Genomic DNA, 44,524 nt, shown 5'->3' with positions numbered 1-44,524 from the left:
GATAGAGCAATTTTGCCAACGGCATGGGGAGGTCTCTACTTTTTCAACAGAATCGACCCAAAGCGGTCAGTGGCGCGATCAATACGCTCTGGTGATCAATGGGGAAATCATAAGCTAGCGTCCTTCGTGACCGCGAGATGCCTTCGTACGGCCTACGACCGTAGGCCGCATGCCCCTTGAACGCACCTTCAGATTCGATCGATTTTCAGCCTCCATTAACTCAGCCCGAATTTTAGGGCCTTATTCGGTCGGTGCTCGCGTTACCTCATAATGAAAAATCAGTCCAATCATTGCGGCCTCGTCCGCAACAATAAATAATTCAGTTCATGCATGGCCTGATTCCCGGATTTACCCTCCGATACCAAATAAATATAACCACTGACTCCCGCGAGACTGCGCCTTTATGACATGGACACTCCCACCAGCTGGTTTCTTAAGTTTAGACATCGATGAAGCGATTCCGGCAATCAGGGAGGCGAACGCCGACCTTTTCGATTTTTCTAAAGAAGTGAATCACTTGCTTATGAAATTAGCGGAGCAGGCCGTCAACACTGTGCAGACCAGTTCAATGGAGCAGGGTGCTGTCGTGGTCCGGCTTCTTCTTAGGGGCGCGGGTTCGTTCCAAGGCCATCTCCTTATGGCAGAGCGAGGAATGCATGTGGAGTCAAGGATAATGATTCGCTCAGTGTTGGAAGTCTCCTTCGCTGTAGCAGCAATTCTCAAAAACAGTGATTCTTTCATGCGGATGCTGCGTGATGACCATCATAAGAGTCGCAGACAACAGTATGAATCTGTCCTGAAGTATTCTTCCTTAGATGAGGAGCGCCTTAAGATCGTCCGACTGGGTATAGCTCAAGTGGAAAAGTCTTTGAGATTAATTAGCCCTAAAGCGCTCGCAGAAATGGGTGAGTTGGAACCATCCTATCTGACTTATCAGATGCTTTCGGATAACGCCTCTCACGTCTCGGCAGCGTCACTCGATCACTATATTGAAGCATTTGAGGGGCGGAAGTACTGGCAATACAAAGTAGGTGCAGGCGGTCCTGATGAGATAAGAAAGACACTGAATTGTGGTCTTCACGCCGCAATACCGGTGTTGGTGGGCGCAGCCGAAGCGTTGGAAATGCATCAGTTTTCAGACCAACTCAATGCGTTTGTCGATAGGCTTATAGCGCTGCCGGATGTGTTGGTGCTTTGACCGAGTCCAGGGGACAACTCTAGGACGACTGAGCCGTAGCTCAGGCAAGCGGCAGAAACGCTCAAGGATCGCGCAGCGCAATTTCTATCAGAGTCCAGTAAATGACAGCTTTTGGCCGATTTCGGCCTGTCGCCAGCGCCCGCTCCCGGCCAAGAAGCAGCCATTGAAGAATGGCTACTAATCCTGGGGCGATTTAACCACCAGCAGACTCACGCACAGCCCATTGCCTGTGTTTACAAACTCCAGCTCGCAACCACAGCGCTCGGCGATGGCCTTGACGATGGACAGCCCCAGGCCGCTGCCTTCGCCGCTGGAGTTGCGCCAGAAGCGTTCGGTCAGTTGGCCGAGCTTGGCCGGGGCCACGCCAGGCCCGGAGTCGCGCACGCTGAAGCAGACCTTGTCCCCGCGCCATTGCACGCTCAGGCTGACGGCCGTGCCGGGCGGGGTATGCCGCTGGGCGTTGTCCAGCAGGTTGCGCAAGGCGGCAATCGCCAGGGTTGGCGGCATATCCAGCAAGTGCTGGGCACTGGCGTCGAGCAGTTGCAGTTCGATGGGCGGCTGGCCCGGTTGCTGGGCGTCGCCGATGGCCAGCTGCGCCACTTGCCCGGCGCTGTAGTGCAGGTTCTCGTCAAACGGCAGGCGGCCCTCGACCCGTGCCAGCAGCAGTAGCTGTTCCAGGGTCTGGTGCAGGCGGTCGGCGCCGGCTTCGGCGTTGGCCAGTGCCTGGCGGGCGGTTTCCCCTTCGGTCATGCCGGCCACCTGCAGGTGGGTCTTGATCGCCGTCAGCGGGCTGCGCAGTTCATGGGCGGCATCGTCGGTCAGCCGGCGCTCGCGCTCGATGGCCTGGGCGATGCGCTGGAACAGCTGATTCTGGGTTGCCACCAGCGGTTGCAGCTCCTGGGGCAGGCCCTCGATCTGCAGCGGTTCGGTGCTGTCGGCGCTGCGCTGGGCCAGCGCCTGGCGGATGCGGCGCAAGGGCGATAGCTCGCGGCTCAGGCCAAACCAGAGCACCAGCAGGCTGCCCAGCAAGGCGAGCAGTACCGGGGCGGCGGCGGCCAGCAGAATCGAGCGTTTGAGGGTGTCACGCTCGTCCAGGCGATCGGCGGTGGTCACCCGCATATCGCCTTCGATCAGGGTGAAGGTGCGCCAGGTGAGATCGCCGATGCGGCGCTCATGAAAGCCGCTTTCCTGCACGCCCAGGGCGCTGTCCGGCGCGGCGCGGCTGCTGGCGAGGATCTCCCCGCGCACCGAGCTGATCTGGCAGGCGATGCCTTCGGGAATGCCCAGCTGCTCGGTGCTGAGCGGTGTACCGCCCTCCCCCTGTTGTGGTGAGGGCAGCTGTGCGAGCAGTCCGGCGACCATGCGCGCCGAGGCCGCCAGGCGCTGATCGAGCGAGAGCGTCAGCTGATTGCGCAGGTCGAACAGCATCCATACGGCGGCCAGCGACCAGAGCAGCACGAAGGCCGAGCCGAGAATCAGGGTCAGGCGCAGACGCAGGCTCATGATGCGTTGCCCTGATCGGCGCTGGCAGCATGCCCGGCCGGGCCCAGGCGATAACCCAGGCCGCGCACCGTCTCGACTATGCCGTTGCCCAGCTTGCGCCGCAGGTGGTGGATATGCACGTTGAGGGCGTTGCTCTCGACCTCGCCATCGAGGCCGTAGACCGCGTCCTTGAGCTGTTCACCGCTGAGCACCCGGCCCGGGCTGTGCAACAGCGCCTGCAGCAGCACCTGCTCGCGGCGCGACAGGTCGACCGGCTGCTCATACAGAAACGCCTGGCAGGCCACCGGGTCGTAACGCAGCGGGCCATGCTCGACCTGCGGGCTGGCACGGCCGGCGGCGCGACGCAGCAGGGCATGCAGGCGCGCGGCGAGTTCACGCAGGTCGAAGGGTTTGACCAGGTAATCGTCGGCGCCATCCTGCAGGCCGGCCACGCGGTCGGCCACCGAGTCGCGGGCCGTCAGCAGCAGCACGGGCAAGGCCTCACCGCGCTGGCGCAGACGGCGCAGCAGGCTCAGGCCGTCTTCGTCCGGCAGCCCCAGATCCAGCACCAGGGCGTCGAATTGCACGGTGCGCAGCAGCGCCTCGGCCTCGGCTGCGGTAGGCGCGTGCAGTACGCGAAAGCCCTGGGCGGTGAGCCCGGCCACCACACCGCTGGCGATCAGGGCATTGTCTTCAGTCAGCAATATGTACATGGAACCGGTCCGTGGAGGAGCTTGAAGTATCCGTTCTCAGGATTAAGCCAGGGTTATCGCGGGGGACGAAAGGATAACCGGCGACGGCAATTTGCGCCGATTATCACATCGTTAATCCTGACTTAACCGCCAACTGCGATGCTGCGCGCCTCGACATTCACAGACGTGGTCATGCATGCGGACGCTCCTGCTGTTTTCTCTGATGTGGGCCTGGCTACTGCAGCCGGTACAGGCCTCCAGCTTTTCCGCCAACCCCCTGCTGGCGGGTAATACCCAGCAGGCGGACTTCCTCCCCGCCGAGGAGGCGTTCGAGCTTAGCGTCGAACCGCAGGCCAATGGCGAAACCCTGCTGCGCTGGGACATCGCCCCCGGCTACTACCTCTACCAGCATCGCCTGCAGTTCAGCGGCTTGCCCGCCGGGGTCGAGCCCGAGCTGCCGCCGGGGCTGCCGTATAACGATGAATACTTCGGCGACTCGCAGATCTATCGCGACCGCCTGGAGCTGATCCTGCCGGCCGGCAACACCGGCAGCATCCAGATTGGCTGGCAAGGCTGCGCCGATGCCGGGCTCTGCTACCCGCCGCAGACCCAGCAGCTCGATCTGTCCGATGCCGGTGCGCCGAGCGCAGAGAACACGACACTGGCCGAAGACCAGGCCCTGGTCGGCGGCCTGCAGAGCCAGACCCTGGCCCTGAGCCTGCTGCTGTTCTTCGGCCTGGGCCTGCTGCTGGCCTTCGCTCCCTGCTCCTTGCCGATGCTGCCGATTCTCGCCGGCATCGTGGTGGGCAGCGGTGCCACGCCGCGGCGCGGCCTGGCCCTGGCTTCGGCCTATGTGGTGAGCATGGCGCTGGTGTATGCCGCGCTGGGCGTGGTGGCGGCCCTGATGGGTGCCAACCTGCAAGGCCTGCTGCAGCAACCCTGGTTGCTGGCCAGCTTCGCCGCGCTGTTTGTCCTGCTGGCCCTGCCGATGTTCGGCCTGTTCGAGCTGCAGCTGCCGGCAGCCCTGCGTGACCGCCTGGAAAACGCCGGGCGCAAGCAGCAAGGTGGCAGCCTGGTGGGTGCCAGCCTGCTTGGCCTGTTCTCCGGCCTGCTGGTCGGCCCGTGCATGACCGCGCCGCTGGCCGCCGCCCTGCTGTATATCGCGCAGAGTGGCGATGCACTGCACGGTGGCCTGGTGTTGTTTGCCCTGGGTCTGGGCATCGGTACGCCGCTGGTGTTGCTGGTGACCCTGGGCAACCGCTTCCTGCCGAAACCGGGTGCGTGGATGAATCGGGTCAAGGTGGTGTTCGGTTTCCTGTTCCTGGTGACCGCGTTGCTGGTGATCCGCCCGCTGCTGGCCGAACCGGTCTGGCTGGGCCTGTGGGGCGCACTGCTGATTCTGCTGGCCAGTGCCCTGCTGCAACTGGCGCGTCAGGTGCGACAGCACACCAGCCTGAGCAAGGCCGCGGGTGCACTGCTGGGGCTGTGGGGCATGGCGATGCTGCTGGGGGCTGCCGGTGGCGCCAGCGACCCACTGCAGCCGCTCAAGGTCTTCACCGGCACCGCCGTTGCTGCCGCATCGAGCGAGCAGCACTTTATCGACCTGAGCGAGCCGGCCGCGCTGGAGCGCGAGCTGGCCGCCGCCAAGGCCGAAGGCCAGTGGGTGCTGGTGGATTACTACGCGGACTGGTGTGTGTCGTGCAAAGTCATGGAGAAGACCGTGTTCGGCAATCCCGAGGTGCAGGCCAGCCTGCAGGGCGTGCGCGTGCTGCGCCCGGACGTGACCGAGAGCAATGCGGCCAGCCGCGCGCTACTCAGCCGCTTTGATGTAATGGGCCCGCCCACCCTGCTGTGGATCGGTCCGAACGGTGAAGAACGACGCTCGCAACGCATCACCGGCGCGGTGGATGCCGAGCAGTTTCTGCAGATATGGACGACTACCCAGGAGCGTGGCTGATGCTGACGATCAATATCGGGCCGCTGGCCCTCAGCACCGCCCATGTGCTGTTGCTGCTCAGCCTGCTGCTGGCGACCGTCATCGGCTGGTATGTCGGCCGGCGTAGCGCGGTAAACCCCGAGAAACAGCTGTTCCGCCTGTTGCTGGTGGCCCTGCTGGTCGGCCGAGTGGCCTTCGTTGCGGTGTATTTCGAGCACTACCGCGAGCAGCCCTGGCAGGCCCTGGATATCCGCGACGGCGGCTTCATCGCCTGGCCCGGCTTGCTGGCCGCCCTGCTGCTGGGCGCCTGGCTGGCCTGGCGCACGCCGGCCATCAGAAGCGCGCTGGCCAGCGCGCTGGCCGTCGGCTTGCTCAGCTGGGGGCTGGGCAGCCTGGCCCTGCATGGCCTGGAACAAGGCACGCGGCTGCCGGAGCTTTCGTTCAGGGACAGCCAGGGTGCCACTGTGGAACTCGAGGACTATGTCGGCAAGCCGCTGGTGGTCAACCTCTGGGCCACCTGGTGCCCGCCGTGCCGCCGCGAAATGCCGGTACTGGCCGAGGCGCAACGCGACAACCCGGAACTGACCATCCTGTTCGTCAACCAGGGCGAAGGCCAGGGCGTGGTCAACCAGTACCTGCAGACCGAGGCCCTGGGGCTGGACAACGTACTGCTCGACAGCGGCGGCCGCCTGGGCCAGCACGTCGGTTCCATGGCCCTGCCCAGCACCCTGTTCTACGACGCCGAGGGGCGCCAGGTCGGCAGTCACCTGGGCGAACTGTCCCGCGCCAGCCTGGCTCGCGCGCTTGAAGTACTGAAGAGGGATCAATAAGCATGCAACGCCACCTGACTGCCCTCCTCTTCACCCTGTTCGCCATGCCGCTGGCACAGGCCCAGGAGTGGCCGGCCGCGATCAAGGCCGTCGAAGCCCGCGGTGCCGAAATCATCCAGCGTTTCGATGCACCCAGCGGCCTGCAGGGCTATGCCGCCCGCTACAACGGCCAGGGTGTCGCCCTGTACCTGACTGCCGATGGCCAGCACGTACTGGTCGGCAGCCTGCTCAATGCCCAGGGCGAAGACCTCTCGCAGCAACCGCTGGACAGGCTGGTATACGAACCGCTGGCCAAGGAAATGCTCGGCAAGCTGGAGCGCAGTACCTGGATCGCCGACGGCAGCGCCCAGGCACCGCGCATCATCTACCTGTTCTCCGACCCCAATTGCCCCTACTGCAACCTGTTCTGGAAACAGGCGCGGCCCTGGGTCGAGGCCGGCGACGTGCAGCTTCGTCACGTGATGGTCGGCATGTTGCGCCAGGACAGCGTGGCCAAGGCCGCCGCTCTGCTCAGCGCCGAGGATCGGCAGGCGGCGCTGCATGAGCATGAGTCCGCTGGCAAGGCCAGCCAGCTGCAAGGGCTGAAGCAGATTCCAGCGGCGATCCAGCAGCAGCTCGACAGCAACCTTGGCCTGATGGCGGAAATGGGCGCATCGGCTACGCCGGCGATTTTCTACCCGGACGAAAACGGCCAGCTGCGCCAGCAGCGAGGAGCACCGAGTCCCGATGTCCTGAAACAGATCATGGGGCCGCGCTCCTGATCCTGACGTCGCGCGCCGGGCGGTTTCGGTCGATACTCCGAACCCCGGGCGCGTGGCAATAGATTGCCCAGCTCTTAGTCAGATCGACTGGCTTAACTTCCTGTAATGGAGATACACCATGACAACGCCCCAAACCCTGCAAGGCAAAGTGGCTTTCATCCAGGGCGGTTCGCGCGGCATCGGCGCGGCCATCGTCAAGCGCCTGGCCCGTGAAGGCGCGGCAGTGGCCTTCACCTATGTGTCATCCGCCGAGCGGGCCAATGCCCTGGCCAGCGAAGTCACTGCCGCTGGCGGCAAGGCCCTCGCGCTCAAGGCCGACAGTGCCGATGCCGCAGCCGTGCAACAGGCCATTCGCGCGGCGGTCGAGCACTTCGGCGGCCTGGACATTCTGGTCAACAACGCCGGCGTGCTGGCCTGGGGCAGTACCGAAGAGCTCACCCTGGAACAGCTGGATCACACCCTGGCGGTCAACGTGCGCAGCGTGTTCGTCGCCAGCCAGGAAGCCGCCCGGCACATGAGCGAGGGCGGGCGCATCATCAATATCGGCAGCACCAATGCCGAACGCATCCCGGTGGCCGGCGGCGCGGTGTACGCCATGAGCAAGTCGGCGCTGGTCGGCCTGGCCAAAGGCATGGCCCGCGACCTGGGCCCACGCAACATCACGGTGAACAACGTGCAGCCCGGTCCGGTGGATACCGAGATGAACCCGGCCGATGGCGAAGGTGCCGAATACCTGAAAGGCCTGATGGCGCTGGATCGTTACGGCAAGGCGGATGAAATCGCCGGCTTCGTCGCCTACCTGGCCGGCCCGGAGGCGGGTTACATCACCGGCGCCAGCTTGATGATCGATGGCGGCTTTTCGGCCTGACTTGTCTCGATTTGGGGCCGGCTGCTAGCGGTTCAGTTCGTACGCGCACATGTTGACCGTGGTGGCCAGGTTCAGCGATTCGATGGCGCCGCAGCCGCGAATGGTAAAAGGCTGGGCATTCAGCGCGGTCAGCTGCTCGCGGGGCACGCCGCGCGCTTCGTTGCCGAACAGGTAGCAATCGAAGGCCTTGAAGCTGGCCGACTGCACCGGCTCGCCCTGCATATCCAGGCAGGCGATTCGCGCAAAGCGGGTGCCCAGGGACTCCAGCTCCACGTCCAGCTCCAGCGGCGCATGGAAGATGGCGCCCATGCTGGAACGCACCACCTTGGGGTTGTACGGATCGACGCTGCCGGGGCTGAGCAGGCAGCGGAAAGCGCCGAACCAGGCCAGGGTGCGCAGGATGGTGCCGAGGTTGCCCGGGTCCTGGATTTCATGCAGGTAAATGGCGCGCTCGCTGGCTGCAGCAACCGGCGGCGTCAGCGCCGCCATCGGCACCACGGCCAGGATGCCCTGCGGGGTCTGGGTGTCGGCGATCTGCGCCATCTGCCGGTCGCTGATCACCTGGGTCTTGAACGGGCTTTGCCAGTGTTCGTAGACCGCGGTGACATACAGCTGGCTGGCGAGCAGCGCGGGGTTGTGCAGCGCCGCCTTTTGCAGCTCCAGCAGCAGATGCTCGCCCTCCACCAGAAAATGACCGAACTCGGCCCGGTACTTTTTCTGCTGCAGCTTCTTGATGTCCTCGAGTTTCATCGCGGAGGCCCTCAGTGGCTCTGCTCGGCCAGGATCGACTTGGCCAGCGCCTCGGCGACCTTGATGCCGTCCACGCCCGCCGAGAGAATGCCGCCGGCATAGCCGGCGCCCTCGCCGGCCGGGTACAGGCCCTTGAGGTTGAGGCTCTGCAGGGTCTCGTGGTCGCGGGTGATACGCACCGGCGAGCTGGTACGGGTTTCGATGCCGGTGAGCACCGCGTCATCGCGGTCGAAGCCGCGAATCTGCTTGCCGAACACCGGCAGCGCCTCGCGGATGGCCTCGATCGCGTAGTCCGGCAGCGAGGGCGCCAGGTCGCCCAGGCGTATGCCAGGCTTGTAGGAAGGTTCCACCTCGCCCAGTTCGCTCGACGGTACGCCGCGAATGAAGTCGCCGACCAGCTGTGCCGGCGCACAGTAATCGCTGCCGCCCAGCTCATAGGCGCGCGATTCAAGACGCTCCTGGAACTCCACGCCGGCCAGCGGGCCGCCGGGGAAGTCCTGCTCCGGGTTGATGCCCACGACTATGCCGGAGTTGGCGTTGCGTTCGTTGCGCGAGTACTGGCTCATGCCGTTGGTCACCACCCGGCCCGGCTCGGAGGTGGCCGCCACCACGGTGCCGCCGGGGCACATGCAGAAGCTGTAGACGGCACGGCCGTTCTTGGCGTGGTGCACCAGCTTGTAATCGGCGGCGCCCAGCTCCGGATGGCCGGCGTACTTGCCCAGGCGGGCCTGGTCGATCAGGCCTTGCGGGTGCTCGATGCGGAAACCCACGGCAAACGGCTTGGCTTCGATGAACACGCCCTGGCGGTGCAGCATGCGGAAGGTGTCGCGCGAGCTGTGACCCAGCGCCAGCACCACATGGCGGCTGCGCAGGGTTTCGCCGCTGGCCAGCACCACACCCTCCAGCTGGCCGTCGTCGATCACCAGATCGGTGACCTTGCTTTCGAAACGCACCTCGCCGCCCAGGGCGATGATCTCCTCGCGCATGGCCGCCACCACGCCGGTGAGGCGGAAGGTGCCGATGTGCGGCTTGCTGACGTACATGATTTCTTCCGGCGCGCCGGCGCGGACGAACTCGTGCATCACCTTGCGCGCGTAGAACTTCGGGTCCTTGATCTGGCTGTAGAGCTTGCCGTCGGAGAACAGGCCGGCCCCACCCTCGCCGAACTGCACGTTGGACTCCGGGGTCAGGACCTTCTTGCGCCACAGGGCCCAGGTGTCCTTGGTGCGGCTGCGTACATCCTTGCCGCGCTCCAGCACGATCGGCTTGAAGCCCATCTGCGCCAGCAGCAGTGCGGCGAACAGGCCGCAGGGGCCGAAGCCGACGACCAGCGGCCGCTCGCTCAGATCGGCCGGCGCCTGGCCGACCGGGTAGTAGCGGGTGTCAGGGGCCGGGCGGATATGCGGGTCTGCGCCAAGGCGCGCGAGGATGGCCGCCTCGTCGCGGGCCTGCAGATCGATGATGTAGATGAACAGGATGACGCTGTTCTTCTTGCGCGCATCGTAGCTGCGCTTGAATACGCTGAAGTTCAGCAGATCGGCGTCGCCGATCCCCAGGCGTCGGACGATGGCCTGGCGCAACTCATCGGCGCTGTGATCGAGGGGCAGAGACAGTTCGTTGATGCGAATCATGGCGGTAATCCTGGCCGGTGACTCCGGCAAAGGAAGCAACAGAGGGTGGGAGTAAGGCGCGAATTGTACCCGCCGGCGCGCGTCCCTGTCAGGCTTGCTCTGTAGCGGCGGCGGTTGGCGCGGTGCGCGGCCCGGGCCACGGATTTAGCCTGCGTCGGATTATCGGCTTATAATCGCCGCCACTTTGCCTGTAACAGCGCCCTGGCTGCATGCCTGGGGCCGCTCCTCCTATTGAATTTCCGTGGTTGGCTCTCTCATGAAACGATCCAAAAGCAGCCGCCGCTGGCTGGATGAACACGTCAACGATCCCTACGTCAAACGGGCCCAGAAGGATGGCTTGCGCTCCCGCTCCAGCTACAAGCTGATTGAGCTGAACGAGAAGGACAAGCTGATCCGCCCCGGCATGCTGCTCATGGATCTCGGCTCGGCCCCCGGCGGCTGGTCGCAGGTAGCCGGAAAGCTCGTGGGCGAAAAGGGCCGCGTGGTGGCCACCGACATTCTGCCGATGGACCCGCTGGATAACGTCGACTTCATCCAGGGCGACTTCACCGACGATGCCGTGTTCCAGCAGCTTCTCGACCTGCTCGACGGCAACCAGCCCGACCTGATCGTCTCCGACATCGCCCCCAACATCAGCGGCGTTGCCGCCGCCGATCAGGCCTCCTCGATGTACCTGGTCGAACTCACCCTCGACATGGTCCGCCAGGTGCTCAAGCCCGGTGGCAACTACGTGGTCAAGGTCTTTCAGGGCGAAGGCTCCGACGAGTTTCTCAAGGACGTGCGCAGCTCATTCGACAAGGTGGTGATCCGCAAACCGGAGGCGTCGCGCCCGCGCTCGCGGGAGGTTTATCTGGTGGCGAAGGGCTTCAAAGGATAAGGCGCCCGCGCCGCCACCTGCGTCATGCCCTGCCCCGCTTTCGCCCCGGGCCTTTCCGACCAAGGGCGAAGGATCGCGCGGCGAACCGCTGCCCACCCCGCGGAATGCGACTAGCCTTAAGTTGCTCAGGTTCTCGCGCCGTGGAGGTGGACACCCTTGCCAGCCGACAAGCGCCACGCGGCGACTCGCCCCGCCGCCGAGTCGCCCGTTAACTGTCACAGCTGCAGCATCAGTCGCCTTTGCCTGCCATTCAGCCTGCGGGATACGGAAATCGCCCAGCTCGAAGGCATCGTCAGGCGCAATCCGCCGCTGCACAAGGGCGACTACCTGTTCCGTGCCGGCGAGCCCATGCGCCAGGTATTCGCCGTGCGTTGCGGTTCGTTGAAGACCTTTCTGCTCAATCCGGAAGGCAGCGAGCAGATCACCGGTTTCCACTTGCCGGGCGAGTTGCTCGGCCTGGATGCACTGGGCACCGAACACTACCTCAGCTATGCCGTGGCCCTGGAGACTTCGCTGGTCTGCAGCATTTCCTTTGCCCTGCTGGAAGAGCTGGCCGGCAGCATTCCCCTGCTGCGCAAGCGCCTGCTGACCACCCTGAGCCGGGAGATCCATGCCGAACAGGAGCACCTCGGCCATAGCCGGGAAAGCGCCGAGCAGCGCCTGGCGGCCTTCCTCGTCCAGCTGTCGCTGCGCTACAGCCAGCTCGGCCGGTCGGCGCAGGCCTTCAGCCTGCCGATGAGCCGGGGCGAGATCGGCAATTACCTCGGGCTGACCACCGAGACGGTCAGCCGCCTGTTCACCCGCTACCGCAACAGCGGCCTGATTCGCCTCAGTGGCCGGGAAATCCAGCTGACCGACTTGCCCGCCCTGCAGCAGATGGGCGCCGCCTGCGCCTAGCCGGCGAGCCGATGTGCAGCGCCCACGCCAACCCGCCGCCAGGCATAGGAAACCCGCCGATGCAGTCCACCCCCTCAGTCAAACGCCTGTGCCTGTACGAGGCCGATGAGGTCGAGGCCATCCTCGCCGCGATGGCGCAGCGCGCCGCCGCCCTGCTGCCCGCCGGGCCTTGCGCGCTGGTCGGCATCCTGCGCCGTGGCGAACCGCTGGCGCGCCGGCTGCAGCAGCACCTGGCGCGCCTGAGCGGGCAAGCCGAGCTGCCGCTGTATGCGCTGAAGGTCAAGCGCTACGCCGACGATCTCGGCCTGCTGCATGCGCAGACGGCGCTGACCGACAACCCGCAGCTGGCCGCGCTGGACCTGGCCAACACCCGCTTGCTGGTGGTCGATGACGTGCTCTATGAGGGCCACTCGTTGCTGCGCACCTGTGCCTACCTGACCCGCCTCGGCGCGCGCGAGGTGCGCACCGCGGTGCTGGTCGACCGGCACGTCTGCCGCCAGCCGGTCCACGCCGATATCGTCGGCGTGCACCTGCAGGTGGCGCCCGGCGACATCGTCGAATGCCATGTGCCGCCCTACGAGGCGCAGCTGCGCATCGAGGTGATCCGTCACGGCGCCGCGGGCTAGGCCGACGCGGCGCCCAGGTAGCGGACGAACCAGTCGCCGGCCAGCCGGGCCACCTCCTCCATGGCGCCCGGCTCCTCGAACAGATGGCTGGCGCCGGGGATCACCTGCAGTTGCTGCTCGCAGTGCAGCTGGCGGCTGGCCTCGCGGTTCAGCCGCCACACGCCGGGGTCGGCGCTGCCGACTATCTGCAGGGTCGGCGCCTGTACCCGGGCCAGCGCGGCGCCGGCCAGGTCGCTGCGGCCGCCCCGGGACACCACCGCGCAGATGCGCTGCGGTCGCTCGGCCGCGGCCCGCAATGCCGCCGCGGCGCCGGTGCTCGCGCCGAACAGGCCCAGGCGCAGGGGTGCCAGTTCGGCGTCGTGGCCGAGCCAGTCGATCACCCCGAGGATGCGCCGCTGCAGCAGCGCAATGTCGAAGCGCAGTTCGCAGGTGACCCGGTCGATGCGCTGCTCGGCCTCGCTGAGCAAATCAAACAGCAGGGTGGCCAGGCCCCGCGCGGCGAACTCCCGGGCCACTTGGCGATTGCGCGGGCTGAGGCGGCTGCTGCCGCTGCCATGGACGAACAGCACCAGACCCTGGGCACCCTCCGGCAGCAGCAGGTCGGCGACCAGCTGTGCGTCGGGCAGGTGCAGACGCAGGGTGCGTTGCGGGCAGGCGACCATCAGCCCGCCTCGCAGGCACGCTGCCAGGCCAGGCCCAGCAGGCTGCGCACTTCGCTATCGGAGACCTGGGGAAAGGCGTCATACCAGTAGCCGATGGCGGCCAGCATGTCCGGCACCAGCGGGCAGACGATCTCGTCGACCTCCGCCTGCAGCTGCGCCACGCTGTCTGCCGCGGCCACCGGCACGGCCAGCACGATGCGCGCCGGCCCCTCCTGGCGGGCGGCCTTGATCGCCGCGCGCATGCTGGCACCGGTGGCCACGCCGTCGTCGACCAGGATCAGCTGCTGGCCGCGCAGCACCGGCAAGGGCCGCTCGCCGCGATAGGCATGGGTGCGCCGCAGCAGTTCGCGGGTTTCCTGGGCGACGACCGCGGCGATGGCGGCCCGGCTGACATGGCAGGAGGCGATCACATCCTCGTTGAGCACCTGCACGCCGTTGCTGGCGATGGCGCCCATGGCCAGTTCCGCCTGCCAGGGCACGCCGAGCTTGCGCACCAGCAGCAGATCCAGGCGCACATCGAGGGCCATGGCGATTTCATAGGCGATCGGCACGCCGCCGCGCGGCAGCGCCAGCACCAGCACGTCGCGGCGCTGGCGATAGGCCGACAACAGGTGCGCCAAGGCCTTGCCGGCGGTGGCACGGTCGGGGATGGGGGCTTCAAGGGCAGCGTGCGGGTACATCCGAATCCCCTCGATGAGGTGATACGGGCACCATGCACCCTATCGATCGATCATTTTTTGATCACGATCAAGTTGCCGCGCGATGCGCGCGGAGCCGGCCGGACGGCGACAAGAGCGCGGCGCCGGCCCAGCGGGCCGGGCCGCGGCGGATCAGACCTGCAGGACCACGCGCCCGCGGCGCGGGCAGGTTTCCATGAGGCGGTGGGCGGCCACCACCTGATCGAAGGGGAAGACCCGCTCGATCTGGGTGCGCAGCAGGCCGTCGCTGGTCAGCTGGTTGACGCCTTGCAGGGCCTTGGCCACCGCATCGGTGTCCTGGGGGATGCCGAGTTCTTCCTTGCCGGTGAAGTTGCCGAGGCAATGGACGAAGAACTGGATGTTCTTCTGGAACGCGGCACAGGCCGGGAACGGCGTTTCGTTGCCGCCCTGCAGGCCGAACAGGATCAGGCGACCGCGTGGCGCCAGCACGTCGCCGAGCAGGCACATCTGCGGGCCGCCCAAGGCGTCCATGACGATATCGACGCCGCGCCCGTCGGTCAGCTTGGCGACGCGGCTGACCAGGTCCTGTTCCTCGGTGAGGATCACCGAGTCGGCACCCAGCTCGCGCAGGTAGTCGGCGTCCTCGGCAAATTCGGTGGCGGCGATCACCCTGGCGCCCAACGCCTTGCCCAGCTGCACGATGTACGGCCCCCAGCACTGGCTGGCCGCGGTGACCAGCACGCTTTCGCCGGGCTTGAGCTTGGCCAGCTCGATGAAGCCGAACCAGCCGACCAGCGATGGCAGGTAGTGCACGCTGGCCTGCTGGGCCGTGAGGATGTCCGGATAGCGGGTCAGCGAGGTACGCGGCAGTACCACGTCCTCGGCGTAGCTGGGGTAACGATTGATGCTGTGGCCGGGGAAACTGGCCACCTTGTCGCCTACCGCCAGGTCATCCACGCCCTCGCCCACGGCCAGCACCACGCCGGCCATCTCATGGCCGAGGCTGGCCGGCAGCCGGGCCGGAGTGGGCGCCAGGTTCTGCCGCCAGAGCACGTCGTACCAGCTGACGCCGATCGCCTCGACGTGAATCAGCACTTCGCCGGCGCCCGGAGCCGGGCTCTGGCGCTCTTCGATCTTGAGGACATCGGCCTCGCCGAACTGGTGAAAACGAATGATGCGGGACATCGCGAACCTCGCCGGTTAACCCCTATGGCCACGGACTTTATCCGGGCTTAGCCGGCAAAGCCACCCGCCAGGGCTAATAGTGACCATGCTTGTCGATGATGATGAGCTGCCGCGGCATCATCCTCTTCGTATAGTCTATTGCCTGTCGACCACCAACCGCATTAGCCTGCGTGGTGGAGCCAATTGCGCAGCCACACCAGAATGGACACCGGATGAACCGCAACGATCTTCGCCGAGTCGACCTCAACCTGTTGATCGTGTTCGAGACGCTGATGCACGAGCGCAGTGTCACGCGCGCCGCGGAAAAGCTGTTCCTCGGCCAGCCGGCGATCAGCGCTGCCCTGGCCCGCCTGCGCACCCTGTTCGACGACCCGCTGTTCGTGCGTACCGGGCGCAGCATGGAGCCCTCGGCACGGGCGATGGAAATCTTCGCCCTGCTCGCGCCGGCCCTGGACTCGATCTCCACCGCGGTCAGCCGCGCCGCCGAATTCAACCCGGCCACCAGCAACGCGGTGTTTCGCATCGGCCTGTCCGACGATGTCGAGTTCGGCCTGCTGCCGCCCCTGATCAAGCGCCTGCGCGCCGAGGCGCCGGGTGTGGTGCTGGTGATTCGGCGCACCAACTACCTGCTGATGCCGGGGTTGCTGGCCTCCGGGGAAATCTCCGTGGGCGTCGGCTACACCGAAGAGCTGCCGGCCAATGCCAAGCGCAAGGTGCTACGCCGCAGCAAGCCCAAGCTGCTGCGCGCCGACACCGCCCCGGGCCGGCTCGATCTGGACGAGTTCTGCGCGCGCCCCCATGCACTGGTGTCGTTCGCCGGCGACCTCAACGGCTTCATCGACGAGGAGCTGCAGAAACTCGGCCGTCAGCGCCGGGTGGTGCTGGCCGTGCCGCAGTTCAACGGCCTCGGCACATTGCTCAGCGGCACCGACATCCTCGCCACCGTACCCGACTACACCGCCGCGGCGCTGACCGCCGCCGGCGGCGTGCGCGCCGAGGACCTGCCGCTGGACTGCTCCGGCTTCGAGCTGCACATGGCCTGGCGCGGCGCCCAGGACAACGACCCGGCCGAACGCTGGCTGCGTTCGCGCATCCAGATGTTCTGCGGCGACCCGGACAGCCTCGCCTGAAACCCGGCCAGCGCTCTGGCCCGGGCCCCTGTGCTCACATGGCAGCGCATCGATACAAGCCTGCCAATCATCATTCCGGCTGATATTCATCTTCGAATCGTTCGATTCGTTCCCGGCAACACCCCGTCGCAGACTCCGCCCATTCGTAAATCCAATCTGGCGGAGTTCTCACATGGAACGGTTTCCTACCCCCCTTTTGCGCTACCCCCTGGCCCTCGCCGCCATCCTGGTGCTCGGCGCCTGCGGCAAGGCCCCGGAAAGCGCGGCCCAGCACCCGGCCGCCAAGGTCAGCGTGGCCGAGGTGATCCAGCAACCGATCAACGAGTGGGACGAGTTCACCGGGCGCCTGGAAGCGCCGGAATCGGTGGAGGTCCGTCCGCGGGTGTCCGGCTACATCGACCGTGTGGCCTTCCGCGAAGGCAGCCTGGTGAAGAAAGGCGATTTGCTGTTCCAGATTGATCCGCGTCCGTTCGAGGCCGAGGTCAAGCGCCTTCAGGCTCAGGTGCAGCAGGCCCGCGCCAGCCACACCCGCGCCGCCAACGAGGCCCGCCGCGGCGAACGCCTGCGCCAGAGCAACGCGATTTCCGCCGAACTGGCCGATGCCCGCGCCAGCGCCGCAGCCGAGGCCCAGGCCGCCGTCGCCGCCGCCCAGGCCGAACTGGACAACGCCCAGCTCAACCTCAGCTTCACCCGTATCACCGCGCCCATCGACGGCCGCGTCAGCCGCGCCGAGATCACCGAAGGCAACCTGGTGGGCGCCGGCCAGTCGCTGCTGACCACCCTGGTCTCCACCGACAAGGTCTACGCCTACTTCGACGCCGACGAACGCGTATTCCTCAAGTACGTCGAGCTGGCGCGCCAGTCCGGTGGCCAGACCCGCGACGCCAGCCCGGTGTACCTGGGCCTGTCCAGCGAAGACGGCAACCCGCACCTCGGTCAGCTGGATTTCCTCGACAACCAGGTCAACCCGCAGACCGGCACCATCCGTGGCCGCGCCGTGTTCGACAACCGCGACGGCCGCTTCACCCCCGGCCTGTATGCGCGGCTGAAACTGGTGGGCAGCGGCACCTATGATGCGGCGCTGATCCAGGACGCCGCCGTCGGCACCGACCTGGGCAAGAAGTTCGTCCTGGTGCTCGACAAGGACAACGCCGTGCAGTACCGCGCCATCGAGCTGGGGCCGAAGCTGGAAGGCCTGCGCATCGTGCGCAGCGGCCTGGCCAAGGGCGAGAAGATCGTGGTCAACGGCCTGCAGCGCGCCATGCCCGGCGCCACCGTCGATCCGCAAGCCGTACCGATGGCCGATGCCCAGACCCTCGCCGCCCTGGCCAGCCAGCGCCAGGCCGTGGACGCTCGCAGCGCCCCGCGCGTGGCCGAGAAAGCCGCCAAGCCCGCCACCACGCCGCGCGGCTAAACAGGTAAACGACGATGAACTTCTCGCAATTCTTCATTCAGCGGCCGATCTTCGCCGCCGTGCTCTCGCTGCTGATCCTGATCGGCGGCGCCATCTCGCTGTTCCAGCTGCCGATCAGCGAATACCCGGAAGTGGTGCCGCCTACCGTGGTGGTACGCGCCAACTTCCCCGGCGCCAACCCCAAGGTGATCGGCGAAACCGTCGCCTCGCCGCTGGAGCAGGCGATCACCGGGGTCGAGGGCATGCTCTACATGTCCTCCCAGGGCACCGCCGACGGCAAGCTGACGCTGACCATCACCTTCGCCCTCGGCACCGACCTGGACAACGCCCAGGTTCAGGTGCAGAACCGCGTGACCCGCACCATGCCGACCCTGCCCACCGAGGTGCAGCGGCTCGGCGTGACCGTCGACAAAGCCTCGCCCGACCTGACCATGGTGGTGCACCTGACCTCGCCGGACGACCGCTACGACATGCTCTACCTGTCCAACTACGCCGCGCTCAACGTCAAGGACGAGCTGGCGCGCCTGGATGGCGTGGGTGACGTGCAGCTGTTCGGCCTGGGCAACTACTCCCTGCGCGTGTGGCTCGACCCGAACAAGGTGGCCTCGCGCAACCTGACGGCCTCGGATGTGGTCAACGCCATCCGCGAACAGAACCGCCAGGTCGCCGCCGGCTCCCTCGGCGCGCCGCCCTCGGATGCGGGCAACAGCTTCCAGCTGTCGATCAATACCCAGGGCCGCCTGGTCAGCGAGGAAGAGTTCGAGAACATCATCATCCGTGCCGGTGAAGATGGCGAAATCACCCGGCTGAAGGACATCGCCCGGATCGAGCTGGGCTCCAGCCAGTACGCCCTGCGTTCCTTGCTGAACAACAAGCCTGCAGTCGCCATCCCGGTATTCCAGCGTCCCGGCTCCAACGCCATCGAGATTTCCGATGCGGTGCGCGCGCGCATGGCCGAGTTGAAGCAGAGCTTCCCGCAAGGCGTGGACTACGAAATCGTCTACGACCCGACCATCTTCGTGCGTGGCTCCATCGAGGCGGTGGTGCACACCCTGCTCGAAGCCATCGTCCTGGTGGTGCTGGTGGTGATCCTGTTCCTGCAGACCTGGCGCGCCTCGATCATCCCGCTGGCCGCCGTGCCGGTGTCGCTGATCGGCACCTTCGCCGTGATGCACATGTTCGGCTTCTCGCTGAACGCGCTGTCCTTGTTCGGCCTGGTGCTGGCCATCGGCATCGTGGTGGACGACGCCATCGTGGTGGTGGAGAACGTCGAACGCAATATCGGCCTGGGCAAGTCGCCGGTGGAAGCCACCAAGCAGGCGATGAAGGAAGTCACCGGGCCGATCGTCGCCACGGCCCTGGTGCTGTGCGCGGTATTCGTGCCGACCGCCTTTATCTCCGGTCTCACCGGGCAGTTCTACCAGCAGTTCGCCCTGACCATCGCCATCTCCACGGTGATCTCCGCGTTCAACTCGCTGACCCTGTCGCCGGCCCTGGCCGCCGTGCTGCTGCGCGATCACCACGCGCCCAAGGACCGTTTCTCCCGCGTGCTGGAAAAACTCTTCGGCGGCTGGCTGTTCAACCCCTTCAACCGCCTGTTCGACCGCGCCAGTCATGGCTATGTCGGCACCGTGCAGCGCGTGCTGCGCGGCAGCGGCATCGCCCTGTTCGTCTATGCCGGCTTGATGGGCCTGACCTACCTGGGTTTCTCCACCACCCCGACCGGCTTCGTGCCGCCGCAGGACAAGCAGTATCTGGTGGCCTTCGCCCAGCTGCCGGACGCCGCCACCCTCGACCGTACCGAGGCGGTGATCAAGAAGATGTCGGAGATCGCCGGCAAGCACCCCGGCGTGGAAAACACCGTGGCCTTCCCCGGCCTGTCGATCAACGGCTTCACCAACAGCCCGAACAGCGGCATCGTCTTCACCCCGCTCAAGCCGTTCGATGAGCGCAGCGATCCGTCGCTGAGCGCCGCGGCGATCGCCGCCGAGCTGAACGCCCAGTTCGGCGAGATCCAGGACGCCTACATCGCCATCTTCCCGCCACCCCCGGTGCAGGGCCTGGGCACCATCGGCGGCTTCCGCCTGCAGGTGCAGGATCGCGGCAACCTCGGCTACGACGAGCTGTACGTGCAGACCCAGAACGTCATCGCCAAGGCCCGCCAGCTGCCGGAGCTGAACCCGATGTCGGTGTTCACCAGCTACCAGGTCAACGTGCCGCAGATCGATGCCGCCATCGACCGCGAGAAGGCCAAGACCCACGGCGTTGCGATCAGCGACATCTTCGACACCATGCAGGTGTACCTGGGCTCGCTGTACGCCAACGACTTCAACCGTTTCGGCCGTACCTACCAGGTCAACGTGCAGGCCGAGCAGCAGTTCCGCCTGGAGCCGGAGCAGATCGGCCAGCTCAAGGTGCGTAACAACCGCGGGGAAATGGTGCCGCTGTCCGCCTTCCTCAAGGTCAACCCGAGCGCCGGCCCGGATCGGGTGATGCACTACAACGGCTTCCTCACCGCCGAGATCAACGGCGCGGCAGCCCCCGGCTACAGCTCCGGCCAGGCCGAGGCGGCGATGGCCAAGCTGCTCAAGGAGGAGCTGCCCAACGGCATGAGCTTCGAGTGGACCGACCTGACCTACCAGCAGATCCTCGCCGGCAACAGCGCGATCTTCGTCTTCCCGCTGTGCGTGCTGCTGGCCTTCCTGGTGCTGGCCGCCCAGTACGAGAGCTGGAGCCTGCCGCTGGCGGTGATCCTGATCGTGCCGATGACCCTACTGTCGGCCATCACCGGGGTGATCCTGGCCGGTGGCGATAACAACATCTTCACCCAGATCGGCCTGATCGTACTGGTGGGCCTGGCGTGCAAGAACGCCATCCTGATCGTCGAGTTCGCCAAGGAGAAACAGGAAGAAGGCATGGACCGCGTCAGCGCCGTGCTGGAAGCCTGCCGCCTGCGTCTGCGGCCGATCCTGATGACCAGCTTCGCCTTCATCATGGGCGTGGTGCCCCTGGTGATGTCCACCGGTGCCGGCGCGGAAATGCGCCATGCCATGGGCGTGGCAGTGTTCAGCGGCATGCTCGGGGTGACCTTCTTCGGCCTGCTGCTGACCCCGGTGTTCTACGTGCTGATCCGCGGCTTCGTGGAGAAGCGCGAAGCGAAAAAAGCCGCCCGCTTGCAGGAGGTGCACGCATGAAAGCCTTGATGCCCGCCCTGCTGGCCCTGGCAGTCAGTGCCTGCGCCGTCGGCCCCGACTACCAGGTCCCGGCCACCGCACCGGCCCAGGTCGCCAGCGCCGAGGCGATGGAACATGACCGCAGCCGCTTCGAAAGCAGCTGGTGGCAGCAGTTCGACGACCCGACCCTGAACCAGCTGGTGCAGCGGTCGCTGCAGGAAAACCGCGAGCTGCGCGTGGCCTTCGCCCGCCTGCGCGCGGCCCGCGCCATCCGCGACGACGCGGCCAACGACCAGTTGCCGACCGTCACCAGCCGCGCCAGTGGCGAGTTCGGCAAGGGCCAGGAGCCGCCGACCAGTGAGCAGCGCGTGCGCCAGGAGCGCTACGACCTGGGCCTGGACATGGCCTGGGAGCTCGACCTGTTCGGTCGCATCCAGCGCCAGATCGAGGCCAGCGAGGCTGCGCAGGACGTCGCCGAAGCCGAGCTGTACCAGCTGCAGGTCAGCCTGATCGCCGAACTGGTGGATGCCTATGGCGACATGCGCGGCGCACAGTTGAGAGAGCGGATCGCCCGCGACAACCTGAAGAACCAGCAGGAGTCCCGTGGCCTCACCGAACAGCTGCGCGATGCCGGCGTCGGCAGCGAGCTGGATGTGCTGCGCAGCGATGCCCGACTGGCTGCTACCGAGGCCAGCCTGCCGCAACTGCAGGCCGAGGAGGCACGGGCGCGCAACCGCATCGCCACCCTGCTCGGCCAGCGGCCGGAGCAACTGACGGTCGATTTGTCGGCCAAGCCGCTGCCGGTGATCGCCAAGGCGTTGCCGATCGGCGATCCGGCCGAGCTGCTGCGCCGGCGTCCGGATATCCGCGCCGCCGAGCGTCAGTTGGCGGCCGCCACCGCCAATGTCGGGGTGGCCACCGCCGACCTGTTCCCCCGGGTCAGCCTGTCCGGTTTCCTCGGCTTCACCGCCGGCCGTGGCTCGCAGCTGGGTGCTTCCGCCGCCCAGGCCTGGGGCGTGGCGCCGACCATCAGCTGGGCGGCCTTCGACCTGGGCAGCGTGCGCGCCCGTCTGCGCGGCGCCGAAGCCGATGCCGACGGCGCCCTGGCCAGCTATGAGCAGCAGGTGCTGCTGGCCCTGGAAGAGTCGGAAAACGCCTTCAGCGACTACGCCAAGCGCCAGCAGCGCCTGGTCTCGCTGGTACGTCAGTCGGAAGCCAGCCGCGCCGCCGCCGAACAGGCCGCGGTGCGCTACCGCGAAGGCACCGTGGACTTCCTGGTACTGCTGGATGCCGAACGCGAACGCCTGGCCGCCGAAGACGCCCAGGCCCAGGCCGAAGTCGAGCTGTATCGCGGCATAGTCGCCATCTACAAGGCCCTGGGCGGCGGGTGGCAGCCGCAGGCCTGAGACACAGTGCAGGGGTAACCCATGTTTTATGACCACGGGCTACAGCGCCCTGCACTGAACCGGTTCCTCCTGGGTCGACTCCCTCCTTGTCGACCATTGCTCTCCCCACGGCTCTGCTCCTGAGCGTGGGGATTTTTTTATGCCCAGCCGATTCCGACCATTCGGCCCATTCGCGCCGACGCCGGCATCCGTTGCCGTCGCCCAACGCAACTGGTACAAGCGGCGGGCAGTTTTAATCCGCCGAGTTCTGGAGATCGCAATGCCGCGCCACCCCCTTCCTGTCGCCCTGCCCCTGATCATCGTACTGCTCTGCGCGGCGATGCTTGGCGGAGCGCTGCTAACCCAGTTCTGGCTGGGCTGGGAGCCCTGCACCCTGTGCGTGCAAATCCGCCTGTGGCTGTTCATCAGTGCTGCCGTAGCCTTGCTGCTGGCCGGCGCCGGCGCAGCGAAGCAGACCTGGCTGGCCATTCTCCTCTGGCCGCTGCTGCTGGCTGCCAGCGGCATGGCACTGGTCGACAACGCCCATGTGGTGTTGATCGAGACCGGTCTGCTGGAAAGCCTCAGCTGCTCACCCTTCCCGTTCTATTCCGATTATCTGCCGCTGCACGAATACTGGCCGGATGTGTTCATGAGCGGCGGTGTCTGCGGACAGAACGACTACTTCATCTTCGGCCTGCCATTCACCGTCTGGACCCTGGCCAGCATCGCCGGCCTGTGTCTGCTGGTGTTGTTCACCCTCTGGCGCAGTATTCGCCGTTAAATCCGTGCCGGGCGCTGATGCCTCTACCAGCGCCCGGCACGGCGCTTATACTCGCCGCCCCGCCCCCGAGCCAGCGTCATGCACAACGTCCTTATCATCGGCTATGTCTGGCCAGAACCCCGCTCGTCCGCGGCCGGCAGCCGAATGATCGAGCTGATCGAACTGTTCCGTGCCCAGGGCTGGGCGGTGACCTTCGCCAGCGCCGCCGCCCTGTCCGAGCACCGCGCCGACCTGGCCGCGCTTGAGGTGCCGGAAGTGGCGATCACCCTCAACTGCGACAGTTTCGACACCTTCGTCGGCGAGTTGCAGCCGGATCTGGTGCTGTTCGACCGTTTCTTCAGCGAGGAGCAGTTCGGCTGGCGGGTCGAGCGGGCCTGCCCGCATGCCCTGCGCATCCTCGACACCTGCGACCTGCACAGCCTGCGCGATGCCCGCCAGCGCCTGCTCAAGGCGGCGCAGCAGGCCTGCGCCAGCGAGGTGGAGAAGCAGCAACAGGGTCCTGTCGCCGCCGCGCCCGACCAACTGTTCGCCGCCATGGCCACCGATGACCTGGCCCAGCGCGAGGTCGCCGCCATCTACCGCAGCGACCTGACCTTGCTGATCTCCGACTTCGAGCAGGCGCTGCTGCAGGAACAGTTCGGCGTGCCGCCCACCCTGCTCCACCATTGCCCGCTGATGCTGATTCCCACGGCCACCGCGCAGCCGCCCTTCGAGGCGCGCGCGCACTTTCTCAGCATCGGCAACTTCCGCCACGCGCCCAACTGGGACGCCGTGCTGTGGCTCAAGCAGCAGCTCTGGCCGCTGATCCGCCAGCGCCTGCCGCAGGCGCAGCTGCATGTCTACGGCTCCTACACGCCGCCCAAGGCCAGCGCCCTGCACAACCCCAAGCAGGGCTTCCATGTGCTGGGCTGGGCGGACGACGCCCATGGGGTGATGGTGCAGGCCCGCGTGTGCCTGGCACCGCTGCGTTTCGGCGCCGGGATCAAGGGCAAGCTGGCCGACGCCATGGCCTGCGGCACACCCAGCGTGACCACACCGATCGGCAGCGAAGGCATGGCCGGCGAACTACCCTGGGGCGGCGTGGTGGTCGACACGGCCCAGGCCTTCGCCGAAGCGGCGGTGGCCCTGCATGAGGACCCGGCGCTGTGGCTACAGGCCCAGCGCAATGGCGAGCGCATCCTCCGCGAACGCTTTGACCGCCAGCAGGCCGGCCAGGCGCTGATCGAGCGCCTGCTGGCCCTGCGCGCCAATCTGGCGGCCGAGCGCCGCGCCAACTTCGTCGGCGGCATGCTGCGCCACCATATGCTCAAGAGCACCCAGTACATGGCGCAGTGGATCGCCGCGAAGAACCGCCCCGCGTCCGGCGCCTGAGCCGAGCCGCCGTCCAGGCCATGCGTAGAGCCTGGTTACGATCTTTTCGGGCCACTCGATTCCACCCTAGAGGCCACGTAGCAGCCTCGTTTCGCCAGGTCCGTAGGGTGCGCTGAGCGCACCGGGGACTCTCAGGGGCTTGCTGGTGCGCCTGGCGCACCCTACGGGAGATCAGAAACAGACGCTTAGTGGTGTTCGGCTTCGGCCGGGGCCTCCTTCTGCACGGCGACCTCGACCTGCACGTCGCCGGCACGCTCGAAGTGCAGGGTCAGCGGGAAGCGTTCGCCGTCCTTGAACTGGCGCTGCAGGCCGAACAGCATCACGTGGTAGCCCATCGGCGCGAAAGTAGCCTGGCCCTTGCCCGGCACCTCGACCACCTGGACCCGCTGCATCTTCATCAGCCCGTTCTGGTGGATGTGCTCGTGCAGCTCGGCCTTGGCCGCCGCCGGGGTGTCGGCGCCGAGCAGGCGGTCGGCCTGCTGGCCCTGGTTGTGCACGACGAAATAGGCCGCGGCGGTTGGTGCGACCGGCGGCATCTCCCGCGACCAGGGATGCTCGATGTGCAGGTCGCCGGCCTGGTAGTCATGGGCCGTGGCCAGCAGCGGACAGAACAGTGCGGCGGCGAGCGCGAGGGCGTGTTTCAGGTGCATGGTGGTTCTCCTTGGGGAATGTACGGATTAATGGTTGCCGGGCGTGGCCGTTGAGCCGGCCGCCGCAGGCGTGACAGTCGCCGCCAGCCCAGCAGTATGCCGCTGAGGCTGATGACCAGCCCACCCAGGCTGAACAGAATGATCAGTGCCTCGCGCAGGCGCGGGCGATCCAGCAGCGGTTGCCAGTCCCAGCTGTGCAGCAGGTTGAACAGCCAGCGGCTGGCGCGGGCGCGGCTGTCCAGCTGGGCCAGCAGCGCGCCGCTGTGCGGGTCGAGATACAGCCAGGTGGCCGCCGCATCGTCGAAGCGCACGCGCAGCACCGGTAGCGGCCGCCGCTGATGGCCGTACATGCTCTGCTCGGCCCTGGCGTAGTAATAGGCATCGTAGTCATGCAGCAACTCGGCCTCAATCCGCGCCGCCGGCTGCATGGATTGGGCCGCGGCCTGCAGGGTCGCGCTGGGCAGTAGCTGCTGCGCCTGATCCGCCGCCTGCTGACCCATGACCCGGCTGTTGCCGGCCGCGTCGAAGGCGCTCAGGTAGGCCCGCCCGCCGAGCATGCGCCACTCCAGCTCATGGGCGTTCAGGCCGGCCCGGCGCAGGCGCGCCAGGCTCTCGTCGAGGGGCAGGGTCAGCTGCTCGGCTGTCAGCGCAGCGCCACGGTAGTCGGCAGCGCTCAGCGGCGAGCGGCTGTCGAACAGCTGCCAGGGCCGCATCGACAGCAGGCCGCTGACGATCCAGGCGATCAGCACGCCACCGAACAGCAGCCCGGCCAGGTGATGCCAGCGCGCCGCGCCGGCATAGGGCGAGCGCGAGCCGCTGCGGTAGGGTTTGCCGAAGCGCCAGCGCAGCAGCCCGAGCACCTGGCCGAGCAGCGCCATCAGGCTGGCGGCCAGGGCCAGGTAGATGACCAGCTCCGCCCACCAGGGCAGGTCGCGTGCGGCATACAGCCAGTGCAGCCAGGCGCCCAGCCAGTTCCAGGCGCGCTCCCGGGCGCTGGCATCGCGCACCACCGCGCCGCTGCGGCTGGAGATGTACAGCAGGCTCTGCGCCGCATCGGCCAGTTGCACCAAGTGCAGCGGGCGATCCGCGTCCAGGGCGCGGGAGCGGCTCCAGGAGTCTTCCATGACCAGCCCCCGGTACTGCGCCGGCGCCCCGGCGCCGAACTGGCGGGCGCTGGCCAGGGCCTGTTCGGCATCCACCGCGGCCAGCAGCCGGCCGCTGCGGGCATCGACGGCCTGGCTGCTGCTATCGGCATAGCCGAGCAGATAGCGCGGCTGCCCGCCGATGCTGGTCAGCCGCAGGCCTGTCAGCGCCTGCTGCGCCTGCCCGGCGGCCAGCGCCGCGCCCGGTTCGACGCAGCAGCCGCTGGCCGGCAAGGCCGGCAGGCGCGCCAGGTGCTCGGCCGGCGTCAGCTTGGGATAGCCGACGTACAGCATGACCACCCCGGACACCAGCCACAGCGCCATGAACAGGCACAGGACGATGCCCAGCCAGCGGTGCCAAAGGTACAGATGGCGTTTCAGTTTCATGCTGCCGGCCTCAGAAGCGCGTATCGAGCGCCAGCTCGAAACTGCGTGGCGTGCCCATGTAGTAGAGCGTGCCGTAGGCCTGCCTGGCGTAGACCTCGTCGGTCAGGTTGCGCACCCGCGCGGTCAGCGTGCTGTGCCGGTCCACCCGGTAGCGGGCGAAGGCGCCGTACAGGGTGTAGGACGGCGCCTGCAGTGTATTGGCGTTGTCGGCGAACACCGAATCGACATAGCGGGCATCCACCCCGGCCTGCCAGGCGGGAGCGATGTCGTAGGCCAGCCAGGCGTTGGCGACGTGCTCCGGCACGTTGCTCGGGCTGTTGCCCGCGCGCGACACCGACTGGCCGCCGACCGCCTCGTTGAACTCGTCGTACCGGGCATCGACGTAGGCGTAGTTGGCCTCGGCCAGCAGTTTCGCCGTGACCTGCAGCTTGCCGGCCAGCTCGATGCCGCGCGAGGTCTGCTGGCCGGCCTGCACGGTCAGGCTGGGGTTGCTGGAATCCTTCACCGTGAAGTCGCGGCGCACGATCTGGTACAGCGCCAGGGTGGCCGAGCCGCGACCGTCGAGGAAGTCGAACTTGCTGCCGACTTCCCACTGCTCGCCGGTGGTCAGGTCGTACAGGCCGACCTGCGAATAGGTGGCCGAGGCCAGCGAGCCGGCCGGCGGATCGGCGGCGGTGCTGTACTGCACGTAGACGTTGGCGGCCGGGGTCAGCGCATAGACCAGGCCGATGCGGCCGGTGACGGGCTCCCAGGTGCGTTCGAAGAAGGCCGGGCTGGTGGGGGTGACCGCGCCGTAGTTGGTCACTTCCATGTGCAGGTGGTCGTAGCGCAGGCCGCTGAGCAAGGCCAGGCGCTCGTTCAGCTCCAGGCGGTTTTCCAGGAAGCCGGCCAGGGTGGTGACCTCGTGCTGGCGCTGCTTGCGCAGGCCGCCATTGACCCCGGGAATGGTGGAGAAGCTGCCGGGGTCGAAATGTTCGGCAGCCACCGTGTCGTACGGGGCGCTGGAGAACGCCGAGCTGGGGTGCAGCTGCAGCTGGTTCAGCGAGTAGTCCAGGCCGGCCGACCACTGGCTGAACAGGCCGAACAGCTGGCGGTCGTGGCGCAGCTCGAAGCGGTTGCCGGCGAGCCGCTGGTCATGCCGCTGCAGTAGCGCCGAAGAGCGCCGGACCTGTCTGTTTTCGGCGTTGTAGCGGTAGTTCTCCAGGTTGCGGTAATCGCGCTGGGCGTCGTAGTGATAGAGGGTGTTCTGCAGGCTGGTGCGGTCATTGAGCTGGTAGTCGATGATCGAACGCACCCACTGCACGCGCTGCTCGTAGCGGCCGTCGGCGACGTTGTAGTTCTCGAAGCGGCGGTCCTCGTCGATCTTCATGGTGCCACCGACCGGGTTGAGCAGTGGCGAGCCCCAGTAGGGGCTGTCCTCCTTGTCCTCCTGGTATTCCAGGGCCAGGGTGTGGCTGAGGCTGGGCGTCAGGTCGCTGAGGATGGAGAAAGCCGTGCTGGTGGACTCGCGCTCGTTGCGGTCCATGTAGCCGTTGCCGGCGGTGCGGCTGACATCCAGGCGGGCGAAATGCTGCGGCTCGGGGCCGCTGCTCAGGGCCTGGTTGAGCCCGAGCGACAGCTCCGAGCTGTCGTGGCTGCCGTAGCGCACACGGCCTTCCACCGCCTGCTCCTCGCGGCCGGCCAGCTTGGTGATGTAGTTGATCGAGCCGCCGACGGCGCCAGCCCCGTAGAGGAAGGTCGAGGGCCCGCCGAGCAGTTCGACGCGGTCGTAGATCCAGGCATCCACCGGGCGATTGGCGCTGCTGTAGCTCATGCCGATGCCGTTGTAGAGCTGGGTGATCTGCCCGGCGGTGAAGCCGCGGTAGGAGACGAAGCCGCCATAGCCGGGGTTGGCCGAGGCGTTGACCCCGGTCATGCCGTTGATCACGTCCTGGGTGTCCTTGGCGCCGCGTGCCTCGATGAGGGCACGGTCGGCAACGCTGACCGAGGCCGGGGTTTCACGGGCGCTCAGGCCCAGGCGCGAGCCGGTCTTGATCGGCTGGTCGAGGCTCACCCCAGTGGGGGCTTCGGCGCTGGCGCTGATGGTGCTGGTCGGCAGATCGAGTGGCGTGCCGGCGGCCCACGCCAGCGGGCTGCTGGCGAGCAGCAGTACCAGGCCGGTAGTTCTGATGGTCATGCAAGACTTCCGTGCAGGAAAAATCAACCGGGCCTACGGCCCGCCTGCGCGCAGGCGCAGGCAGGCACGGGGCCGAATGTTTCAGGCAGGCAAGTCGGTGGGTGAAGCGCGAGGGTTGAGCGAGGGCCACAGGTGGCGTGGCGGCGGTTGCGCCCAGTGCTGCGGCTGGCTGGGGGCGCCGCCGAGGACCGGCGGGAAGTCCGCGGCCCAGGTCTGGCTGTTGAGGGCCACGGCCAGGCCGAATGACGAACACAGCGGGCAGGACAACGAATCGGCCTGCTGGTGGGCCGAACCCGCGCCCAGGTCCACCGCCGCGATGCCGCTGTCCTCGGCGCAGAAGCCGCCCTGCAGGCCGCTGAGGCTGAGGCCGCTGGCCTGGCCGTGATGCAAACCGCAGACGAACAGGCTGAGCAGCAGGCTGGTGTACAGCGCCCAGGCGATCAGCGTGCGGTGGTCACGGGTCAGAATCATGGGGCGCGACTCTACCACCGCGCCACCGGGGGATAGAAGCCGGCAGCCCCCGACCATTTGCCGCACCCCGGTGCATGGGCGCCGTGCGCATCGGCCCGATCGAGGCCGTGATCCAGCCCTTGCCCTGATCCAGGGCCTCGAAAACGGCCAGAACTCTCAGAAATTTCCATGCCAGGTAGAGACTTGCATTCGCCCGCAGGTACTGTTTTTGACCACCTGTCAGACCATGAGCCATCCCCGTAACAAAGGCCGATCATTTTCCTCTGATGTTTGGGGGACAAGTGGGGGGAACAGGAGGACACGACGATGAAATTGACACACAGCAAAACGGCCCTCAGCGGCCTATTCCTGGCCCTGACGGTGACGACGGGAGCGGTTCTTGCGGAGGGTGGTGGAATTGACCGCATCAACGAGTTCCGGATACGTAATCAGCAAGCGATGCAAATGAAGGAGGAATCCAGCGAAAGCTTCGCCAGGATGGTCGAGGAACAACCGACCGCGGCCGGTCGGCAGTCTGAACAGGACGAAATGCAACCCGCCAAGCAACCAGCTCCGCAGTACAGGTCGACGATCCAGCAGCAAAGGTTCGAATCCAGACACTGACCCTGACTAGCCATCCGTCGGATGCGGTCGACCTCCGCATCCGGCGGGAAGTGGCAGCAGCCCACTTTCCGACCATCGGTCAAGGCCGGCAGGGGCCGTTCCAGAGCCTTCCCGCCCTTATCGGTCGCTACCCCTGCCCTGCCGCGCATCTCCTGCACCTTGCGGCAGCGCCATCAGTGCCTCTACTGTGGCCGCGTCCTCGACCCGGCTGAGGGTTCCCTCCCTGCCGGTGAATCGCTCAACGGATTGATCCACCACCCGAACCCGGCCCCGGCCGCTTTCCCTGGAGAGTCAACCCGTTGCAGAAGCCTGCCTCCCGCCGCTTCAGTTCGTCCCTGTTTTGGCAATTGTTGTCCATTGTCGCTGTCAGCGGCAGCCTCCTGCTGAGCGCCGGCAGCGCCAAGGCGGCCTGGAGCGTCGAGCCTGCGCTGCACCAGGCGCAAGAGCGCTACCACAGCGGCTCGGCCAAGAAGCGCCTGCAGGCCTGGCGTGACCTGCTGGAAAGCAGCCGGCAGCTACCCGAGCGCAAGCAACTGCAGGCGGTCAATCACGAGATTAACCACCAGATACGTTTCAGCGCAGACGAGGTGGTCTGGCAACGCCCCGACTACTGGGCCACCCCCGTGGAAACCCTGGCCAGGGGCGTCGGTGATTGCGAAGACTTCGCTCTGGTCAAGTACTTCACCCTGCTGCAGTTGGGTATCCCCCAGGAAAAGTTGCGCATCACTTACGCCAAGGCCCTGGAGCTGAACCAGGCCCATATGGTGGTGACCTATTTCGCGACTCCGGACGCCGAGCCCCTGGTGCTGGACAATCTGCTGGACAGCATTCTCCCCGCCTCGCAACGCAAGGACCTGGCCCTGCGTTATGCCTTCAACGGGCACGGGCTCTATGCCATGAAGAGCGGCGCGCTCAGGCATATCGGCGAGATGGGCGAAGTGTCCTTCTGGCAGGGGCTGCTGGCGCGGATGAAGAGGGAAGGATTCCGTACCTAGGGCTGCAGCCTGCACGACAGCACCCGGGAAACCGCCCACTCCGTGCCTACATCCTACGGGGTAGCGCCGGCGCAGCGGTTATTCCGCCGCTGGCTGCCAGCCACCGCCGAGTGCGGCGACCAGCTGCACGCTGGCGGTCAGGCGGTTGCCCTGCAGGGTCAGACGCGTGCGTTCGCTGGACAGGGCGCTGGTCTGCACGCTGACCACGTCGGTGAACTCCACGGTGCCGGCCTTGTACTGGTTGAGGATCAGCCGCAGCGATTCACGGGCGGCTTCCAGTCCCTGCTGTTGCACCACGGCCTCGCGCTCCAGCACGGCCAGCTGCACCAGGTAGTCCTCCACCTCGCGGAAGCCTTGCAGCACGGTCAGGCGGTAGTCGGCCACGGTCTGGTCGTAGCTGGCTTCGGCCTGCTCGACCTGGGAGCGAATCAGCCCGCCGTCAAACAGGTTGAGGGCGAACTGCGGGCCGATCGACCAGAAGCGGTTGGGCAGGCTGATCCACTCGTCGAGGCTGCCGCTGCGGTAACCGCCAGTGGCGGACAGGGTCAGGTCCGGGTAGTAGGCGGCCTTGGCCACGCCGATCTCGGCATTCGCGGCGATCACCCGGCGCTCGGCGGCGGCGATGTCCGGGCGACGTTCCAGCAGGGCCGAGGGCAGGCTCAGCGGCACCGCCGGTAGCTCGGGAACCTGCTCGCGCGCGGCCAGCGCGAACTGCGACGGCGCCACCCCGACCAGCACGGCCAGGGCGTGTTCCAGCTGGGCGCGCTGGTACTCCAGGTCGACCGCATCGGCCTCGGTGCTTTTGAGCTGGGTCAGCGCCTGGGTCACGTCGGATTTCGGCACGATGCCGGCCTTGTACTGCTTCTCGGCGATGCGGAAGGCCTGCTGGTAGGCGGCCACGGTCTCGTCGAGCAGGCGTTTCTGTTCATCCAGTACGCGTAGCTGCAGGTAGCTCTGCACCAGTTCGGCCTGCTGGCTGAGGCGCACGGCGGCCAGGTCGGCGGCGCTGGCCTGCAGGCTGGCGCTGTCGGCTTCCAGCTGGCGGCGCAGCTTGCCCCAGATATCCACCTCCCAGCTCACGCCTAGGCTGGCGTCGTAGGTCTTGGAGATCTGCGCGGCATTCGAGCCGCTGACGCTGACCCCGCCGGTGGTGCCGAGGGTGCTGTCGCCACCGCCCTGGCCGGCGCGGGTCACGCCGGTATCCAGGCCGACGCTGGGGAAGAACGCCGCCCGTGCGCCACGGGCCAGGGCCCTGGCCTGGCGGTACTGGGCTTCCGCGCTGGCCAGGCTCTGGTTGTTGGCGTTGAGCCGTGCGATCAGCTGGTTCAGTTCGGCATCGCCATACAGCTCCCACCAGTTGCCGCGCAGCACGGTATCGGCCGGAGCCGCCGCCTTCCAGCCGGCCGCCTGCTTGAACTGCGCCGCTTCGGCGGAAGCCGGGCGCTGGTAGTCGGGGCCGATGGCGCAGGCGGCCAGCATGAAAGCGGGGACCAGGGCGGCGATGGCCAGGCACAGCGGGCGAAGGGACGAAGGCTTCATACGAGGGTATCCAGGGCGGCATCGGTGCGCACGCCGCGCCAGCGATTGACGCTGTGGCGCAGGCGGTCGAGGTACAGGTAGACCACGGGGGTGGTGTAGAGGGTCAGCAGCTGGCTGAGGATCAGCCCGCCGACGATGGTCAGGCCCAGCGGCTGGCGCATTTCCGCGCCCTCGCTCATGCCCAGCAGCAGCGGCAAGGCGCCGAGCATGGCGGCCAGGGTGGTCATCATGATCGGGCGGAAACGCAGCAGGCAGGCGCGGCGGATCGATTCCTGCGGGCTCAGCTTGTCATGCCGCTCCAGTTCCAGGGCCAGGTCGATCATCAGGATGGCGTTCTTCTTCACCACGCCGATCAGCAGGAACAGGCCGAGCAGCGAAATCAGGCTGAATTCGCCACCGCTGAGGATGATCGCCAGCAGCGCACCGACACCCGCCGAGGGCAGCGTGGAGAGGATGGTCAGCGGGTGGATGTAGCTCTCGTAGAGGATGCCGAGCACGATGTACACCACCAGCAGCGCGCTGAGGATCATCAGCGGCTGGCCCTTGGCCGCGGCCTGGAACGCCCCGCCGGTGCCGCCGACCAGGCCCTGCACCTCGGTGGGCAGGTTGACCTGGGCCACGGCCTGGGCGATCGCCCGGTTGGCCTGCTCCTGGGTGACGTCCTTGGCCAGCGAGTAGCCGATGCTTTCCGCGGCGAACTGGCCCTGGTGGTTGACCCGGTCCTCCTCCAGGCTGCGCTCCCAGCGGGCGAAGCTGGACAGCGGTACCCGCGCGCCGTCTGCGCTGATCACCTGGATCTGGTCCAGCGCCTCCGGGTATTCGGCGAAGCTGGGATTGATCTCCATCACCACGCTGTACTGGTTGAGGCTGTCGTAGATGGTGGAGATCTGCCGCTGGCTGAAGGCGTTGTTCAGCACCGATGTGACCATGGCCATGTCCACCCCCAGGCGCTGGGCGGTGGCGCGGTCGATCTGCAGGCTGATCTGCTGGGCGCCCTCGCCTTCGTTGGCGTCGATGTCGGTCAACTCGGGCAGCCTGGCCAGAGCGTCGCGCACCTTGGGCAGCCACTCGCGCAGGTCGTCCAGGTTGCTGGCCAGCAGCACGTATTCGTTCTCCGAGCTGCGCCCCTGGCGGCCGCCGAACTGTAGGTCCTGGTCGGGCATCAGCATCAGCCGTCCGCCCGGCACCTTGGGCACGCTGTCGCGCAGGCGCTCGATCACCTGCTGGGCCGACACGCCGCGCTGGTCTATGGGTTTCAGGCGCACCACCAGGAAGGCGTTGTTGATCCCGCCGCTGCCGCCGATGAAGCCGGCCACGCTCTGCACCGCCGGGTCGGCCAGCAGTGCGCGGCGGTAGATCTCCATCTTCGGCTGCATGACCTGGAACGACAGGCCGTCGTCGCCGCGCACGAAGCCGATCAGCTGGCCGGTGTCCTGCTGCGGCATGAAGGTCTTGGGCACTTCGATGAACAGGAACACGTTGAACGCGATGGTCGCCAGCAGGCTGCACAGGGTCAGCCGCGAGTGGCGCAGGGCCCAGTCCAGGCTGCGCGCGTAGCCATCCAGCACCCGCTCCTGCAGGCGCGTGCCGAAGCGCTGCAGGCGGCCGGGTTGGCGTTCGGCCTCCTCGGCCTTGAGCCAGCGCGCGCAGAGCATGGGCGTCAGGGTCAGCGACACCAGCATGGAGATCAGGATCGCCACCGTCAGGGTGATGGAGAACTCGCGGAACAGGCTGCCGACTATGCCGCCCATGAACAGGATGGAGAGGAACACCGCGACCAGCGACAGGTTCATCGACAGCAGGGTGAAGCCGACCTCCTGGGCGCCCTTGAACGCCGCGGCCATGGGCTTCTCGCCGGCCTCGATATGCCGCGAGATGTTCTCCAGCACCACGATGGCGTCGTCCACCACCAGGCCGGTGGCGATGATCAGCGCCATCAGCGACAGGTTGTTCAGCGAGAAATCCAGCAGGTACATCACCGCGAAGGTGCCGACCAGCGACACCGGCACCGCCAGCGCCGGGATCAGCGCGGCGCGCCAGCGGCCGAGGAAGGCGAACACCACCAGGATCACCAGGGCCACGGCGATCAGCAGGGTGCGCTCGGCCTCGTGCAGGGTGGCGCGGATCACCGGCGAGCGGTCCATGGCCACCTCCAGCCGCACGCTGGCCGGGATCACCGCCTGCAGCCCGGGCAGCTCGGCGCGGATGTCCTCGATGGTCTCGATGATGTTGGCGCCGGGCTGGCGGTTGATCACCAGCAGCACCGAGTCGTCGTCATTGTAGAAGCCGCTGTTGTAGCGGTTCTCCACCGAGTCGCGGACCTTGGCCACATCGCCCAGGCGCACCGCCGCGTTGTTCTGGTAGCGGATGATCAGCGGCTGGTAGTCGGCGGCCTTCTCCAACTGGTCGTTGGCCTGGATCTGCCAGTGGCGGCTGGCGTCTTCCACGGCGCCCTTGGGCCGGTCGACGTTGGCCGTGGCGATGGCGTTGCGCACCTCGTCCAGGGCGATGCCGTACTGGTCGAGCAGGCGCGGCTGCAGCTCCACCCGCACCGCCGGCAGCGAGCTGCCGCCGATCTGGATCTGCCCGACGCCCTGCACCTGCGCCAGTTTCTGCGCCAGCACGGTGGAGGCGACGTCGTACAGCTGGCTCTTGTCCAGCACCGGCGAGCTGAGCGCCAGGACCATGATCGGCGCCTGGGAGGGGTTGAACTTCTTGTAGGTGGGCATGCTGCGCATGCCGCTGGGCAGCAGGTTGCGCGCGGCGTTGATGGCCGCCTGCACCTCGCGGGCGGCGGCATCGATGTTACGTTCGAGGTCGAAGAGGATGACGATCTGCGTGCTGCCCTGGCTGCTGCGGCTGGTCATCTCGCTGATCCCGGCGATGCTGCCGAGCGAGCGCTCCAGCGGCGTGGCCACGCTGGAGGCCATCACCTGCGGGCTGGCGCCCGGCAGGCTGGCGTTGACCACGATGGCCGGGAAATCCATCTTCGGCAGCGGTGCCACCGACAGCAGGCCGAAGCTGACCCAGCCGAGCAGGAGGATCGCCAGGCTCAGCAGCAGCGTGGCCACCGGCCGGCGGATAAAGGGCGCGGAGATGTTCATCGAGCACGGCCCTGTGGGCACGGCTTCTGTGGGAGCGGCTTCAGCCGCGATGCCCGCGCGTACGGGGTAAGCCAATCGCGGCTGAAGCCGCTCCCACCATAAAGCTCAGCTGCGAGGCTCATACCGTCACCCCCGCCGCACTGCGGCCGAAATAGTGGCGCGACAGGCGATCGAACCACAGGTAGATCACCGGCGTGGTGAACAGCGTCAGCACCTGGCTGAGCAGCAGGCCGCCGACCATCACCAGGCCCAGCGGCTGGCGCAGCTCGGCGCCGGAGCCCGAGGCCAGCATCAGCGGGATGGCGCCGAACAGCGCGGCCAGGGTGGTCATCAGGATCGGGCGGAAACGCAGCAGCGCCGCGCGGTAGATCGCCTCTTCCGGGCTCATGCCCTGCTGCCGCTCGGCCTCCAAGGCGAAGTCGATCATCATGATCGCGTTCTTCTTGACGATGCCGATCAGCAGGATGATGCCGATGATGGCGATCAGGCCTAGGTCGTTACCGGTCAGCAGCAGCGCCAGCAGCGCGCCGACCCCGGCCGAAGGCAAGGTCGAGAGGATGGTGATCGGGTGGATGTAGCTCTCGTAGAGCACGCCGAGCACGATGTACATGGTGACGATGGCCGCCAGGATCAGCAACAAGGTGCTCGACAGCGAGGCGCGGAAGGCCTCGGCGGCGCCCTGGAACTGGCTCTGGATACCTGCCGGCAGGCCGATGTCCTGCTGTACCTGCTCGATCACCGCCACCGCCTCGCCCAGCGACACGCCACTGGCCAAGTTGAACGACAGGGTCACCGCCGGGAACTGGCCGATATGGTTGACCAGCAGGCTGGCCGCACGCTCCTCGATGCGCGCCAGCGAGGCCAGCGGCACCTGGCCGCCGCTGGCGGTGGCCACATGCACCTGCTGTAAGGCCTGCGGACCAAGCTCACCGGCGCCGGCACTCTCCAGTACCACGCGGTACTGGCTGGCCTGGGTGAAGATGGTGGAGATCTGCCGCTGGCCGAAGGCGTCGTACAGCGCATCGTCAATGTCACTGATGCTCACGCCCAGGCGCGAAGCGGCGTCGCGGTCGATCTGCAGGTACACCTGCAGCCCTCGGTTCTGCAGGTCGCTGGCCACGTCACGCAGCTCGGGTTGCTCGCTCAGCACCTCGATCAGTTTGGGCGTCCATTCTTCCAGCAGCGCGGCGTCCGGCGACTCCAGGCTGAACTGGAACTGGGTGCGGCTGACCCGATCCTCGATGGTCAAGTCCTGCACTGGCTGTAAGTACAGCTGGATGCCAGGAATCGCCGCCAGTTCAGGGCGCAGGCGCTCGATCACCTCGCTGGCGCTGACCTCGCGCTCGGCATGCGGCTTGAGGTTGATCAACAGGCGGCCGCTGTTGAGCGTGGCATTGTCGCCGTCCACACCGATATAGGACGACAGGCTGGCCACCGCCTCATCGCGCAGGATCACCTCGGCCAGGCGCTGCTGGCGCTCGCTCATGGCAGCGAAGGAAATGCTCTGTGGCGCCTCGGAAATGCCCTGGATCACCCCGGTGTCCTGCACCGGGAAGAAGCCCTTGGGCACCGCCAGATACAGCACCACGGTCAGCGCCAGGGTGCCAAGAGCCACCAGCAGGGTCAGCGGCTGGTGCCGGAGCACCCACTGCAGGCCAACCCCGTAACGCTCGATCAGGTTGTCGAGAAAGGCGCCGCTGGCGCGGTAGAAACGCCCCTGTTCTTCCTTCTTCTCGACCTTGAGCAGGCGCGCGCACATCATCGGCGTGAGGGTCAGCGACACCACCAGGGAGATCAGGATGGCCACCGCCAGGGTGATGGCGAACTCGCGGAACAGCCGCCCCACCACGTCAGCCATGAACAGCAGCGGAATCAGCACCGCAATCAGCGAGAAAGTCAGCGAAATCAGGGTGAAGCCGATCTGCTTGGCGCCCTTGAGCGCGGCATTCAGCGGCGTCTCGCCCTCCTCCAGATGACGGGCGATGTTCTCCAGCATGACGATGGCGTCATCGACCACGAAACCGGTGGCGATGGTCAGGGCCATCAGGGTCAGGTTGTTGACCGAGAAACCGGCCAGGTACATCACGCCGAAGGTGCCGATCAGCGAGAGCGGCACCACGATCGACGGGATGAGGGTGGCAGACAGCTTGCGCAGGAACAGGAAGGTCACCAGCACCACCAGGCCGATGGCCAGGATCAGCTCGAAACGCACGTCGGCGATCGCCGCGCGGATGGTCTGGGTGCGGTCGGTGAGCAGCTTGACCTCGATGCTGGCCGGCAGGCTGGCGGTGATCTGCGGCAGCAGCTTCTGGATGCGTTCGACCACCTCGATGACGTTGGCCCCGGGCTGGCGCTGGATGCTCACCAGCACGGTCTGGTTGCGGTCGGCCCAGGCGGCCAGGCGCTCGTTCTCGGCGCCGTCGATGACGGTCGAGACGTCCTTGAGGCGCAGCGGCGCGCCGTTTTCGTACTTGAGGATCAGGTCGAGGTAGGCCTCGGCCGACTCCAGCTGGTCGTTGGCGTCCAGTTGCGAGACGCGGGTCGGGCCGTCGAAGTTGCCCTTGGGCTGGTTGACGTTGCTGGCGGTGATCAGCGTGCGCACGTCGGACAGATTGAGGCCATGGCTGGCCAGCGCCTCGGGGTTGACCTTGATGCGCACCGCCTTGCGCTGGCCGCCGGCCAGGCTGACCAGGCCGACGCCGCTGATCTGGGCGATCTTCTGCGCCATGCGGGTGTCGATCAGGTCGTGTACTTCGGTCAGCGGCAGGCTCGCCGAGCTGATTGCCAGGGTCAGCACCGGGGTGTCGGCCGGGTTGACCTTGTTGTATACCGGCGGTGCCGGCAGGTCGCTGGGCAGCAGGTTGGTCGCTGCGTTGATCGCCGCCTGCACCTCCTGCTCGGCCACGTCCAGGTCCACTTCCAGGGTGAAACGCAGGGTGATCACCGACGCCCCGCCCGAGCTGGTCGAGGACATCTGTTTCAACCCCGGCATCTGCCCGAACTGACGTTCCAGCGGTGCGGTCACCGCGCTGGTCATCACCTCCGGGCTGGCGCCGGGGTACAAAGTGAGCACGCGGATGGTCGGGTAATCCACTTCCGGCAGCGCCGACACCGGCAGCAGGCGGTAGGCGATCAGGCCGGTGAGGAAGATCGCCACCATCAGCAGGGTGGTGGCGACCGGACGCAGGATGAACAGGCGTGAAACATTCATGCGTCGTGCTTCTGCTCGGTCTTGGCGGCCGGCTGGGCCAGGGCGCCGGGCTCGCCGACCACCTGTACGACGCTGCCTTCCTTGAGCTTGTCGGTGCCTTCCAGCACCAGGCGTTCGCCGACCTTCAGGCCAGCGCTGATCAGGGTCAGCGCGCCGTCGCTGGCGCCCACCTCGACGTTGCGCAGCTGCACCTTGTCGTCCTGGTCGAGGAGGAACACGAAGGTGCCGCGCGCGCCGAACTGCAGCGCCGCGGACGGGATCAGGGTGGCGTCCCGGCGAGTTTCCACGCGCAGGCGCACGTTGACGAATTGGTTGGGAAACAGGCTCTCGCCGGCATTGTCGAAACGCGCCTTGAGCTTGACCGTGCCGGTGGCGACGTCGATCTGGTTGTCCAGGCTGTGCAGCACGCCTTCGGCCAGCAATTGCTTCTCGCCGCGATCCCAGGCCTGCACACGCAGGGTTTCCTGGTTGCGCACCCGCGCCAGCACCGGCGGCAGGTCGTTCTCGGCCAGGGTGAAGTTGACCGAGATCGGCTTGACCTGGGTGATCACCACCAGCGCCGTGGTATCGCCGCTGCTGACCAGGTTGCCGACGTCGATCTGGCGCAGGCCGAGGCGGCCGTCGATGGGCGCGCGGATGCGGGTGAACTCCAGGTTGAGGCGGGCCTCGGCGACGGCCGCCTGGTTGCTCTTTACTGTGCCGCGGTACTGGCCGACCAGGGCCTCCTGGGTGTCCAGGGTCTGCTTGGCGATGGAGTCTTCGGCATACAGGCCCTTATAGCGGGCCAGGTCGATCTCGGCGTTCTTCAGCTGCGCCAGGTTCTGTGCCAGGGTGCCTTCGGCCTGTTGCAGGGCCACCTGGTAGGCACGCGGGTCGATCTGCGCCAGCAGGTCGCCGGCCTTGACCAGCTGGCCTTCCTCGAACAGCACCTTGACCAGCTCGCCATCCACCCGGCTTCGCACGTTCACCGTGTTCAACGCGGTCACCGTGCCGAGGGCCTTGAGCTCGATATTGAAATCGCCCTGGCTGACCTGGGTCACCCGTACCGGCACCGGCCCGCTGTCGCGCCCCCAGGGCCCGCCACGCCCGCCCTTCTCCACCGGTTTCGCCGGCCACAGCCACCATAGCAGCAGAACGACGGCGAGCAGCGCCAGGGCAATCAGCCAGGGGCGGTAAGAGTGCGATGCAGAGCGAATATCAGGCATGGTCCGGGGTCACTTTCCTTGGGAGCGTGAACGATAAGTACTATCAGCTGTGAAGCAAAGGGTCTTTACCGCCCATTTACCCTTCTCTGACGTAACCAAGTGTTTGAGACACAAAAGAAAACGGCCTGCTAGGCAGGCCGTTTCAAGGTGTTGCAGAGGCTTATTTCAAAGCAGCAATGGCCGCTGCGTAGTCCGGCTCGTCGGCGATTTCGCCGACCAGCTCGCTGTGCAGCACCTTGTCGTGCTCATCCAGCACCACCACCGCGCGGGCGGCGACGCCGGCCAGCGGGCCGTTGCCGATGGCCACGCCGTAGTTCTTGAGGAACTCGGCGCCGCGCATGGTCGACAGGTTGATCACGTTGTCCAGGCCTTCGGCGCCGCAGAAGCGCGACTGGGCGAACGGCAGGTCGGCGGAGATGCACAGCACCACGGTATTGGCCAGCTTGCTCGCCTCGGCATTGAACTTGCGCACCGAGGTGGCGCAGGTCGGGGTGTCGACGCTGGGGAAGATGTTCAGCACCTTGCGCTTGCCGGCCAGGCTGGCCAGGCTCACGTCGGAGAGGTCCTTGCCTACCAGGCTGAACGCCGGGGCCTGCTGGCCGGCTTGCGGCAGCTGACCGTCGACCTGGATCGGGGTGCCCTTGAGGGTTACTTGAGCCATTTCAGTGTCCTTATCGTTGGGGTTGAGCCCGGCGCTGTGGCGTCGCGGCAGGAAAGCGGCAGGCATGCGCCTGCGGTGGTGAGGAAGGTTAGCGCGATTGCACGTGGCAAACAAAAAAGGCCGGCAGATTATGCAGGCCTTTTCCTTCAGTCACAGGCGGATCGTAGACAGCGTCTCAGGCGCTGGCCTTGAGGGTCACCTGCGGATTGGCATGGAAGAACACATGCTCGCGGATCGGCCCGACCGCCACTTCGCCGATTTCCTGGTAGCCCTGGCGCTTGTAGAACTCCAGGTAGTGCGGGTTGCCGGTATCCAGCACCACGCCCTGGGAACCGGCATCCTCGGCGCACCAGTTGTGCAGGGCGCCGAGCAGCTGCTCGCCGAAGCGCTGGCCCTGGAATTCCGGATGCACGCCGAGCAGCGGCAGCACGTGGTAGGGCCCGGGCGGCAGGCAGGCAAGCACCGCGTCGTGGTATTCCAGGTAGCGCTTGGTGCAGCGGAAACCGGTGGTCAGCAGCATGCGCAAACGCCAGCCCCAGCTCTCGGTGATGTCCAGGCGGCGCACCGGCGGCGCGATCAGGGCGATGCCGACCAGGCGTTCCTCGACCAGCAGGCCGATGGCCGGCAGCTCCTCGTTGAAATGCTGCTGCACCAGCTCGCGCACGGTGGCGCGCACGCGCTGGTCGAAGCCGGGGCGTTCACACTCGAACAGGTAGGCGAAGGTCGGGTCGTGACGGTAGGCGTGGTACAGCAGTGAGCGGGCCTCGCGGCTGTAGCCATGGTCGAGCATGCGGACTTCGGCGGTGCGATGGGGCATCGGGCTGACCTCATTTGTTATAGATTTTGCGGGTCGCAAGCCAAGGTAGCACCGTGCCGTGAGGCCCGCCAGACGCTGGCCGTCACCCGATGGCTGGGCTAGCATCGCCTTTTCATTTCGCCGGTAGCTACCCATGAAGATCGTTTCCTTCAATATCAACGGCCTGCGCGCCCGCCCGCACCAGTTGCAGGCCCTGATCGAGAAGCACCAGCCGGATGTGATCGGCCTGCAGGAAACCAAGGTCGCCGACGAGCAGTTCCCCGAGGCGGAGATCCGCCAGCTCGGCTACCACGTGCACTACCACGGGCAGAAAGGTCACTACGGCGTCGCCCTGCTCTCGCGCCAGGCACCGCTGGAGCTGCACAAGGGCTTTCCCGGCGACGAGCAAGACGCCCAGCGGCGCTTCATCTACGGCACCTTCGCCGATGCCCAGGGCAACCCGGTGACGGTGATGAACGGCTACTTCCCCCAGGGCGAAAGCCGCGACCATGCCACCAAGTTCCCGGCCAAGCAGCGCTTCTATGCCGACCTGCAGCGACTGCTGAACGACTCGTTCAAGCCCGAGCAGGCGCTGGTGGTGATGGGTGACATCAACATCTCCCCGGAAGACTGCGACATCGGCATCGGCGAGCCGAACCGCCTGCGCTGGCTGAAGACCGGCAAGTGCAGCTTCCTGCCGGAAGAGCGCGAGTGGCTGGCCACCCTCAAGGGCTGGGGCCTGGTCGACAGCTTCCGCCAGCTCAACCCGGCGGTGAACGACCGCTTCAGCTGGTTCGACTACCGCAGCCGCGGCTTCGAGGACGAGCCCAAGCGCGGCCTGCGCATCGACGTGATCCTCGCCACCCAGGCGCTGCAGGCGCGCTTCAAGGACGCCGGCATCGACTACGAACTGCGCGGCATGGAAAAGCCCTCGGACCATGCGCCGATCTGGCTGGAACTGGAGTGAACCCAGGCCACCTGCGGGTGGCCTTGTTCCGGCAGCGCCCTTGTCCGAGCGGCTGGCTGAAATGCCTGGGCTAGAGGGCTGGCTGTAACCAGGCTGCAATCTAATCGTCTTATTCTGCGCGGCACTTTCCCTCCCTCGAAGAAGGTCTCTGCTGCATGTCGCGCGCCCTGTCCGTTAGTGATCGGCAATCCTGGAGCCATGCCTACGCCTGGCTGCTGCTCGGTTTCATCTGCTACGCCCTGCCCTGGTCGGTGTTCGCCGCCACGCCGGGAAATGCCAGCACCGTGCTGCGCATCCAGGGCTCCAACACCATCGGCGCCAAGCTCGGCCCGGCCCTGGTGCAGGGCCTGTTCGAGGAACAGGGGCTGCGCGAGATCCGCCTCGAACCCTCGGCGGTGGAAAACGAGCAGCAGGTGCTGGCCATCGACGGCAGCGGCCGGCAGATCGGCATCACGGTTGCCGCCCATGGTTCCGGCACCGGCTTCGTCGCCCTGCAGGACGGCAGCGCCGACCTGGCCGCCTCTTCGCGGCCGATCAAGGACGCCGAAGCGGCCAGCCTGACCAGGCTGGGCGACATGCGCAGCCTGGCGGCCGAACAGGTGATCGCCATCGACGGCCTGGCCATCATCCTGCACCCGAGCAACCCGCTGGACGCCCTGAGCACCGCGCAGCTCGCCGCCATCTTCGCCGGGGAAATCAAGACCTGGGAGCAGCTCGGTGGCCGCGGCGGCGCCATCACCCTGTATGCCCGCGATGACAAGTCCGGCACCTTCGACACCTTCAAGGAGCTGGTCCTGGCCGCCAACGGCAAGACCCTGGCCGCCGGCGCCAAGCGTTTCGAGTCGAGCAACCAGCTGTCCGACGGCGTCAGCCAGGACCCCAGCGGCATCGGCTTCATCGGCCTGCCCTATATCCGCCAGAGCAAGGCGGTGGCCATCGCCGCCGGCCAATCGCAACCCATGCTGCCCAGCGCCACGCTGATCGCCACCGAGGACTACCCGCTGTCGCGCCGCCTGTTCCTCTACGCCGCCCCGCAGGCGGCCAACCCCTGGGCCAAGGCGCTGATCGAGTTCGCCCACAGCCCGCGCGGCCAGGCGATCGTCGAGCACAGCGGGTTCATCGCGCAGACGGTGCAGGCGGTCAAGGTCCAGGGCAGCCCGGCCATGCCGGAGGCTTACCGCACCCTGGCCGACCAGGCCCAGCGCCTGTCGGTGAACTTCCGCTTCCAGGAAAACAGCGCCACCCTCGACAACAAGGCGCAGCGCGACATCCAGCGCGTGCTGGATTTCCTCAAGGGCCAGGACAAGCTGCAGCACAAGGTGGCGCTGGTCGGCTTCGGCGACCCGAAGAACGACCCGGCGCGTGCCGCCCTGCTGTCCAAGCTGCGCGCCATGGAAGTGCGCCGCGGCCTGGCCCGCGGCGGGGTGATCGTGCGCGACATCATCGGCCTCGGTGAGCAACTGCCGGTCGCCGCCAACTCCGCCGACGAAGGACGGATCAAGAACCGTCGGGTCGAGGTCTGGGTGTACTGAGGTTCCCGGTAAGAAACTGTAACGCCCGGGCATTTGCCGCGTGCCCGCTTCCGCCCTAGCCTTTAGACAGTGACACCGGGCCCCTCTGGCGGTGAGTCTTCACCGTGATGTCGGAGTCACTGTCCTGCAGGCAGCGACGGGAGGGCCCCATGAACGACCTGCTGGCTTTTCTTGGCACCCCGCTACTGGGCACCGCCACCTGGCTGTGGCTGAGCTTCTTCGCCATCGTCTTCACCCTGCTGGTCCTCGACCTCGGCGTACTGCACCGCAACGAACACGAGATCGAGATGCGCGAGAGCCTGCTGCTGTACAGCGGCTACTTCAGCGTCGGCCTGCTGTTCGGCGTCTGGGTCTGGCACCAGCTGGGCGCGCAGAGTGCGCTGGAGTTCTACACCGGCCTGCTGGTCGAGCAGTCGCTGTCGATGGACAACGTGTTCGTCATGGCGATGATCTTCGGCTTCTTCGGCGTGCCGCGGCGCTACCAGCACCGGGTGCTGTTCTGGGGCATCCTCGGCGTGGTGGTGCTGCGGGCGCTGATGATCGGCCTGGGCACCGCGCTGGTGCAGCAGTTCGACTGGGTGCTCTACCTATTCGGCGCCTTCCTGCTGTTCACTGGGGTGAAGATGCTGTTCGCCCATCAGGAACATCACCCGGACCTGGCGCAGAATCCGTTGCTGCGCTTCCTGCGCCGGCATGTACGGGTGACCGAGGAACTGCACGAGGGGCACTTCTTCGTGCGCAAGCGACCGGAGGGCGCCAGTCACCACCTGCTCTATG

General features: G+C 66.7%; 36 protein-coding genes (1 of these 36 cut by a window edge). 19 read left to right on the top strand and 17 right to left on the bottom strand.

Going from position 1 to position 44,524, the window contains the following annotated elements; translation table 11 throughout:
- Window positions 1–403: 403 nt before the first annotated feature.
- Entirely contained in the window at window positions 404–1,198 is a 795-nt protein-coding gene (locus tag F3I62_RS16075; protein WP_160490654.1) for a DUF5677 domain-containing protein, read from the top strand.
- 177 nt (window positions 1,199–1,375) lie between these two features.
- Here the strand turns inward: F3I62_RS16075 and F3I62_RS16070 are convergent, their stop codons facing one another.
- Window positions 1,376–2,701, bottom strand: coding sequence for a sensor histidine kinase (locus F3I62_RS16070; RefSeq protein WP_160490653.1), 1,326 nt, complete (start codon window positions 2,699–2,701; stop codon window positions 1,376–1,378).
- Window positions 2,698–3,393 carry a response regulator transcription factor gene (locus F3I62_RS16065; RefSeq protein WP_160490652.1) on the bottom strand — a complete coding sequence of 232 codons (696 nt, stop codon included), beginning with the start codon at window positions 3,391–3,393 and terminating at the stop codon, window positions 2,698–2,700. The genes F3I62_RS16070 and F3I62_RS16065 overlap by 4 nt, the downstream gene beginning before the upstream one ends.
- 175 nt (window positions 3,394–3,568) lie before the next feature.
- Between F3I62_RS16065 and dsbD the strand changes: the two genes are divergently transcribed.
- The 4 genes from dsbD to F3I62_RS16045 all read left to right on the top strand — a co-directional run bounded on the left by dsbD (window position 3,569) and on the right by F3I62_RS16045 (window position 7,767).
- Window positions 3,569–5,329 carry a protein-disulfide reductase DsbD gene (gene dsbD, locus F3I62_RS16060; RefSeq protein WP_256667789.1) on the top strand — a complete coding sequence of 587 codons (1,761 nt, stop codon included), beginning with the start codon at window positions 3,569–3,571 and terminating at the stop codon, window positions 5,327–5,329.
- On the top strand, window positions 5,329–6,138 hold the full coding sequence (locus F3I62_RS16055) for a TlpA disulfide reductase family protein (protein WP_160490651.1): 810 nt from the start codon (window positions 5,329–5,331) through the stop codon (window positions 6,136–6,138). Before dsbD ends, F3I62_RS16055 begins: the two co-directional genes overlap by 1 nt.
- Before the next feature lie 2 nt (window positions 6,139–6,140).
- A complete protein-coding gene (gene dsbG, locus F3I62_RS16050) occupies window positions 6,141–6,899 on the top strand; it encodes a thiol:disulfide interchange protein DsbG (protein WP_178122522.1) in 759 nt (252 codons plus the stop codon).
- 118 nt (window positions 6,900–7,017) lie between these two features.
- Window positions 7,018–7,767, top strand: coding sequence for a 3-oxoacyl-ACP reductase family protein (locus F3I62_RS16045; RefSeq protein ID WP_160490650.1), 750 nt, complete (start codon window positions 7,018–7,020; stop codon window positions 7,765–7,767).
- Window positions 7,768–7,791: 24 nt separating this feature from the next.
- Here the strand turns inward: F3I62_RS16045 and F3I62_RS16040 are convergent, their stop codons facing one another.
- Complete coding sequence (locus F3I62_RS16040) at window positions 7,792–8,517, bottom strand: RNA methyltransferase (RefSeq protein ID WP_160490649.1); 726 nt, start codon at window positions 8,515–8,517, stop codon at window positions 7,792–7,794.
- 11 nt (window positions 8,518–8,528) lie between these two features.
- Window positions 8,529–10,148, bottom strand: coding sequence for an NAD(P)/FAD-dependent oxidoreductase (locus F3I62_RS16035; protein WP_160490648.1), 1,620 nt, complete (start codon window positions 10,146–10,148; stop codon window positions 8,529–8,531).
- A gap of 256 nt (window positions 10,149–10,404) precedes the next feature.
- Here F3I62_RS16035 and rlmE point away from each other — a divergent pair, with 256 nt between their 5' ends.
- From rlmE to F3I62_RS16020, 3 genes are all read left to right on the top strand, one after another.
- Window positions 10,405–11,025: a 23S rRNA (uridine(2552)-2'-O)-methyltransferase RlmE gene (gene rlmE / locus F3I62_RS16030; RefSeq protein ID WP_160490647.1), complete on the top strand. Its 621-nt coding sequence runs from the start codon at window positions 10,405–10,407 to the stop codon at window positions 11,023–11,025.
- Window positions 11,026–11,181: 156 nt separating this feature from the next.
- Entirely contained in the window at window positions 11,182–11,922 is a 741-nt protein-coding gene (fnr, locus tag F3I62_RS16025) for a fumarate/nitrate reduction transcriptional regulator Fnr (RefSeq protein WP_160490646.1), read from the top strand.
- 59 nt (window positions 11,923–11,981) lie between these two features.
- On the top strand, window positions 11,982–12,548 hold the full coding sequence (locus F3I62_RS16020) for a phosphoribosyltransferase family protein (RefSeq protein WP_160490645.1): 567 nt from the start codon (window positions 11,982–11,984) through the stop codon (window positions 12,546–12,548).
- Here the strand turns inward: F3I62_RS16020 and F3I62_RS16015 are convergent.
- The 3 genes from F3I62_RS16015 to F3I62_RS16005 all read right to left on the bottom strand — a co-directional run bounded on the left by F3I62_RS16015 (window position 12,545) and on the right by F3I62_RS16005 (window position 15,054).
- A complete protein-coding gene (locus F3I62_RS16015; protein WP_160490644.1) occupies window positions 12,545–13,210 on the bottom strand; it encodes a dienelactone hydrolase family protein in 666 nt (221 codons plus the stop codon). The two genes, F3I62_RS16020 and F3I62_RS16015, sit on opposite strands and share 4 nt — an antisense overlap.
- Window positions 13,210–13,890 (bottom strand): phosphoribosyltransferase, encoded by a 681-nt coding sequence (locus F3I62_RS16010; RefSeq protein ID WP_160490643.1) that lies wholly within the window; start codon window positions 13,888–13,890, stop codon window positions 13,210–13,212. Before F3I62_RS16010 ends, F3I62_RS16015 begins: the two co-directional genes overlap by 1 nt.
- Window positions 13,891–14,040: 150 nt before the next feature.
- Window positions 14,041–15,054, bottom strand: coding sequence for a zinc-dependent alcohol dehydrogenase family protein (locus F3I62_RS16005; protein WP_160490642.1), 1,014 nt, complete (start codon window positions 15,052–15,054; stop codon window positions 14,041–14,043).
- 212 nt (window positions 15,055–15,266) lie between these two features.
- Here F3I62_RS16005 and F3I62_RS16000 point away from each other — a divergent pair, with 212 nt between their 5' ends.
- The 6 genes from F3I62_RS16000 (at window position 15,267) to F3I62_RS15975 (ending at window position 24,308) form a co-directional block, all read left to right on the top strand.
- Window positions 15,267–16,184, top strand: a complete 918-nt coding sequence (locus tag F3I62_RS16000; protein ID WP_160490641.1) for a LysR family transcriptional regulator — start codon at window positions 15,267–15,269, stop codon at window positions 16,182–16,184.
- Window positions 16,185–16,356: 172 nt separating this feature from the next.
- Window positions 16,357–17,598 carry a multidrug efflux RND transporter periplasmic adaptor subunit MexE gene (gene mexE / locus F3I62_RS15995; protein WP_160490640.1) on the top strand — a complete coding sequence of 414 codons (1,242 nt, stop codon included), beginning with the start codon at window positions 16,357–16,359 and terminating at the stop codon, window positions 17,596–17,598.
- Between the two features lie 14 nt (window positions 17,599–17,612).
- A complete protein-coding gene (locus F3I62_RS15990; RefSeq protein ID WP_160490639.1) occupies window positions 17,613–20,792 on the top strand; it encodes an efflux RND transporter permease subunit in 3,180 nt (1,059 codons plus the stop codon).
- Window positions 20,789–22,177 carry an efflux transporter outer membrane subunit gene (locus tag F3I62_RS15985; RefSeq protein ID WP_160490638.1) on the top strand — a complete coding sequence of 463 codons (1,389 nt, stop codon included), beginning with the start codon at window positions 20,789–20,791 and terminating at the stop codon, window positions 22,175–22,177. The genes F3I62_RS15990 and F3I62_RS15985 overlap by 4 nt, the downstream gene beginning before the upstream one ends.
- 259 nt (window positions 22,178–22,436) lie before the next feature.
- Window positions 22,437–22,937, top strand: coding sequence for a disulfide bond formation protein B (locus tag F3I62_RS15980; RefSeq protein ID WP_160490637.1), 501 nt, complete (start codon window positions 22,437–22,439; stop codon window positions 22,935–22,937).
- Between the two features lie 78 nt (window positions 22,938–23,015).
- A complete protein-coding gene (locus F3I62_RS15975) occupies window positions 23,016–24,308 on the top strand; it encodes a glycosyltransferase family 4 protein (RefSeq protein ID WP_160490636.1) in 1,293 nt (430 codons plus the stop codon).
- Between the two features lie 185 nt (window positions 24,309–24,493).
- Here the strand turns inward: F3I62_RS15975 and F3I62_RS15970 are convergent, their stop codons facing one another.
- The 4 genes from F3I62_RS15970 to F3I62_RS15955 form a co-directional block, all read right to left on the bottom strand.
- A complete protein-coding gene (locus F3I62_RS15970; protein WP_160490635.1) occupies window positions 24,494–24,958 on the bottom strand; it encodes a copper chaperone PCu(A)C in 465 nt (154 codons plus the stop codon).
- Entirely contained in the window at window positions 24,949–26,481 is a 1,533-nt protein-coding gene (locus F3I62_RS15965; RefSeq protein WP_160490657.1) for a PepSY domain-containing protein, read from the bottom strand. The genes F3I62_RS15970 and F3I62_RS15965 overlap by 10 nt, the downstream gene beginning before the upstream one ends.
- Window positions 26,482–26,497: 16 nt before the next feature.
- A complete protein-coding gene (locus F3I62_RS15960; RefSeq protein ID WP_160490634.1) occupies window positions 26,498–28,663 on the bottom strand; it encodes a TonB-dependent siderophore receptor in 2,166 nt (721 codons plus the stop codon).
- Between the two features lie 81 nt (window positions 28,664–28,744).
- Window positions 28,745–29,134 carry a DUF2946 domain-containing protein gene (locus tag F3I62_RS15955; RefSeq protein WP_160490633.1) on the bottom strand — a complete coding sequence of 130 codons (390 nt, stop codon included), beginning with the start codon at window positions 29,132–29,134 and terminating at the stop codon, window positions 28,745–28,747.
- A 306-nt stretch (window positions 29,135–29,440) separates the two neighbouring features.
- Here F3I62_RS15955 and F3I62_RS15950 point away from each other — a divergent pair, with 306 nt between their 5' ends.
- Together F3I62_RS15950 and F3I62_RS15945 are read left to right on the top strand one after the other, a co-directional pair.
- Window positions 29,441–29,737 carry a hypothetical protein gene (locus F3I62_RS15950; RefSeq protein WP_160490632.1) on the top strand — a complete coding sequence of 99 codons (297 nt, stop codon included), beginning with the start codon at window positions 29,441–29,443 and terminating at the stop codon, window positions 29,735–29,737.
- A gap of 350 nt (window positions 29,738–30,087) precedes the next feature.
- The gene (locus F3I62_RS15945; RefSeq protein WP_256667788.1) at window positions 30,088–30,732 is read left to right on the top strand and encodes a transglutaminase-like cysteine peptidase; all 645 of its coding nucleotides are present in this window, start codon (window positions 30,088–30,090) and stop codon (window positions 30,730–30,732) included.
- A gap of 78 nt (window positions 30,733–30,810) precedes the next feature.
- Here F3I62_RS15945 and F3I62_RS15940 read toward each other — a convergent pair whose 3' ends face one another.
- The 6 genes from F3I62_RS15940 to F3I62_RS15915 form a co-directional block, all read right to left on the bottom strand.
- Complete coding sequence (locus F3I62_RS15940; protein ID WP_160490630.1) at window positions 30,811–32,271, bottom strand: efflux transporter outer membrane subunit; 1,461 nt, start codon at window positions 32,269–32,271, stop codon at window positions 30,811–30,813.
- A complete protein-coding gene (locus F3I62_RS15935) occupies window positions 32,268–35,375 on the bottom strand; it encodes a multidrug efflux RND transporter permease subunit (RefSeq protein WP_160490629.1) in 3,108 nt (1,035 codons plus the stop codon). The genes F3I62_RS15940 and F3I62_RS15935 overlap by 4 nt, the downstream gene beginning before the upstream one ends.
- Window positions 35,376–35,493: 118 nt before the next feature.
- Window positions 35,494–38,586, bottom strand: a complete 3,093-nt coding sequence (locus F3I62_RS15930; protein WP_160490628.1) for an MdtB/MuxB family multidrug efflux RND transporter permease subunit — start codon at window positions 38,584–38,586, stop codon at window positions 35,494–35,496.
- Window positions 38,583–39,791 (bottom strand): MdtA/MuxA family multidrug efflux RND transporter periplasmic adaptor subunit, encoded by a 1,209-nt coding sequence (locus F3I62_RS15925; protein WP_160490627.1) that lies wholly within the window; start codon window positions 39,789–39,791, stop codon window positions 38,583–38,585. The genes F3I62_RS15930 and F3I62_RS15925 overlap by 4 nt, the downstream gene beginning before the upstream one ends.
- A 160-nt stretch (window positions 39,792–39,951) precedes the next feature.
- Window positions 39,952–40,452, bottom strand: a complete 501-nt coding sequence (gene tpx, locus F3I62_RS15920; RefSeq protein ID WP_160490626.1) for a thiol peroxidase — start codon at window positions 40,450–40,452, stop codon at window positions 39,952–39,954.
- Window positions 40,453–40,627: 175 nt separating this feature from the next.
- On the bottom strand, window positions 40,628–41,269 hold the full coding sequence (locus F3I62_RS15915; RefSeq protein ID WP_160490625.1) for a GNAT family N-acetyltransferase: 642 nt from the start codon (window positions 41,267–41,269) through the stop codon (window positions 40,628–40,630).
- Window positions 41,270–41,402: 133 nt separating this feature from the next.
- On the opposite strand from F3I62_RS15915, the gene xthA reads away from it, so the two are divergent.
- The 3 genes from xthA to F3I62_RS15900 all read left to right on the top strand — a co-directional run.
- Window positions 41,403–42,215, top strand: a complete 813-nt coding sequence (gene xthA, locus F3I62_RS15910) for an exodeoxyribonuclease III (protein ID WP_160490624.1) — start codon at window positions 41,403–41,405, stop codon at window positions 42,213–42,215.
- 155 nt (window positions 42,216–42,370) lie between these two features.
- Window positions 42,371–43,747 (top strand): substrate-binding domain-containing protein, encoded by a 1,377-nt coding sequence (locus tag F3I62_RS15905; RefSeq protein WP_160490623.1) that lies wholly within the window; start codon window positions 42,371–42,373, stop codon window positions 43,745–43,747.
- A gap of 149 nt (window positions 43,748–43,896) precedes the next feature.
- Window positions 43,897–44,524, top strand: partial view of a TerC family protein gene (locus F3I62_RS15900; protein WP_160490622.1) — the 5' portion only. 371 nt of this gene lie beyond the right edge of the window; the window shows 628 of its 999 coding nt (coding positions 1–628); its start codon is at window positions 43,897–43,899; the stop codon falls past the right edge of the window.

The sequence above is a fragment of the Pseudomonas sp. R-28-1W-6 genome (genome assembly GCF_009799925.1).
Classification (GTDB): domain Bacteria; phylum Pseudomonadota; class Gammaproteobacteria; order Pseudomonadales; family Pseudomonadaceae; genus Aquipseudomonas.
This window is presented reverse-complemented; position numbering and strand designations above follow the sequence as displayed.

Excerpts from the sequence above, each read along its gene's own strand:
- tpx (WP_160490626.1), bottom strand. The coding sequence starts at position 40,452 with ATGGCTCAAGTAACCCTCAAGGGCACCCCGATCCAGGTCGACGGTCAG.
- F3I62_RS16075 (WP_160490654.1), top strand. The coding sequence starts at position 404 with ATGACATGGACACTCCCACCAGCTGGTTTCTTAAGTTTAGACATCGAT.
- F3I62_RS16065 (WP_160490652.1), bottom strand. The coding sequence starts at position 3,393 with ATGTACATATTGCTGACTGAAGACAATGCCCTGATCGCCAGCGGTGTG.
- F3I62_RS16020 (WP_160490645.1), top strand. The coding sequence starts at position 11,982 with ATGCAGTCCACCCCCTCAGTCAAACGCCTGTGCCTGTACGAGGCCGAT.
- dsbG (WP_178122522.1), top strand. The coding sequence starts at position 6,141 with ATGCAACGCCACCTGACTGCCCTCCTCTTCACCCTGTTCGCCATGCCG.
- F3I62_RS16040 (WP_160490649.1), bottom strand. The coding sequence starts at position 8,517 with ATGAAACTCGAGGACATCAAGAAGCTGCAGCAGAAAAAGTACCGGGCC.
- F3I62_RS15970 (WP_160490635.1), bottom strand. The coding sequence starts at position 24,958 with ATGCACCTGAAACACGCCCTCGCGCTCGCCGCCGCACTGTTCTGTCCG.
- F3I62_RS15975 (WP_160490636.1), top strand. The coding sequence starts at position 23,016 with ATGCACAACGTCCTTATCATCGGCTATGTCTGGCCAGAACCCCGCTCG.
- F3I62_RS15915 (WP_160490625.1), bottom strand. The coding sequence starts at position 41,269 with ATGCCCCATCGCACCGCCGAAGTCCGCATGCTCGACCATGGCTACAGC.
- dsbD (WP_256667789.1), top strand. The coding sequence starts at position 3,569 with ATGCGGACGCTCCTGCTGTTTTCTCTGATGTGGGCCTGGCTACTGCAG.
- xthA (WP_160490624.1), top strand. The coding sequence starts at position 41,403 with ATGAAGATCGTTTCCTTCAATATCAACGGCCTGCGCGCCCGCCCGCAC.
- F3I62_RS16055 (WP_160490651.1), top strand. The coding sequence starts at position 5,329 with ATGCTGACGATCAATATCGGGCCGCTGGCCCTCAGCACCGCCCATGTG.
- F3I62_RS15950 (WP_160490632.1), top strand. The coding sequence starts at position 29,441 with ATGAAATTGACACACAGCAAAACGGCCCTCAGCGGCCTATTCCTGGCC.
- F3I62_RS15960 (WP_160490634.1), bottom strand. The coding sequence starts at position 28,663 with ATGACCATCAGAACTACCGGCCTGGTACTGCTGCTCGCCAGCAGCCCG.
- F3I62_RS16000 (WP_160490641.1), top strand. The coding sequence starts at position 15,267 with ATGAACCGCAACGATCTTCGCCGAGTCGACCTCAACCTGTTGATCGTG.
- F3I62_RS16035 (WP_160490648.1), bottom strand. The coding sequence starts at position 10,148 with ATGATTCGCATCAACGAACTGTCTCTGCCCCTCGATCACAGCGCCGAT.
- F3I62_RS16070 (WP_160490653.1), bottom strand. The coding sequence starts at position 2,701 with ATGAGCCTGCGTCTGCGCCTGACCCTGATTCTCGGCTCGGCCTTCGTG.
- F3I62_RS15925 (WP_160490627.1), bottom strand. The coding sequence starts at position 39,791 with ATGCCTGATATTCGCTCTGCATCGCACTCTTACCGCCCCTGGCTGATT.
- F3I62_RS15990 (WP_160490639.1), top strand. The coding sequence starts at position 17,613 with ATGAACTTCTCGCAATTCTTCATTCAGCGGCCGATCTTCGCCGCCGTG.
- F3I62_RS16015 (WP_160490644.1), bottom strand. The coding sequence starts at position 13,210 with ATGGTCGCCTGCCCGCAACGCACCCTGCGTCTGCACCTGCCCGACGCA.
- F3I62_RS15940 (WP_160490630.1), bottom strand. The coding sequence starts at position 32,271 with ATGAAGCCTTCGTCCCTTCGCCCGCTGTGCCTGGCCATCGCCGCCCTG.
- F3I62_RS15935 (WP_160490629.1), bottom strand. The coding sequence starts at position 35,375 with ATGAACATCTCCGCGCCCTTTATCCGCCGGCCGGTGGCCACGCTGCTG.
- F3I62_RS15905 (WP_160490623.1), top strand. The coding sequence starts at position 42,371 with ATGTCGCGCGCCCTGTCCGTTAGTGATCGGCAATCCTGGAGCCATGCC.
- F3I62_RS16010 (WP_160490643.1), bottom strand. The coding sequence starts at position 13,890 with ATGTACCCGCACGCTGCCCTTGAAGCCCCCATCCCCGACCGTGCCACC.
- F3I62_RS16005 (WP_160490642.1), bottom strand. The coding sequence starts at position 15,054 with ATGTCCCGCATCATTCGTTTTCACCAGTTCGGCGAGGCCGATGTCCTC.
- F3I62_RS15985 (WP_160490638.1), top strand. The coding sequence starts at position 20,789 with ATGAAAGCCTTGATGCCCGCCCTGCTGGCCCTGGCAGTCAGTGCCTGC.
- F3I62_RS15980 (WP_160490637.1), top strand. The coding sequence starts at position 22,437 with ATGCCGCGCCACCCCCTTCCTGTCGCCCTGCCCCTGATCATCGTACTG.
- F3I62_RS15930 (WP_160490628.1), bottom strand. The coding sequence starts at position 38,586 with ATGAATGTTTCACGCCTGTTCATCCTGCGTCCGGTCGCCACCACCCTG.
- rlmE (WP_160490647.1), top strand. The coding sequence starts at position 10,405 with ATGAAACGATCCAAAAGCAGCCGCCGCTGGCTGGATGAACACGTCAAC.
- F3I62_RS16045 (WP_160490650.1), top strand. The coding sequence starts at position 7,018 with ATGACAACGCCCCAAACCCTGCAAGGCAAAGTGGCTTTCATCCAGGGC.
- F3I62_RS15955 (WP_160490633.1), bottom strand. The coding sequence starts at position 29,134 with ATGATTCTGACCCGTGACCACCGCACGCTGATCGCCTGGGCGCTGTAC.
- mexE (WP_160490640.1), top strand. The coding sequence starts at position 16,357 with ATGGAACGGTTTCCTACCCCCCTTTTGCGCTACCCCCTGGCCCTCGCC.